The sequence below is a fragment of the Martelella lutilitoris genome (genome assembly GCF_005924265.1).
GTDB lineage: Bacteria > Pseudomonadota > Alphaproteobacteria > Rhizobiales > Rhizobiaceae > Martelella > Martelella lutilitoris.
Genome location: NZ_VCLB01000003.1, coordinates 400,032 through 456,736, shown reverse-complemented (window position 1 = coordinate 456,736; position 56,705 = coordinate 400,032). Strand labels below are relative to the sequence as shown.

At 61.9% G+C, this 56,705-nt stretch carries 52 protein-coding genes and 2 pseudogenes (2 of these 54 cut by a window edge); 22 read left to right on the top strand and 32 right to left on the bottom strand.

The features are described 5' to 3' along the window. On the bottom strand, window positions 1–410 hold the 5' portion of the coding sequence (locus tag FF124_RS07130; protein ID WP_187326843.1) for a TRAP transporter small permease. 94 nt of this gene lie to the left of the window's left edge; 410 of the gene's 504 nt are visible here — the first part of the coding sequence; the start codon lies at window positions 408–410; its stop codon lies off the left edge, out of view. Between the two features lie 167 nt (window positions 411–577). On the opposite strand from FF124_RS07130, the gene FF124_RS07125 reads away from it, so the two are divergent. After that, window positions 578–1,618: a LacI family DNA-binding transcriptional regulator gene (locus FF124_RS07125; protein WP_138747785.1), complete on the top strand. Its 1,041-nt coding sequence runs from the start codon at window positions 578–580 to the stop codon at window positions 1,616–1,618. 60 nt (window positions 1,619–1,678) lie between these two features. On the opposite strand, the gene FF124_RS07120 is transcribed toward FF124_RS07125, so the two are convergent. The 15 genes from FF124_RS07120 to FF124_RS07050 all read right to left on the bottom strand — a co-directional run bounded on the left by FF124_RS07120 (window position 1,679) and on the right by FF124_RS07050 (window position 18,169). Then, on the bottom strand, window positions 1,679–4,174 hold the full coding sequence (locus FF124_RS07120; protein ID WP_246072253.1) for a hypothetical protein: 2,496 nt from the start codon (window positions 4,172–4,174) through the stop codon (window positions 1,679–1,681). Beyond that, window positions 4,174–5,010, bottom strand: coding sequence for a 5-dehydro-4-deoxy-D-glucuronate isomerase (kduI, locus tag FF124_RS07115; protein ID WP_138747784.1), 837 nt, complete (start codon window positions 5,008–5,010; stop codon window positions 4,174–4,176). Before kduI ends, FF124_RS07120 begins: the two co-directional genes overlap by 1 nt. Then, entirely contained in the window at window positions 5,010–6,101 is a 1,092-nt protein-coding gene (gene bglB / locus FF124_RS07110) for a beta-galactosidase BglB (protein ID WP_138747783.1), read from the bottom strand. Before bglB ends, kduI begins: the two co-directional genes overlap by 1 nt. Window positions 6,102–6,313: 212 nt before the next feature. Next, complete coding sequence (gene kduD / locus FF124_RS07105) at window positions 6,314–7,075, bottom strand: 2-dehydro-3-deoxy-D-gluconate 5-dehydrogenase KduD (protein ID WP_138747782.1); 762 nt, start codon at window positions 7,073–7,075, stop codon at window positions 6,314–6,316. A gap of 117 nt (window positions 7,076–7,192) precedes the next feature. Then, window positions 7,193–8,170, bottom strand: coding sequence for a TRAP transporter substrate-binding protein (locus FF124_RS07100; RefSeq protein ID WP_187326842.1), 978 nt, complete (start codon window positions 8,168–8,170; stop codon window positions 7,193–7,195). 254 nt (window positions 8,171–8,424) lie between these two features. Further along, complete coding sequence (locus tag FF124_RS07095) at window positions 8,425–9,432, bottom strand: TRAP transporter substrate-binding protein (protein WP_138747780.1); 1,008 nt, start codon at window positions 9,430–9,432, stop codon at window positions 8,425–8,427. A gap of 15 nt (window positions 9,433–9,447) precedes the next feature. Continuing rightward, window positions 9,448–10,719 carry a TRAP transporter large permease gene (locus tag FF124_RS07090; RefSeq protein WP_138747779.1) on the bottom strand — a complete coding sequence of 424 codons (1,272 nt, stop codon included), beginning with the start codon at window positions 10,717–10,719 and terminating at the stop codon, window positions 9,448–9,450. After that, entirely contained in the window at window positions 10,716–11,240 is a 525-nt protein-coding gene (locus FF124_RS07085) for a TRAP transporter small permease (RefSeq protein WP_138747778.1), read from the bottom strand. The genes FF124_RS07090 and FF124_RS07085 overlap by 4 nt, the downstream gene beginning before the upstream one ends. After that, window positions 11,237–12,157 carry a 5-formyl-3-hydroxy-2-methylpyridine 4-carboxylate 5-dehydrogenase gene (fhmpcd1, locus tag FF124_RS07080; protein WP_138747777.1) on the bottom strand — a complete coding sequence of 307 codons (921 nt, stop codon included), beginning with the start codon at window positions 12,155–12,157 and terminating at the stop codon, window positions 11,237–11,239. The genes FF124_RS07085 and fhmpcd1 overlap by 4 nt, the downstream gene beginning before the upstream one ends. A gap of 374 nt (window positions 12,158–12,531) precedes the next feature. Continuing rightward, window positions 12,532–14,145 carry a GMC family oxidoreductase gene (locus tag FF124_RS07075; RefSeq protein ID WP_138747776.1) on the bottom strand — a complete coding sequence of 538 codons (1,614 nt, stop codon included), beginning with the start codon at window positions 14,143–14,145 and terminating at the stop codon, window positions 12,532–12,534. Window positions 14,146–14,239: 94 nt separating this feature from the next. Continuing rightward, a complete protein-coding gene (locus tag FF124_RS07070; RefSeq protein ID WP_138747775.1) occupies window positions 14,240–14,974 on the bottom strand; it encodes a class II aldolase/adducin family protein in 735 nt (244 codons plus the stop codon). A 73-nt stretch (window positions 14,975–15,047) separates the two neighbouring features. Next, the gene (locus FF124_RS07065; protein WP_138747774.1) at window positions 15,048–15,503 is read right to left on the bottom strand and encodes a YbhB/YbcL family Raf kinase inhibitor-like protein; all 456 of its coding nucleotides are present in this window, start codon (window positions 15,501–15,503) and stop codon (window positions 15,048–15,050) included. Between the two features lie 25 nt (window positions 15,504–15,528). After that, window positions 15,529–16,131: an amino acid synthesis family protein gene (locus tag FF124_RS07060; RefSeq protein ID WP_138747773.1), complete on the bottom strand. Its 603-nt coding sequence runs from the start codon at window positions 16,129–16,131 to the stop codon at window positions 15,529–15,531. A 33-nt stretch (window positions 16,132–16,164) separates the two neighbouring features. After that, the gene (locus tag FF124_RS07055) at window positions 16,165–17,304 is read right to left on the bottom strand and encodes an FAD-dependent oxidoreductase (RefSeq protein ID WP_138747772.1); all 1,140 of its coding nucleotides are present in this window, start codon (window positions 17,302–17,304) and stop codon (window positions 16,165–16,167) included. A 40-nt stretch (window positions 17,305–17,344) separates the two neighbouring features. After that, window positions 17,345–18,169, bottom strand: a complete 825-nt coding sequence (locus FF124_RS07050) for an alpha/beta fold hydrolase (RefSeq protein ID WP_138747771.1) — start codon at window positions 18,167–18,169, stop codon at window positions 17,345–17,347. Between the two features lie 193 nt (window positions 18,170–18,362). Between FF124_RS07050 and FF124_RS07045 the strand changes: the two genes are divergently transcribed. Further along, complete coding sequence (locus FF124_RS07045; RefSeq protein WP_138747770.1) at window positions 18,363–19,034, top strand: GntR family transcriptional regulator; 672 nt, start codon at window positions 18,363–18,365, stop codon at window positions 19,032–19,034. Between the two features lie 81 nt (window positions 19,035–19,115). Here the strand turns inward: FF124_RS07045 and FF124_RS07040 are convergent, their stop codons facing one another. From FF124_RS07040 to FF124_RS07025, 4 genes are all read right to left on the bottom strand, one after another. After that, a complete protein-coding gene (locus FF124_RS07040) occupies window positions 19,116–19,496 on the bottom strand; it encodes a carboxymuconolactone decarboxylase family protein (protein WP_138747769.1) in 381 nt (126 codons plus the stop codon). An 18-nt stretch (window positions 19,497–19,514) separates the two neighbouring features. Beyond that, window positions 19,515–21,023: a GMC family oxidoreductase gene (locus FF124_RS07035; RefSeq protein ID WP_138747768.1), complete on the bottom strand. Its 1,509-nt coding sequence runs from the start codon at window positions 21,021–21,023 to the stop codon at window positions 19,515–19,517. 224 nt (window positions 21,024–21,247) lie between these two features. Then, window positions 21,248–21,919 carry a GntR family transcriptional regulator gene (locus FF124_RS07030; protein WP_138747767.1) on the bottom strand — a complete coding sequence of 224 codons (672 nt, stop codon included), beginning with the start codon at window positions 21,917–21,919 and terminating at the stop codon, window positions 21,248–21,250. A 332-nt stretch (window positions 21,920–22,251) separates the two neighbouring features. Further along, window positions 22,252–22,650, bottom strand: coding sequence for a hypothetical protein (locus tag FF124_RS07025; RefSeq protein ID WP_138747766.1), 399 nt, complete (start codon window positions 22,648–22,650; stop codon window positions 22,252–22,254). A gap of 127 nt (window positions 22,651–22,777) precedes the next feature. Here FF124_RS07025 and FF124_RS07020 point away from each other — a divergent pair, with 127 nt between their 5' ends. The 7 genes from FF124_RS07020 (at window position 22,778) to pldH (ending at window position 30,280) form a co-directional block, all read left to right on the top strand. Further along, the gene (locus tag FF124_RS07020; RefSeq protein ID WP_246072251.1) at window positions 22,778–23,794 is read left to right on the top strand and encodes a putative B6 ABC transporter substrate-binding protein; all 1,017 of its coding nucleotides are present in this window, start codon (window positions 22,778–22,780) and stop codon (window positions 23,792–23,794) included. An 8-nt stretch (window positions 23,795–23,802) separates the two neighbouring features. Continuing rightward, window positions 23,803–25,401, top strand: a complete 1,599-nt coding sequence (locus FF124_RS07015) for a putative B6 ABC transporter ATP-binding protein (RefSeq protein WP_246072250.1) — start codon at window positions 23,803–23,805, stop codon at window positions 25,399–25,401. Then, a complete protein-coding gene (locus FF124_RS07010; protein WP_246072248.1) occupies window positions 25,398–26,501 on the top strand; it encodes a putative B6 ABC transporter permease subunit 2 in 1,104 nt (367 codons plus the stop codon). The genes FF124_RS07015 and FF124_RS07010 overlap by 4 nt, the downstream gene beginning before the upstream one ends. Before the next feature lies 1 nt (window position 26,502). Then, window positions 26,503–27,438 (top strand): putative B6 ABC transporter permease subunit 1, encoded by a 936-nt coding sequence (locus FF124_RS07005; RefSeq protein ID WP_138747764.1) that lies wholly within the window; start codon window positions 26,503–26,505, stop codon window positions 27,436–27,438. 62 nt (window positions 27,439–27,500) lie between these two features. Then, complete coding sequence (pldA, locus tag FF124_RS07000) at window positions 27,501–28,307, top strand: 4-pyridoxolactonase (RefSeq protein ID WP_138747763.1); 807 nt, start codon at window positions 27,501–27,503, stop codon at window positions 28,305–28,307. A 10-nt stretch (window positions 28,308–28,317) separates the two neighbouring features. Then, window positions 28,318–29,502, top strand: coding sequence for a pyridoxamine--pyruvate transaminase (gene ppaT / locus FF124_RS06995; protein ID WP_138747762.1), 1,185 nt, complete (start codon window positions 28,318–28,320; stop codon window positions 29,500–29,502). A 34-nt stretch (window positions 29,503–29,536) separates the two neighbouring features. Then, window positions 29,537–30,280 carry a pyridoxal 4-dehydrogenase, SDR-type gene (gene pldH / locus FF124_RS06990; RefSeq protein ID WP_138747761.1) on the top strand — a complete coding sequence of 248 codons (744 nt, stop codon included), beginning with the start codon at window positions 29,537–29,539 and terminating at the stop codon, window positions 30,278–30,280. Window positions 30,281–30,403: 123 nt separating this feature from the next. Here pldH and FF124_RS06985 read toward each other — a convergent pair whose 3' ends face one another. Then, window positions 30,404–31,867, bottom strand: a complete 1,464-nt coding sequence (locus tag FF124_RS06985; protein ID WP_138747760.1) for an NAD-dependent succinate-semialdehyde dehydrogenase — start codon at window positions 31,865–31,867, stop codon at window positions 30,404–30,406. Next, a complete protein-coding gene (locus FF124_RS06980) occupies window positions 31,864–33,144 on the bottom strand; it encodes a 4-aminobutyrate--2-oxoglutarate transaminase (protein ID WP_138747759.1) in 1,281 nt (426 codons plus the stop codon). The genes FF124_RS06985 and FF124_RS06980 overlap by 4 nt, the downstream gene beginning before the upstream one ends. 149 nt (window positions 33,145–33,293) lie before the next feature. Here FF124_RS06980 and FF124_RS06975 point away from each other — a divergent pair, with 149 nt between their 5' ends. After that, window positions 33,294–33,857: a cupin domain-containing protein gene (locus tag FF124_RS06975; RefSeq protein ID WP_138747758.1), complete on the top strand. Its 564-nt coding sequence runs from the start codon at window positions 33,294–33,296 to the stop codon at window positions 33,855–33,857. Between the two features lie 13 nt (window positions 33,858–33,870). Here the strand turns inward: FF124_RS06975 and FF124_RS06970 are convergent, their stop codons facing one another. Then, entirely contained in the window at window positions 33,871–34,770 is a 900-nt protein-coding gene (locus FF124_RS06970) for a LysR family transcriptional regulator (protein WP_138747757.1), read from the bottom strand. Window positions 34,771–35,118: 348 nt separating this feature from the next. Here FF124_RS06970 and FF124_RS06965 point away from each other — a divergent pair, with 348 nt between their 5' ends. From FF124_RS06965 to FF124_RS06930, 8 genes are all read left to right on the top strand, one after another. After that, the gene (locus tag FF124_RS06965; protein ID WP_246072274.1) at window positions 35,119–35,883 is read left to right on the top strand and encodes a 5-oxoprolinase subunit PxpA; all 765 of its coding nucleotides are present in this window, start codon (window positions 35,119–35,121) and stop codon (window positions 35,881–35,883) included. Then, window positions 35,880–36,122 (top strand): acetyl-CoA carboxylase, encoded by a 243-nt coding sequence (locus tag FF124_RS06960; protein ID WP_138747755.1) that lies wholly within the window; start codon window positions 35,880–35,882, stop codon window positions 36,120–36,122. The genes FF124_RS06965 and FF124_RS06960 overlap by 4 nt, the downstream gene beginning before the upstream one ends. Continuing rightward, on the top strand, window positions 36,119–37,513 hold the full coding sequence (locus tag FF124_RS06955; protein WP_138747754.1) for an acetyl-CoA carboxylase biotin carboxylase subunit: 1,395 nt from the start codon (window positions 36,119–36,121) through the stop codon (window positions 37,511–37,513). Before FF124_RS06960 ends, FF124_RS06955 begins: the two co-directional genes overlap by 4 nt. Then, window positions 37,510–38,385: a 5-oxoprolinase subunit B family protein gene (locus FF124_RS06950; protein WP_138747753.1), complete on the top strand. Its 876-nt coding sequence runs from the start codon at window positions 37,510–37,512 to the stop codon at window positions 38,383–38,385. The genes FF124_RS06955 and FF124_RS06950 overlap by 4 nt, the downstream gene beginning before the upstream one ends. Beyond that, a complete protein-coding gene (locus tag FF124_RS06945; protein WP_138747752.1) occupies window positions 38,375–39,346 on the top strand; it encodes a 5-oxoprolinase subunit C family protein in 972 nt (323 codons plus the stop codon). The genes FF124_RS06950 and FF124_RS06945 overlap by 11 nt, the downstream gene beginning before the upstream one ends. A gap of 48 nt (window positions 39,347–39,394) precedes the next feature. After that, complete coding sequence (torT, locus tag FF124_RS06940) at window positions 39,395–40,468, top strand: TMAO reductase system periplasmic protein TorT (protein ID WP_138747751.1); 1,074 nt, start codon at window positions 39,395–39,397, stop codon at window positions 40,466–40,468. A 65-nt stretch (window positions 40,469–40,533) separates the two neighbouring features. Continuing rightward, the gene (locus tag FF124_RS06935) at window positions 40,534–42,051 is read left to right on the top strand and encodes a sugar ABC transporter ATP-binding protein (RefSeq protein WP_138747750.1); all 1,518 of its coding nucleotides are present in this window, start codon (window positions 40,534–40,536) and stop codon (window positions 42,049–42,051) included. Beyond that, complete coding sequence (locus tag FF124_RS06930) at window positions 42,048–43,085, top strand: ABC transporter permease (protein WP_138747749.1); 1,038 nt, start codon at window positions 42,048–42,050, stop codon at window positions 43,083–43,085. Before FF124_RS06935 ends, FF124_RS06930 begins: the two co-directional genes overlap by 4 nt. Window positions 43,086–43,205: 120 nt before the next feature. On the opposite strand, the gene FF124_RS06925 is transcribed toward FF124_RS06930, so the two are convergent. The 4 genes from FF124_RS06925 to FF124_RS06910 form a co-directional block, all read right to left on the bottom strand. Then, entirely contained in the window at window positions 43,206–44,717 is a 1,512-nt protein-coding gene (locus FF124_RS06925) for a tripartite tricarboxylate transporter permease (protein WP_138747748.1), read from the bottom strand. Between the two features lie 10 nt (window positions 44,718–44,727). Beyond that, window positions 44,728–45,219, bottom strand: coding sequence for a tripartite tricarboxylate transporter TctB family protein (locus FF124_RS06920; protein WP_138747747.1), 492 nt, complete (start codon window positions 45,217–45,219; stop codon window positions 44,728–44,730). A 72-nt stretch (window positions 45,220–45,291) separates the two neighbouring features. Next, complete coding sequence (locus FF124_RS06915; protein WP_138747746.1) at window positions 45,292–46,269, bottom strand: Bug family tripartite tricarboxylate transporter substrate binding protein; 978 nt, start codon at window positions 46,267–46,269, stop codon at window positions 45,292–45,294. Window positions 46,270–46,286: 17 nt separating this feature from the next. After that, window positions 46,287–47,804 carry a sulfatase gene (locus FF124_RS06910; protein ID WP_138747745.1) on the bottom strand — a complete coding sequence of 506 codons (1,518 nt, stop codon included), beginning with the start codon at window positions 47,802–47,804 and terminating at the stop codon, window positions 46,287–46,289. 89 nt (window positions 47,805–47,893) lie between these two features. Here FF124_RS06910 and FF124_RS06905 point away from each other — a divergent pair, with 89 nt between their 5' ends. From FF124_RS06905 to FF124_RS21005, 3 genes and pseudogenes are all read left to right on the top strand, one after another. Beyond that, a complete protein-coding gene (locus FF124_RS06905) occupies window positions 47,894–48,799 on the top strand; it encodes a LysR family transcriptional regulator (protein WP_138747744.1) in 906 nt (301 codons plus the stop codon). A gap of 328 nt (window positions 48,800–49,127) precedes the next feature. After that, window positions 49,128–49,703, top strand: a complete 576-nt coding sequence (locus FF124_RS06900) for an autotransporter outer membrane beta-barrel domain-containing protein (RefSeq protein ID WP_138747743.1) — start codon at window positions 49,128–49,130, stop codon at window positions 49,701–49,703. 225 nt (window positions 49,704–49,928) lie between these two features. Beyond that, window positions 49,929–50,123: pseudogene (locus FF124_RS21005) on the top strand (hypothetical protein); the annotation flags it as partial. On the opposite strand, the pseudogene FF124_RS06890 reads toward FF124_RS21005, so the two are convergent. The 5 genes and pseudogenes from FF124_RS06890 to FF124_RS06870 all read right to left on the bottom strand — a co-directional run. Further along, window positions 50,061–52,115: pseudogene (locus FF124_RS06890) on the bottom strand (GumC family protein); the annotation flags it as partial. The pseudogenes FF124_RS21005 and FF124_RS06890 sit on opposite strands and share 63 nt — an antisense overlap. A gap of 265 nt (window positions 52,116–52,380) precedes the next feature. Further along, window positions 52,381–53,181 carry a DUF429 domain-containing protein gene (locus tag FF124_RS06885; protein ID WP_138747741.1) on the bottom strand — a complete coding sequence of 267 codons (801 nt, stop codon included), beginning with the start codon at window positions 53,179–53,181 and terminating at the stop codon, window positions 52,381–52,383. A 59-nt stretch (window positions 53,182–53,240) separates the two neighbouring features. Continuing rightward, the gene (locus FF124_RS06880; RefSeq protein WP_138747740.1) at window positions 53,241–54,530 is read right to left on the bottom strand and encodes a TRAP transporter large permease; all 1,290 of its coding nucleotides are present in this window, start codon (window positions 54,528–54,530) and stop codon (window positions 53,241–53,243) included. Continuing rightward, complete coding sequence (locus FF124_RS06875; RefSeq protein WP_138747739.1) at window positions 54,527–55,042, bottom strand: TRAP transporter small permease; 516 nt, start codon at window positions 55,040–55,042, stop codon at window positions 54,527–54,529. Before FF124_RS06875 ends, FF124_RS06880 begins: the two co-directional genes overlap by 4 nt. Further along, the gene (locus FF124_RS06870; RefSeq protein ID WP_138747738.1) at window positions 55,039–56,055 is read right to left on the bottom strand and encodes a TRAP transporter substrate-binding protein; all 1,017 of its coding nucleotides are present in this window, start codon (window positions 56,053–56,055) and stop codon (window positions 55,039–55,041) included. The genes FF124_RS06875 and FF124_RS06870 overlap by 4 nt, the downstream gene beginning before the upstream one ends. A gap of 512 nt (window positions 56,056–56,567) precedes the next feature. On the opposite strand from FF124_RS06870, the gene FF124_RS06865 reads away from it, so the two are divergent. Then, window positions 56,568–56,705, top strand: the 5' end (the start) of a protein-coding gene (locus tag FF124_RS06865; RefSeq protein ID WP_138747737.1) for a glycoside hydrolase family 94 protein. It continues 2,307 nt past the right edge of the window; 138 of the gene's 2,445 nt are visible here — the first part of the coding sequence; the start codon lies at window positions 56,568–56,570; the stop codon falls past the right edge of the window.

The following is a 56,705-nucleotide window of genomic DNA, read 5'->3' as shown; positions in this document are numbered from 1 at the left end:
GCGATCGGCATGATCAGGTAGACGTCGCCGATGGGGATGCGCATGATCGGCGAAAACTGCGTCATCGATGACGTAACGGCCTTGATGCCGCCAAGGAAAAGGATGAACGCGGCAAACAGCAGAACCACAGTGTCGTTGATCAGCATCAGGATCAGTTTCTTGCGGCCTCTCAGCGCATCGACTGCAAAGACAAGCGAGAGATGCTGGCGCGTGCCGAAGGCATAGGCCGATCCGAGAAAGGCCATCCAGATCATCATGAAGCGGAGAAGTTCTTCGGTGTAGAGCGCCGGAGAGGCGAGCACGTAGCGGGTGAACACCTGCCACAGCATCAGTCCGGCCATGATCGCAAGCATTGCGGAGGTCAGGTAAAGCAGGACGCTTTCCAGAGCATGTTTTGTTTTGTCTATCATGGATGTCCTCCATGTCCCATATGACAGCGGCGGACCGTTGTCGTTCGGGACTGTTCTTATGGCGCGGCCGCAAAGGTATCCTCCCTGCGCGGTCGCTTTGATGATATCATGCATCATGAAAAAAGATTGCGCCATATGAAAGAATATTTCATAGTGTGGCAAATGGAGTGATGCAGATGAAAAAGGAAAGCAGGCGACTTCGGCTGAGCGATCTGGCGCGCTATTGCGGCGTCTCGCCATCCACCGCGTCGAGGGCGCTGTCGGGAACGCCGGGGGTTCGTCCGGAGCTGAGGGAAAAGATCCTGCGGGCGGCCAAGTCCCAGAACTATCACGTTCCCATGTCGATTGCGGGCATGAAAGTCATCGTCGCGGCCAGCGCCAGCGCCATGCTCGACTATCAGCGCAACCAGTTCACCGCCTTTGTGCTGGAAGGCATGCGCGAACGGGCCGAGGTTCTCGGCCTTTCGCTCTCGACGAAGGCGATTTCGAACGCGGACGACGAGCGCCGCATGCTGGACGAGGCGGCCGATGATCCCGAAATCGCCGGTGTGCTGATGCTGACCATCGATGAGGATGAGATGCTGGTGCCGGCGCGCGCGTTCCGCAAGCCCGTTCTGCTGGTCAATGGCGACGACCCGCTGATGCGGCTGTCGAGCATCGCGCCGCACAATCGCGCGGCCGCAGCGCTTGCCACGCGCTACCTGAAATCGCTCGGTCATTCGCGCATCCTGTTTCTCGCCCGCCCCGGCCGGCGCACCATCCTGCGGCGCCTCGAAGGCTGGCGCGACGAGATCGAGACGATCGAGGGCGTCCACTGGCGCGATCTCGTGGTCGATGCGACCGACTGGACGCCGGAGGCCGCGATCGAGGCGATGCGCCGCCATGTCGGGGAAAAGGGCAACGCGTTCACGGCCGTTCTCGCGGCCGGCGACAGCCTTGCGGCCGGCGCCATTTTCGGCCTGCGCGAGCTTGGCCTGTCGGTTCCCGACGATGTTTCGGTGATGGGGATAGACGGCCTGCCGCAAAGCGACTTCCTCGATCCGCCGCTGACCACGGTTCAGATCCCGATGCAGGAGATGGGAGCGGCGGCGCTAGACATGATGCGCGACCTTCTTGACAACGAACCCTTCCTGTCGCGCCGCACGGAACTGTCCTGTTCGCTGACCGAACGCGGGTCGACGGCGCGTGCGAAGGTCGGCGAGGACTGAGGCCATAAGAACGCGCCGGCGGACGCGGAGAGCCCCGCCCGCCGGCATTTTTAGAACCGCCTAGTCGAAGCGGCGGATTGTGCCCTCGATCGTCCAGTCGGCGGGATCGAGGCTGCGCCCCTCCGCCGCAATCGTGCCATCCGGTGCGAAGGCGACCTTGCCATAATCCGGATCGTCGACGGTGATGGTCCCGTCTTCGGCAAGGGCGTAGGTCAAGGCTTCGAAACGCTGACGGAAGCCGGCAAGCCCGCCTTCGACCTCTCCGCTGTCGGCCAGCCGGAACAGCCATGCGGTCGTGCGGCCGGTCTGGCGGATTTCCATGCCGGCGGTCGGGCCGGTCTCGATCGGCTCGAGAGGGGCCGTTCCGCGGACCATGACAAACCCGTCATCCGAACGCGCGCAGGCAAGATGGGGCGCTGCGATGGTTTCGTCGAAAGCCCGTGCGGGGAACCAGATATGGCTGAAATCCGGTTGTCCCTCATGGGTTTCGAACAGAACCACGGCCAGATTGCGGTACTGGTGAACACGCGGCAGCGCGCCGCAACCGCCCCAGTAGGAGGGCCTGCCGAAACCGCAATGGATCACCTCGCCGGGATGGTTCACCCAGATCTGCGCATCGGGATTGCGGCCGATCCGCAATTGCAGCACGGTTTCCTGATAGCCCCATTCGCCCCAGCGATAGCGGGCAAGCGAGCCCATCGCCGTTTCCGCGGTCTTGTAGTGGTAGAGGTGGGCAAACCGGTTTTCGCCCTGCGAGAAGGTCCATTCCTGGCGTGCGCCACCGGCAAGCCGGGCCGTGTCACGATCGCTTTCGGGGATCGCGAGGCCGAAATCCCGCAGGCACAGAAGGAATTGCGGCAGCGTCTGGAAGGTGCGGCCGTAATTCCCGCGCCCCCAGAGAACGCGGGCGATTGCAGACAGTTCGCTGGTGCGTGCGGCCATCAGCGTGTGCTCGTAGGAGCGGCCCTGGGCGGCAGTCAGCGTGCCATGGTGGGCGGACGCTGCAACCACCGAGATCAGCCGCAGGATCGCCTTGCCGGCGCGGGCGCGAATATCCTCGTCATGGGCCAGGGCGTAGAGCGTCGTCAGGCCCTTGAGGTCGATCGGGAAATAGGGAACCGAGTTGAATTCGGCCATTTCCCATTTTTCGAAATGGTCGAACCAGTCCCTCAGCCGTGCCGCGCCACGTGCGGATTGTTCGGCCCCCGTCACATTGGCGCGAACGAACGTCTTGTCCGCATGAAAATGCCCGGCCAGATAGGCGGCGGTGTGGAACAGCAGCGCGTGGTTTTCCGAATAGTACCACTGCACGTCATTGCCGGGCTCGTCCAGCCAGTAGCGGAAGTTGAGCGTTGCGGCGTCGATCCGTGCGCGGATATCTTCCGAAAGAAGATCGCCGTAGCGGATACGTCCGAACAGCAGCGGAACCAGATGGAAATCGGCGCAGTCGTGGCAGTTCTCGATCTTCGGCAGCGAAACGGAAATCATTGCCTCGGTGCGGGCATCGCCCTGGCCAAGCCCAAGCCGCGCCAGCGCCGAGATCGCATCCGCATAGCCATTCTCGGCGACATGGCGGAGCGCCTCGTCGATACGGGCGTCGAGGCTTTCGGGCGGCTCGCCCTGGTCTTCGCAGCGTGCGATCTCGACCGTGAACGGCCGCGAAAGCGTCAGGCCGCCGGCGCTGAGGCGCACGTCGAAATGGCGAAAGTCGCTGTGAAACGACGACACGTCGCCGACGACCAGTCGCGCGGAACCGGCGGGCAGGCGGGTCGTAAATGTGTCGTGCTCTTCGGCGAGAAAATCGCCCGCGACCATGATTTCGACATCGAGGTCGCTGCTGACGGTCTGCGGGCAATGAAAGGCGACGGTTCCCGAGGAATAGGCCGGCTGCTCGAAATGCATGGTGTCCAGCATGTTTTCGATTTCGTCGGCAAGTCCGCTTTCGCAGGGGACGTCGAGAGAAACAGCGGCTTCCGGCCCGTCGCAGTAGTCGAGTTCGAAGAAGTAGCGAGCGTCGCGTTCGGCAAGATCATCGAAGAACACGGCAATCTCGTTGAGACCCGCCTTCAGTTCGACGTCGAAGACCTGATCGGTTTCGAAATTGCGCTGGTAGACGCTCATGAAACCCGCCTCTTCGCCATTGACGAAGAGAATTGCGCCGCCGCAGCAACTGAGCTTCAGCCGTGCCGTTCCGGCGGTTTTAGCCTCGATGCGCGTTTCCGCCCAGGCGGAAACCGCGGTGGCGCGGAACCAGAAGCCGGAGAGGTCGACGCGCGGCGAGCCGAACGGCGTCCAGATGCGACCGGGCCCCTGCTTTTCGACGACGACCGGGCGCTTGCCGCGCCGTTCGCTGACGAACTGCGTGCGGCAGGGATATTCGTGCGGGATGAAGTTCTTTTCCTTGGTAAGGAAGAACTGCGCATCCATATGGCCCGACATGGTGGTGTCGGGCACGTTGTATTCCGTTTCCGCGATCGCCGATACGTGCCAGTAGCAGACCGGCGAACCGTTGGTCAGCGGCCGGCGCATCGCGCCGTCTTGTGCATTTTGGGCCATCACAGCAAATCTTTCACGGCAACGGGTGTCACATCATTATAGGCCTTGTTTTCCCCTGTCATGCCCCAGACGAAGCAATAGGGACCGGTGCCTGCGCCCATGTGGATCGACCAGGCCGGCGACAGGATGGCCTGGCGGTCGGCGACCACGATATTGCGCACCTGCTTCGGCTCGCCCATGAAATGCATGACCCGGTCCTCGGGCGCCATGTTGAAATAGACATAGGCTTCCATGCGGCGTTCGTGGACATGCGGCGGCTCGGTGTTCCAGATGCTGCCGGGCGCAGGCTCGGTAATGCCCATCAAAAGCAGGCAGCTCGGCGAGACTTCCGGGTGGATATACATGCGCAGCGTGCGCTTGTTGGCATGCGCCTCGTCGCCCATGGTGACGGGTTTGGAATCGGCCTGACGGATGAGCGCCGACGGCACGGCATAGCCGGCGGGCACCGAGTTCATGTAGAATGCCGCCGGCGCGGCGGCGTTCTCGGAGGCGAGCCGGACGGATTTGGTATCGCGACCGACATAGACGATATCGCGATGCTCGACCGTGTAGACCGTCTCGTCGACCGTCACGGTTCCCGTGCCGCCGAGATTGACGATGCCCATCTCGCGCGCATCGAAGAAGCCGGGCGTGCCGACAGCGGCGCCGTCGGCGATTTCGGCTTCGCCGTCCACCGCCAGAAAGCCGCCGATGATCATCCGGTCGACATGGGTGTAGACCATCTGCAGCTTGTCGGCGACGAACAGGTTGTCGATGAGGAATTCCTCCCGCAGGCGTTCGTTGCTGTAGCCGCGAACGTCTTTCGGGGAAACGGAATAGCGTGTGTCTTCAAACATTATTCTTCCTCCGCTTTGGCAATGTTGAGGGCTTCGACCAAGAGCAGCAGGGCCATGGACTGGCCATAGCCGGTCGGCTGGATCGGAATGTCCTTGTAGAACTGGAGATCGTGGCCCATGCGGGTGCCATAGGACACATTGTCGACGATGCCGTCCTCGCCGATATTGTCGAGCGTGACGGCGAGCGCCTTCAGGCCCGCTTCGCGCCAGCTTTCCGGGCCGATGCCGAGCCGCGCGCCTTTCAAAAGTGCATAGCCGATGGCGGCGGTGGCGGAGATTTCCTCATAGGAAGACGGATCGTCAACAAGCGTGTGCCACGCGCCGCTTGCCGCCTGATAGCCGATCAGCGTTTCAAGCTGGGCCTTCACCACTTCCGTCAGGAAGCGCTTGGTGGCCTCATCGAGTTCGGCAAGTTCGAGAAGGTCGAGAACGCCGGCGGAAATCCAGGAATTGCCGCGTGCCCAGCGGGCGCGGGCGAAATTGTGGTTGCCGTCAAAGGTCCAGCCGTGGAACCACAGCCCGGTTTCCGGCTCCGCCAGATAATGCGTATGCACCAGAAACTGGAAGGCGGCCTCGCTCACAAGGTCGCGACGTCCCGCGCCCTCGCCATAGCTCGCCAAAAACAGCGCCACCATGAACAGCGTGTCGTCCCACAGTTCGTCGTCATTGATCTTGTCCGACACATTGTGCTGGAAACCGCCGCAGCGCGTGCGCGGCATTTCGGTCAGGATCTTGTCCGCCCAGTCCTTCATCGGGGCTTCCCAGCGCGGATCGCGGGTTTCGCGCCACAGCAGGGACAAAGCGAGAAGCGGCGCGGTGGTGTTGACGTTTTGCGGCGGCAGGCCCTTTTCGATATGGGCGGAATACCAGTCCTCGAGCAGGGTCTTCACATCGGCATCGCCGGTCTTCAGCCACATCTGGGCGAGGCCGTAGAGCCCGACGCCTTGCGGCCATTCCCAGGCGTTGAAGCTGACATAGTCGCCGGCCGTCCCGTCGAGATTCGGTTCGTTGAACTTCCCTTCATCCCGCAGTGACTTCAGGCCCGCGACCAGGAGCTCGATCTTCTGTTTCAGTTGCTTTTTGGAAAGCACGGCTTTTCCTCCGCTGCATGATTGTTATGGCAGTAATATGCATCATGAAAAATGTTTGCGAAATATGAAAGAAAATTTCATATAAGTTTGTTTGATGCGCGGCCCTTTGCAACGGCCAATACACAAAAGCGGCCGCGCATATGCGCAGCCGCCCTGTTCAGATTCGCTTCTGCAGATGCTTCAGCTCGCCGGCGATCGGCAGGCCGCAAGCCTCAGCGGGCGAGCCAGCCCCCGTCGACCGCAATGGTATAGCCGTTGACATAGGAGGAGGCGTCGCTGGCAAGGAAGACCACCGGTCCGGCAAGATCGCGCGGAAGCCCCCAGCGCGCGGCCGGGATGCGGCCAAGGATCTCGTTGCTGCGCTCTTCGTCGGCCCTGAGCGCCGCGGTGTTGTTGGTGGCCATGTAGCCGGGCGCGATGGCGTTGACGTTGATGCCGTGATGCGCCCATTCATTGGCCATCAGCTTGGTGATGCCCATGACGCCGCTCTTCGAGGCGGTGTAGGAGGGCACCCGGATCCCGCCCTGGAACGACAGCATCGAGGCGACATTGACGATCTTGCCGCCATGCCCCTGTTCGATGAACCGGCGGGCAACGGCCTGCGACAGGAAGAAGACGCTCTTGATGTTGATGTTCATGACGTCGTCCCAGTCCTTCTCGGAGAAGTCGACGGCGTCTTCGCGGCGGATAATCCCGGCATTGTTGACCAGAATATCGACTTTTCCGAATTCACGGACGGCCGTTTCCACGATCTGAGGGATGTCATCCTGCTTCATCAGATTGGCTTCGATCGATACGAAACGGCGCCCAAGCGCCTCGACCTTGGCAATGGTTTCCGTCGGCTCGACGATGTTGACGCCGACAATGTCCGCACCCGCTTCGGCCAGCGCGACAGCCATGCCCTGGCCAAGGCCGGTATCGCAGCCGGTGACGATGGCCGTTTTTCCGGAAAGGTGAAAATCATCGGTGATCATGGGTTTCTTCCAGTCTTTTGATGAGGGGAAACGTTGCGTCAGCAACGTCTGGAAAAGAAAAGGCGCTCCCTGCTTGATGAGACAAGAAGCGCCTTCGCCGTCAAATCCGGGAGGATTTTACTGAGCGTTTTGAATGGCATCGACCAGCTGGCCGATTGCCGGATCCTGTTTGTATTCCTCGATCAGAGGGGCAACCTTTTCCTGGAAAGGCGCCTTGTCGGGGGTCACGATAGTGACGCCCATTTCTTCGATCTGCTGCATGGCCTCGTCGACGGCCTCGTTCCAGACCTTCTTCTGTGCCTGCGTGGCGTTGACCGCGGCTTCCTTGATGATGGCGATCTGTTCGTCCGTCAGCTTGTCCATCGCGGTCTTGGAGATCACCAGGAAGTCGGGAATGCGCAGGTGCTCGTCCAGCGAATAGCATTTGACCACTTCGCCGTGACGGCCGAGCGTCAGCGCCGTCGGGTTGTTTTCGGCGCCGTCGATCACGCCCTGCTGCAGGGCGGTGTAGATTTCGCCGTAGGGCAGGGGCGTGGGAATGCCGCCCATCAGTTCGACCATCCGGATCGAGGTATGCGAGTTGATGACGCGCAGCTTCTGGCCCTTCAGATCGTCCGGCGTCTCGACGCATTGCGACTTGGTGTAGAAGGAGCGAGCGCCGCTGTCGAAATAGGTCAGCCCCATGAAGCCGCTGTCAAGCGAAGCCTGGTAGACCGGATCGACGATCGGTCCGTCCATGACCTTGTAGAAATGCTCCTGGCTGTTGAACAGATAGGGCAGCGTGAAGGCCTGGTAGATCGGGTTGAAGTTTTCCAGATTGGCAGCGCTGACGCGGGTGATATCCACGGCGCCATTCTGCACCTGTTCCAGAACCTCGCGCTCGGAGCCGAGAACGCCGTTCATGTAGAGCCGGATCTTGACCTCGCCGTCGGTCTTTTCCTCGACCTCTTCGGCGAACTGCTCGAGGATCACGCTTGTCGGATGGTCCGCCGCCAGCGCGTCGGCCAGCTTCAGGCGCACGGTGGCGTTGGCTGTTCCCGCCGTAAGCGCGATACCTGCGGCAAAAACCGCCAGCGCGGATGTCGTTATCTTCATTGTCTCACTCCCTGTGGCACATTGTCGTACGCTCACCCGGCGTTCAAAACGCAAGTGAGCGCTTGTGATGGAATTCATTATGCAGAATGAAAATATATTCTCAATATGAAAGAAAATTTCATACAAGCGCGGTCGGACAATCGGGAGATGACAGCGGTCAGGGACCTTTGATCGGCCGGGGCCGCAGAAAAAAAGCCCCGAGCGCGGCTTGCGTGCTCGGGGCGGGGAAGGTGCTGTTCCTTGAGATTGGCTTTTTACTCGGCCTTTGATGCCTCGACCAGGGCGTGGAGCCGCTCATATTCGGCCTTCACGTCCGGCTGGCCTTCCAGCAGTTCGGCTGCGAGCGCGGCAAAGCCTTCTTCCATCTCGGCCTGTTCTTCCGGCGGTAGTTGGGTGATGACGCCGCCGTTTTCGGTCCATGTGGCATAGGAGCGACCGACATTCTCGACGCCCCAGGGGTAGACCGCCTCTTCGGCTATACGACCGGCTTCGATGATGGCGGCCTTGGTCTCTTCGCTCTGCATCTGGAACCAGTCTTCATTGACCACGGTCACGGAGACCACTTCGGCGAAGTGCAGGTCGAGGATATATTTGCCGACGTCGTAATATTTGAACGCGGTGAGGATCGGCACGCCCACCAGCATGCCGTCGAGACCGCCGGACTGGAGCTGCGGGATAACCTCGGAAAGCGCCAGCGGCAGCGGAATGGCGCCGATCTGTTCCATCGGCTCGATCTGCAGTGGCGAGGCGAAGGTGCGGATCTTGAGGCCCTTGACGTCTTCAAGCGTCTTCGCGTCCTCCATGGTGAAGAGCACGGTCGGCGAGTTGTAGATCGCGCCGATCACGCGAAGCCCCTTGTTGAGGAACATGGTTTCGAGATGATCGCGGTATTCCGGGTCGTGCAGCGCCGCATGCACATCTTCCGGCGAGGTGAACAGACCTGGAACGTCGAAGGCCTGGAAGCGCGGATCGACGTTGGACATGAAGGATGTCGGCGTGGTGAAGGCTTCGATCGTGCCCAGAAGCACGCCTTCGGACATGCGCGGGATCGCGCCGAGCTGGGAGGCCGGGTAGATTTCGGTCGTCACCGCGCCGGGCGCGAGCTCGGCCAATTCGTCGGCGAAGACCTTGATCCATTCATGCTGCACGTCGTTGATGGTCGCGGTCGCGAGTTTCATTGTGCTTTGGGCCTGGGCGGAGAGGAATGAACTCACCGCAATGGCGGCGGTGAAGGCCGCGGTCTTGAGGAGGTTGGAGATCATGACAAGTGTCCTTTTTCAGTGAGGTTGGGCAAGGGCTAGAGACAATGCGGGGACATAGGTGATGACGACGAGCGCCAGGATGAGGACCAGAACGAAAGGCGCGACGCCCCGGTAGAGCGTGTGCGCGGGCAGGCCGGTCACTTGCTGCGCGACGAAAATATTCAGGCCAAAGGGCGGGGTGAACATGCCGATGGCCAGATTGACGGTCATGATGATGCCGAAATGGATCGGGTCGATGCCGAGCGATATCGCGATCGGCACCAGAAGCGGCGCGAAGACCAGAATGGCGGAGGTGGGATCGAGGAAGGCGCCGATGGCCAGAAGCAGCAGGTTGACGGCCAGCAGGAAGGTGAAACCGGAGAGCTGCATTGCGTTTATCCAGGCTATGATTGCCTGCGGCACGCCCTGCGTTGTCACGATCCAGGTGATGACGCTTGCCGCAGCGACAAGGATCAAGATCTGGCCGGAGAGAATGGCCGCGCTGCCCGCAGCATTGACGACATCGCGCAGGGTCATGGTGCGATAGACAAAGAGGCCGATCACGATGGCGTAGAAACAGGCAAAGCCGCCCGCCTCGGAAGGGGAAAATACGCCGAGATAAATGCCGCCGAGTACGAAAACCGGCATCAGGATCGCCCAGAACGCGTCCTTCGTCGCCTTGACGGCGGCTGAAAGGGAGAAGGCATGATCCGAAGGGATATCGCGACGGATGGCGTCCACGATCACGAAGAGTGACAGAAGCGCTGCCATGAGAATGGCCGGCAGGATGCCGGCGATGAACAGCCGTGGAATGGATTGTTCGGCGGCCATGCCGTAAAGGATCATGGCAATGCTGGGCGGGATCACGATGTCAATGGCGCCCGATGAGGCCAGAAGACCGCCCGCACGATGCTGGCCGTAGCCTGCGGCAATCAGCTTGGGATAAAGCGTTTTGCCGAGCGCTGCGACGGCAGCGACCGATGATCCCGAGATCGCGCCGAGAGCGGTGGAGGCCGCGACGGTAGAAACGCCGAGGCTGCCGGGGACCCGCCCCACCATCGCCATCGCCCAGGCAATCAGCCTGTTGGCGATGCCGCTGGTACTCATGAGCTGTCCGGCGAAGACGAAGAACGGAATGGCCAGAAGGGCGAAATTGTCCAGCCCGCCGAACATAACCTGCTGCAGCGCCACGGGCGGTATCTTCAGAAAGAACAGCATGGCGACGGCGACCACCGTCATGAAGACGAGGAAGATCGGCGTGCCGATGGCGACGAGTAGAACGGGCAGGACGAGATAGGCAATGATCATGGACGCGCCTCTGGAGCCGGGGCCTTCCGCAACAGGGCCCTGACGTCGAAGATGAGCTTGATGACGCCCGCGACCGTCAATCCGGCGAAGCCGAAGAGAAGGGCTGCGTGCGGAATGGTCATAGGGATGCCGAGCCCCATGCTGGTCACGCCGATCCGCTTGATCTTGGCGATGAAAAGCCAGGACGCATGGGTCGCGAAGCCGCAGGCGAAGATGGCGGCGAGATCATGAAGGATATACCAGACATGCCGGGCGCGCTTCGGCGTATAGAGCGGCAGCAGGTCCACGCTGATATGGGTGCGGGTGAAGAATGACAGCACCGCGGCAATCATCGTGATCCAGATGATCAGGTAGATCATCGCCTCGTCAGCCCCGACGGGGGAGATGCCGAAAAGGTAGCGGCTGCCGGCGTTGAGCACGTTGATGGCGACGACGACAAGAAGCACGATGCCGAGGCCGGTTTTCAGTGCGTGCGTGACGACGCTGCCTGTCCGCACCGGTTTCGTGGGCTCAGCGCTCATGCGCGCTCCTCCAGGATACGGCGGATCGCGACCAGTTTCTGAGCGCGGCTCTTCTGCAGTTCGGCGATCTTTTCGGGCGTATAGTCATAGACGCCGCTGCCCGATTTCAGGCCCAGCGTGCCGGCCGCAATCTTCGCCTTAACCAGGTCCGGCACGTCCTTGCGGTCGGCAAGATCGGCATTGAGGAAGCTCGATACGGAGTTGTAGATGTCGAGCCCGGCCATATCCAGAAGCGCCATCGGGCCGATCACGGCGAGCTTGTAGCCGATCCCCCAGGACACGCAGGTGTCGATATCTTCCGGGTCCACCACGCCCTGTTCGACAAGGTCGATCACTTCGCGCAACAGCGCATAGAGGACGCGGTTTTCGACAAAGCCCGGCACGTCCTTCTTGACGGTTACGGGCAAAAGGCCCAGCGAGCGGATCAGCGTCTTGATCGTCTCGCTGGTCTCGGGCGCGGTCTGCGCCCCGGCGATCACCTCGATCATCGGAATGATGTGCGGCGGGTTCGACCAGTGCATGCCGACCATGCGGCCGGGATTGGAGATGTGCGCCTGAAGGCTGGTGATCGGAATGCCGGACGTGTCGGAGGCGACGATGACGTCGGGACCGATAAGCGCGTCGATCTGGCGATAGACGCCGGCCTTGATGTCGGCCTTTTCCGGAACGTTCTCGATCACCAGATCGGCGCCGGCGACCGCTTCGGCGAGGTCGCTCGTCAGCTTGACCGGGGTATCGCCCGTGGCGGCAATGCCGAGCGTATCGAGCACCTTCTCGGCGGTTGCGATCATGGCGGAGGCGCGGTCCAGCGCTGCCGGCGCGATGTCGTAGGCGGTGACGTCGAGGCCGCCGCGCGCCAGCCGCGCCGCCATGCCCGGCCCCATAGTTCCCAACCCAATGATTGCAATTTTCTTCATGGTCTTCTCTTTCCTGGTTGAGTGATCAGGACCGGACGGACCGGTTCCTGTTGTCTGGGGGTGGAGGCAAACCGATAAGGCGGGAGCTTTGCGGGCCGGCGCCTGTCGCAATGGCGGTAGGGAGGCCACGCGCGGGCGATGACATCAGGCAGATCATGGCATCAGCGTACAAGCCCAGCATCGGCGGCGTCAGCATCGACGTCACGCCAAAGCGGAGGATGGATGAATGCCTGGTTTGCGGGCAGGGGCGGCAGCGAGGGCCGCAAGCAGCGCGCCGGCTGCGAAAGTTCTGAATTTCATTTTCGTTCACCTCTGTGTTTTGCGACCGGACCGGCGTTTTCGCTTCTTGTCCTTCGGTCGTTGGTTCTAGTGGGTCATGTCTGGCTGGCCTTGATGAGGTCTGCCGCTTTCTCGGCGATCATGATGACGGCGGCGTTGATGTTGCCGCAGGGCAGATCCGGCATCACCGAGGCGTCGACGACGCGAAGCCCGGTGACGCCGCGCACCTTCAGTTCGGGATCGACGACGGACGCCTCGTCCGCGCCCATGCGGCAGGTGCCGGCAGGGTGATGCACGGTGATCGAGGTCTTGCGGATATGCTCGTCGATCTCCTCGTCGCTCTGGCATTTGGCGCCGGGGAAGAACTCGGTTTCGATAAAGCTGGCCATGGCGGGCTGGGCGGCGAGCGTGCGCCCGACGCGGAAGCCGGCGCGCAGCGATTTCCAGTCGTTTTCGGCGGCAAGAAAGTTCTGGTGGATGAGCGGTGCGGCGAGGGGATCGGCGGAGGCAAGCTTGACGGAGCCCCGGCTTTCGGGCTGCACCGCGACGATGCGGGTGGCAAAGCCATCGCGAAACGGCTGCTTGAACGGCTTGAGCCACGGCCATGCCGCCAGCGGTGCCGCGGTGAACAGGAGCTGGATGTCGGGGAGCGGCCGGCTTTCATCGCTCTTCAGGAAAGCCACGACGCCGCCGGGCACGTCGCCGGAAAATCCCTTTCCGGTCAGATAGGTCCTGGCGAAGTCAATCGCGATCCGGTCGGCGCGCATCTTGTGCAGGAAGGGGCCGGGCGTCTTGCGGTGATGCATGATCAGCACCGAGACATGATCCTGCAGGTTCTTGCCGACGGCGGGAATGTTGACCCGGGTCTCAATCCCCTGCGCCTGCAATTCCTCGCCCGCGCCGATACCCGAGATCATCATCAGTTGCGGCGTGTTGATGACGCCGCCGGAAAGCAGCACTTCGCGCTTTGCGATGATGCGGCGCTCGCTGCCCTTGTGGTCGAAGACAAGGCCGGTGGCGCGGCTGCCCTCGAAGGTGATGTGTTTCGCCATGGCCTGGGTCAGAACGGTGAGGTTCTGCCGTTTCATCGCTGGCCGCAGATAGGCGTTGGCGGTGGAGGCGCGGCGACCCTTGTCGATGGTCATCTGCAGACGGCTGAACCCTTCCTGGGTTTCGCCGTTGTAATCCTCGGTCTGGGCGTAGCCGGCCTGGCGGCTGGCTTCAGCCACGGCGTCCGTCAGCGGGTCCTGGTAGCGGCAGCGTTGTGTCGAAACCGGGCCCGAGCCGCCGCGAAACGCCGTTTCCCCGCCTTCCCAGCTTTCCGTCTTCTTGAAATAGGGCAGGGTCTTTTCATAGGACCATTCTGTCAGCCCCGATGCCGCCCAGCGGTCGTAATCGCCGCGATTGCCGCGCACATAGGCCATGGCATTGGTGGACGACGAGCCGCCGATCACCTTGCCGCGGGCGCATTCCACGGCGCGGCCGCCGACATTGTCCTCCGGCTCGCAGAAATACATCCAGTCATGACGCCGTTCGGTGAGGATCTTGCCCCAGCCGAGCGGGATATGGATCATCGGATCGCGGTCCCAGCCGCCGGCTTCCAGCAGCAGGACGGTCACGGAGGGGTCTTCGGTCAGCCGATTGGCCAGCACGCAGCCCGCGGAGCCGGCTCCGACGATGACGTAGTCATAGGTTTCAGCGTGCGACATGGCGTTCTTCCTTGCAATCGGCGCGATCCGTCTAGCGTATGTTGAGGAGCGGAAGGCGCAGAGGCCAAAAGCCCGCGCCTTCCGCCTGCGTTTCTCAGTCGAGGTCTTCGGCCAGGCCCTTGTGGCGGACGGCCGCCGACCAGTGGTCCCAGCCGCGGTTGATCTGCGCGCCGACGAGATTGCCTGCGGCCTCGAGTTCGCCATCGGTCATGAACTTGATCTTGCCGATCTGAAGGCCAAGCGTATAGGCCTTGGCTTCCTGTTCCATATAAAAGGCGCGGAAGGTCGTCTGCCGGATCGAGTTGCCGACATTCACGACGCCGTGACGGGCCATGATCACGGCAGCCGACTGGCCGAGGCTTTCGGCGATTTCGGCGCAGACTTCGGGACTGCCGCCGAACAGGTCGGTGTTTTCGCCCTGCTTGTCGCGGATTTCATAGACCGGCACGGATTCGCCGAGGAAGGCGCCCATATGGGTGACCGGACGCAGCGGCGTATCGATAAAGCAGAAGGGCAGAACGGCGGGCGAATGCGTGTGCAGAACGCACATCACATCCGGCCGGGCCTTGTAGATCTCGCTGTGGATATAGCGCTCCAGATAAGACGGGCGGTTGTCCGTCGTCTCGCCATCGAGCGTCAGGGTCTGGATGTCGGAGGGCGTGATCGTGTTGGGCGCCAGCTTCTGCGGCAGCAGGAACTGATCCGGGTTTTCCGGGTCACGGGCGCTGATATGGCCAAAGACATCCATGATGCCCTCATTCACCAGAATGCGGGTGGCCATCACCAGTTCCTGGATCGCGGTTTCGCGCGCCGTTTTTTTATCAGACATTGTTCAGGTCTCCTCTGGAAGGGCGGTCGTCCCGGCGTTATCCCGAAAGGAATCGCGCCGGGAGAGATATCGGTTAGTTGGAGTAGAGACCGACGATCCGGTTCTGCTCAATGATATTGTCCGCATATTTGTCGAGAAACTCTTCGCGCGTGGGCGTGCCCTCGACATTGGTGTCCAGCGCGTAGACCCAGAAGTAATAGTGATGGTCGCCATGGCCGGCCGGCGGCTGCGGTCCGTAATACTGCATGTGACCGGCGCCATTGGGGCCGACGCGATATTTCTCCTGCGCATCCGAAAGATCGGTGGCCTTGGGGTCGATGGCATAGACCGTCCAGTGGGTGAAGCCATGCGCGAGCGGTGCGTCCGGATCATGGCAGATCACGGCCAGTTCCTTGGCGCCTTCCGGCACGCCGCTGACCGTCAGCTTCGGCAGCACATTGCCCTTGTCGCCGGCATGCTTGTCGGCGAGGCGCGAAAGCGGCGCGAAATCGGAAGAGGTGATTTTCAGGTCTTTGATGTTCAGAGGCATGTCGTCTCCTTGGTGTTCTTTCGTTTCAGGCCGTTGCCTTGAGATCGGCATTGAGATCGGCAACGCTTTTTCCGCCCACGCGCTGATGCACGCGACCGCCTGTCGCCACGGCAACACATATCAGGATTTCGTCAGGACGCGGGCCGTCCGGCACGACGAGAGTGAAGGCGTCATAATGGGAGCGGATATAGAGCTCGTCCTTGTGGGCGAGCGGAATATCGATGGCGGTGCCGGCCGAGGCGACCTTGCTGGCGGAAGAGATCCATGCTGCCCCGCCGCCGACGGCTTCGCGCAGCGGGTCGCCGAAAACGGTGGTGACACAGGCTACGACATGCTCCTGCTCGCCGGCGACGCCTGCGATGCCGCCCTTGCCGTAGCTTTCGACCGGGCGGCCGCCCAGCAGGGCAACCGCGCGTTCGCCAAGTGCATAGCCGATGGCGGCCGACGGTGCGGTGAGCGCCGAAAGGTCTTCCACGAACTTGCCCGCGAAGGGGTTCTTGATGATGACGGCTGCTGCGGCCTTGATCAGAGGGGCGGTTGCGTTGCCGCCATCATGCAGCACTTCCTGCGTCGCGCCGTACCAGCCGCGGACCTGATAGTCCTTTTCGACCTGGCTAGAGTAATTCATGAAGGTCTCCTGTAGAGATTTCGTAGGTTTTTCTTATTGCGGCCATGAGTAGACGCGGTTGATCGGGTCGAAGCGGGCGGCGGTCAGCGCTTCCGGGGTGAAGCCGTTGCCATAGGACATGGTGCGGTTGGCGGCATGATCGGCGGACAGCTTCTGGGTGAGGTCGGTGATCGGACGCACCGCCTTTTCCCAATCGGCGAGCGCATCCTCGAGCGATGCACCCGTCTCGATGTCCTGCGCCAGCGTGAAGGCGTTCACCATGCCGCAGCCGGCGCCCTGCGCCAGCGCCGGGCACATGGCGTGGGCGGCATCGCCGACGAGGGCGACCTTGCCGCGCGACCAGGTGTTGAGCTTTGTGGTCTGATAGGTGTCGTAACGCGCGTCCTTGATCTTGGCGGCATCGACCAGGCAGGGTTCGAGGAAGGGGAACATCTCCATCCACACCTCAAGGTCGAGCGGCACCTTGGAGCCGCGCGGATCGGCCGACGGCGCCATCAGGCCGAGATAGAGTTCCCTGTCGTTGCAGGGCGAATAGAGGACGCGCTGCACGCGCGGCCAGTGGTTCCACATGTCGATGGTGTTGTCCCATTCGCCATGGCCGAGCTTGTCCTTGTGGCGCGGGACGATGAGGCGGATGATGCCGTCGGTCGCGCCCCAGCGCTCCTGCTCGAAGCCGAGCGAATCGCGCACCTTGGAGCCGACGCCGTCGGCGCCCACGATCAGATCGCCTTCGACGACCTCGCCGGAGGCCAGCTTGAGGGCGCCGGAGGCTTCCGCGCCGACCGCCTCGGAATTGGTGCGGATTTCAACGCCGACTTCGCGGGCGCGGTTGGCGAGCGCATCATGCAGATGGGCGCGGGTCATGATGCGCCAGGGCAGACCGTTGAAGGTCTCCTTCGACACGGTCTTGTTGTGCATCCAGGTTTCATAGGCCGGCGGCGTGAAGGAATCTTCCAGCACTTCATTCAGGCAGCCGATGCCTTCAAGCACGCGCAGGCCATTGTGCCAGAGATAGATGCCCGCGCCGAAGGCGCGCAATTCCGGGCTCTTCTCGTGGAGGACCACATCCCAGCCGTTCTGGCGGAGCGCGATGGCGGCCGTGAGGCCGGAAAACCCGCCGCCCGCAACCTGCGCGACCCGTGTCTTGTCCGTGGTTTTGTTGATGCTGACCATTTCTCTGTTCCTGTTGATTTTTATCTGGGACGCCGGCCGCTCAGCCGTCGATGAAATTGCGGATCGCGCCGATCGTGACGTCGGGATTGGTCTCGTTGACGTAATGGTCGGCGCCGGGCACGACGACGATGGGCAGGTCCGGGCGCAGGTCGTGGGTCTTTTCAAGCGCCGCGGCGGAGACCAGCTTGCTGTCCGCGCCGCGCATGATCAGAACCGGGCGGGCGACATCGCGGTAGGCGGGGACCAGATCGGCGCGCAGGCCCTCGGCCGTCTGGGCCATGGCGGAGGCGGAGGCCAGCGGGCGCAGGCCGTCCGCAGCCGGGCCGTAGCCGCTTTCCGCGCGAATGCGAATTGCCGGAGCCGGAATGTTCGGATAACGATTGGCGAGATAGGCGACAACGGCCTCGGTATCGGCAAAGGCCTGATCACCCGCATTCACTCTGGCGGAAAGCGAGGCGAAGACCGCGTCCTCGATATAGGGCGTGAAATCGATGGCAACGACAGAGCGGACAAGTTCGGGATGACGCGCGGCGGCGGTGACGGAATTGCGCGATCCGAGCGAGTGTCCGACGAGAATCGCAGGCGCCATGTCGAGCGTCTTGATCAGCGCCGCGATGTCGTCTGCAAAGTCCGCGGCCTCGTAACCGGTTTCCGGCTTGTCCGAACGCCCGTGGCCACGCTGATCCACGGCCACAGTGGTGAACCTGTCGGAAAAGGCATCCATGAGCGGGCCGAAAACGGCGGAGTTCGCGGTGATCCCGTGGAAGAACAGCATGAGCGGGCCGCTGCCCCCGATGCGCACGTTCAAAGTGATGCGGCCGGTGTCGATCCGCCGTTGTTCATACCGGCTTTGGCTGTCCGCCATGTCGAGGTTCCCTTGACGTTTTTAATTGCTTGTTTTCGGCAGGGAACCACGACCGTTATTAGCTGTCAATAAGATTGTAAGACATTCTTGCGTTAATTATTGCAGACAGCATGCGGCCTCATGCTATCCTCCGCGCGCCCGTTCGTGTAGAAAAGCCATGAATATATAATTGGAAGAGCCTTAAGGAAACGCCATGAACCCTGGTCTGGACCTCCGGATCACGCCGAGAACCGTGCAGCAGCAGACAATTGAAAAGCTGAGGCTTGCCATCATCGCCGGGGTGTTCCCGCCGGGCAGCCGTCTGGTCGAGAGCCAGCTTTGCGCCCAGCTCGGCGTCAGCCGCCCGTCGCTTCGCGAGGCGTTGCGCAGCCTGCAGGCCGAGCGGCTGATCGAGATCATCCCGAACCGGGGTCCTTTCGTTCCCAAGCTCTCCTGGGAGGAGGCGACCGAAATCTACGACGTGCGCGAACTTCTGGAGGTCGCTGCGGTGGGACGTTGCGCCGCACGGATCACGCCCGAACAGGTCAAGGAACTGGAAAGAGCGCTGAAGGCTTTCGAACGCGCCCAGAAAAGCGCGGACAGCCTGGAACTGGTGACCACGGCGGCTGAATTCTACGCGATCATTCTGGCCAATTGCGGTAACGCCATTCTCGAGGAAGTCCATCGCGGGCTGGTGGCGCGGATCAGTTTTTTCCGCGGTCGGTCCATGTCGCTTGAAGGCCGTGCCGAAGACAGCCTTCAGGAGATGCGCGACATCTACGATGCGATTGCCGCAGGCGATGAAGAACGCGCGCGCATGGCGGCGCAGCGCCATCTCGATCAGGCCAAGGCGGCGGCTAAGCATGCGATGGAGAGCGAGGGCTGATTGCGTCAGCCCGCCCGGAGTGTGGCGCGAAAACGCGCGTTTTGCCCGGTTTACGGGCATAGGCAGCCTTGAAATTACGGCTCACTGATCCTCCAGAACCTTGCGCGCGGCGCGAAAGCATTCCAGCGCCTGCGGCACGCCGCAATAGATCGCGACGACGTGGATGATGGCGCGGATCTCTTCCTTGGTCACGCCATTGTTGATCGCGCCCTGACAGTGCAGTTCCCATTCATGCATCTTTCCGAGCGCGCCGATCATGGCGAGGTTCATCATCGAGCGCGTCTTCGGCGGGATCACATCGTCGCCCCAGCCAAATCCCCAGCACCACGCCGTCATCGCCTCCTGGAATGGCCGCGTGAAGTCGTCGGCGGCCGCAAGGTTTTTCTCGACATAGTCCGCGCCGAGCGTGCTCTTGCGCTGTTCGAGGCCCTTGAGGAACAGATCTTCGTCGAAAACGCTCATGTCATGTCCTCTCTTCTGTCATTCGTCAGAGGTTACCGTGCGGGCAAAGCTCTCGGCAATGGCCAGAACGGCGGCGTGAATCGGACCCGCCGTCAGGCTGGGTATGACGGAAGCATCCACCACATGGAGATTGTCGAGCGGTTTGAGCCTGAGGTCCGGATCGACAACCGCATGGTCGTCCTTGCCCATCCTTAAGGTGCCGCTGGGGTGGTGATGGGTAATGACTGCCTTGGCGATGAATGCGTCGATTTCGGCCTTGCTGCCGAGAGGACCGGGGGCGAGCTCGCGGTCCCGCCATTCGGCAAGCCTGTCCGCATGCCCGATCGTCCGCGCGGCCTCGAGCGCGCTTCGGAACATGGCGCGGTCATGTTCGGTTTGCAGATAGGCCGGATCGATGATCAGCCGGTCGCCGAGGTTCGGCCCGCTGATGCGCAAGCTGCCGCGGCTGGTCGGGTGGGTGACGCCGAACAGGAGTGAATAGGCCGTGCCCGGTTCGGGTGCGTCAAAGCATTCGGATACGATCGGCGCAACGCCGCAGCCGACCACGATCTCGGGTTGTCCGGCGGCCGTGAAGTCTCCGGCGCGCATATAGGCCATCGATTCGGAGTGCTGAAGGCGCGATGCCGGCAGGGGTTTGCGGGTCGCATAGAGATTGCCGGCGCCGAGCAGATGGTCCTGAAGATTGCGGCCGATCCCCGGCATGTCGATCAGGCAGTCGACCGATGCAGCCTTAAGCACGTCCCGTGGTCCGATCCCGGAGCGCATCAGAAGGGCCGGGCTTTCCAGCGCGCCTGCACACAGCACGATCTGATCGGCAACAATTTCGATCGGGCCTTGCGGGCCGACGCCCTCGATCCGGTTCACCCGGTTGCCATCCATGACCAGCCGCCGCGCCCGCGTTCCGGTGAGAATGCAGAGATTCTTGCGCGCGCGAACCTCCGGCGTCAGCCAGGCCTCGGCGACCGTCACGCGGCGGCCGTCGCGGATGTTGAGTGCATTGGGCGTGACGCCGACCATCCGGCCGTCATTGTGGTGCGGAAGGCGCGGCAGGCCGAGCGAGACGCCGGTCTCGATGAAGGCGCGGGTGAGGGGGCTTACCTCCTCGTCCGGCATGTAGATGGGCATCGGGCCGCTGCTGTCCGGGCGACCTTCAATCGCGCCGAAGACGGGCAGAAGCGCTTCCCAACTCCAGCGGGCATCGCCGGTCGCACCGACCCAGGCCTGATAGTCCTCGGGGTGGCCGCGCATATAACCCATGGCATGAAGGCAGCTTGATCCACCGATCACCTTGCCGCGCGCCCAATGGTGAACCCGGCCATGGGTTCCCGCCTGCGGCTCCGTTAGATAATCCCAGTCAAAGGCGCGGCCCTGAAGCGCCGGCCAGGCGGCGGGCGTCCAGATATCCGGGTCGGAGGGCTCCTCGCCGGCTTCGATCAGCAAAACGCTGCGCGCCGGATTTTCGCTCAGCCGGGCGGCCAGCAGGCTGCCGGCCGAACCGCCGCCGACAATGACCACGTCTGTAGTCATTTGGTCCGCGACGCCGGTCACTGGCAGATCTCCCTGGCGGATGAGGGCGTGGGTTTACGGCCCCCACGCTGTGTGACCTGAAATGTCATGAGGTTCCCCTTTTTTGGCCGGAGCGATGGCGCTTGAGGCGGGTATATTTCCGGCGGAAGCCGGATCATGCTCCTGCTGATTGTTGTTCTTGCATCCGTGCCGAAGACCGGCATTCATTTTTCTGAAAGCGGGCGTCAGCTCCCGCTGTCCATGGACCTCTTCGTCGCTGCCATCGCCTCCAGGATGTGCTTTCCGGCAGCTTTCCTGGCCGCTTTTTCATCACCTGCGGCAATGGCGTCGTAAATTTCCTTCATCTCCGCCAGACTGCTGACTGCGCGCCCTTCCAGCGACATCGAGCGCGAGCGGAAAAGGCTGATCCGGGCGACCAGACCCCGGTGGATTTCCTCCAGGATCGGGTTTCCGCAATTGGCGAGGATGACCGAATAGAAATCTGCGGCAGTGGTCACCCGAGCCAGACTGTCTTCGCTTGAAGCAGCCTTTTCGAATGCCAGAAGGGCCTCTTTCAGCGCCAGCAATTGCTCGCCGGAAATTCTCTGCGAACAGCGTCCGGCCGCCTCGACCTCCAGCAATTCGCGCACCTCGTAGATGGCGGTGACCTCTTCCCATGTGAGCGTGGGTATCGAAGGGCCGCGGTTCGGCACGATGTCTATGAGCCGTTCGGCCGCCAGGCTGCGTAATGCCTCACGGAGCGAAGGGCGGCTGATGCCGAGTTGCACGCAGAGCTGACTTTCGATCAGGCGGCTGCCCGGTTCGAAAACGCCTGAGAAAATCGCAAGCCGCAGCTTCCTGACCGTCTCCTCCTGCACTGTGCGCGGCAACACTCGTAAATTCAGGTCCGGCGGCATTGTGTGAAACCTCATGAGCCCGGGGAGGCCAGCAGCGATATGGGTAATTGCAAGCAAATTTGATCGCGTGAATGCCTTCTTGTCAACTCATAAGAATGAAAGAATGACAGACAATCTGCTTGACGTGGATTTGGTTTATGTCATCCTTCCTTGCAAAGAACGACACCAAGGCAGAGGGCTTGGGAAAAATGGCGGCAATCGCCTCTATCACAGATATGATTATGCGCCGCGTCGCGACGGCACACGTCGTCGCGTCCGCCGGAGGTTGCGCGGCAGCTACCCGCGCCCGTCGCAATCCGGCGCGCGAAGCGCTTCTTCGGAAACTGCCGGACCTACTCGCCCGCGGTAGCGCAGCTCAACCCGGCCTCGTCTCCGCTCTTGCAGGAAAAATGCAGGCTGGCCGCTGCCTTGCCCGCCGTCATCGGCCCCGTCTTCATCGGCCCCGCCGTCATCGGCAGGTCGAGGCGCGCGCGGGCGGCATCGCTGGCGCACCAGATGGCCTCGACGGGCATGCGGTCGTCGGTGGCGTTCATCAGGTTGAGAACGCCTGTCTCGCCATCGTGCCACAGCGTCACCGTCAGCCGGTCGCCAGGCGCGATACGGCCCAGTTCATCGGAATACCAGTGGGCAAGGGCCGCCCGGCAATCAAGCGAGGTGTCGGTCTCATTGGCAATTGAGATTTCCACGGGCTCGGCGCCTTCGGTGCCGTGAACAATGCCCGAATAGGGCACGTAAACTCCGCTCTCGGCCTTTGCCGGAGACGAGGAAACCCAAGCAGACAGGGCAAGAACAACAACAAGTCTGCCAATCGCTTCCGTCCTGAGACGGGAAACTGACAACCATTTAGGGAACAGCATGATGAAAAACCTACTTGCTTCTGTTGCGCTTAGCGTGGTGCTGGGGACTCCGGCGGCCTTTGCCGCGGAGGTTGATACCATAGCCATCCTTACTCCGGAACAAGGGAGTGACTATGGCTGGAACCAGCAGGGCGTCGACGCGGCCAAGGCCGCTGCCGAGGCAACCGGCGTCGAGATCATCGTCGCCGAAGGCCTGGGTTATGGCGATGTCCGCGCGCCGATGCGGGAACTCGCGGCCGATGGCGCCGACCTGATGATCGCCCATGCCAGCGGCTACAACACCGCCGGCCCGGAAATCGCCGAGGAAACCGGCGTGCCTGTCGCGATTGTCGACAGCCCCGACGCTCTGGTGAAGGGACTTGTCGCCGACTACACGCTTTCCGGTCACGAGGGCGCCTATCTTGCCGGCCGTCTGGCCGCCAAGATGACAACCACGGGCACTGTCGGCATCGTCGTCTCCGGCGAGCCGCCGTCCTGGAACTCGCAGTCGGCGGGCTTTGCCGAGGGCGTCCATGCCGAAAACCCGGACGTGAAGATCCTCTATTCGGTCATCGGTCCGGCGGCCTATTCCGATGCCGCTGGCGGCAACCGCGTGACGACGTCGGTCATCGCGGCCGGCGCCGACATCATCTTCGGCCAGGGCAATGGCTCGAGCTTCGGCATGATCCAGGCCGTTGAATCCAACAAGGCTGTCGACGGATCGGACGTGCTTTTCATTGACGTGATCGGCGACAAGTCGGACTTGGACAAGGGGCATCTTCTGACCTCGGTTCTGTGGGACATGACCCCGGTCTACACCGCCATGATCGAGGATCTGAGGGCCGACCAGTTCGGCACCCATGGCTATGCGATCAGCCTTGCGGACGATTCCGTCAAGCTCGTCAAGACGCCGCAGGTCGATGAAGCCGCCTGGACCAAGGTTATGGCGCTGCGCGACCAGATCATTGCGGGCGACATCACGGTCGAGCCGAAGTTCGGTGCGGAAGATGTCCGCGCCCTGGTCACCGTTACCGAGTGAGCGTATCTGTGGCAAATGCAGCGGCAACCCCGACAAACCTGTCCCCGGAAACGGGGGCAGGTGTCATTGGCGTACACGGCGTAACCAAGCGCTTTCCCGGCGTGATCGCGGTCAACAATGTTTCGCTCACATTTCACCCCGGCGAGGTGCATGTTCTTCTTGGCGAGAACGGCGCCGGAAAATCGACGCTGGTCGGCATTCTTTCCGGCCTTCAGCAGCCGGATGAGGGCTACCTTTCGCTCAATGGCGAGAAAACCCGGCTGGCGAGCCCCTCGGCAAGCCTTGATGCCGGCATCAGCACGGTGTTCCAGCATTCCATGCTGGTTCCGACGCTGACGGTTCTGGAAAACCTGACGCTGGGCGCGCCCTGGTATCAGCGTCCGCCCCGCGCGCGGATTGCGGCGCGCATGGAGGAGCTGAAGCGGCAATTCGCGCTGTCTCTGCCGCTCGACGCCATTACCGGCGAGCTTTCGCTGGGCCAGCAGCAGCAGATCGAGATCGCCCGCGCGCTTTTGCGCGACAGCAAGGTGCTGATCCTCGATGAAGCGACATCCATGCTGACGCCCCAGGGCGCGCAGGAGCTTGGCGAGCGGATGCAGCAGCTGGTCAAAAGCGGGCTGGCGGTGATCTTCATCACCCACAAGCTTGCCGAGGCCTATCGCTACGGCAACCGCATATCCGTGCTCAAGCAGGGCGCGCTTGCCGGCGAAATGGGTCCGGAACAATTGAAATCCATGTCCGAGGACGAGGCGGTGGACGAGATCGTCCGTCTGATGTTCGGCCGCGAGGCCGGGGCCACGTCCACCGAACACCGGAAGAGTACGGCCCGCGACAATGTCGCTCTCAGGGTCGAGAACCTGTCGACCGAGGGCGATGCCGATGTCATGGGGCTTCAGGACATTTCGCTGAGCCTCAGAGCCGGCGAGATCGTCGGCGTTGCCGGGATTGACGGCAATGGTCAGAAGCAGCTCGCCGAGGCCATGGCGGGCCAGCGGCCTCTCAAAACCGGACGCGTCGAACTCGACGGCGAGGACATTACCCGCGCCTCCATCGCGCAGCGCCGCCGCAAGGGGCTGCGTTACCTGACGGATGACCGTTTGTCCGAAGGCTCGGTCGCGGCTTTTCCGATTTCGGAAAACACGGTGCTCAAGGATATCGGCCAGCCGCCCTTCTGGGTGAACGGCGTGGAGCGGCCGCACCGCATCATGGAGCATGCACGCGATCTCATCGCACGGTTTTCGGTGAGCACGCCGAGCGAGGTCACCCCGATCGGGCGGCTTTCGGGCGGCAATATCCAGAAGGTGTTGCTGGGGCGCGAACTCTCCGGAGAAGCCCGCGTCGTGGTGTTCAACAAACCCACCTACGGCCTCGACCTCCAGAACATCGATACATCGCGGCAGCGCATCGCCGACATCGCCGAACGCGGCCTTGGCGTGCTGCTGATCTCGACCGATCTCGACGAGCTGATGGCCCTTTCGGACCGCATCGCGGTGATGGAAGGCGGACGCATCCGCGGCATCGTCGAAAACGACGGCAGCGGCGAGGCCCTGCGCCTGCGCATCGGCCGGATGATGGCCGGCGAGGAAGAACACAAGGCGACGGCATGACCATGCAAGACCAAATCAACACGGCGGATACGCCAACCGACAGCGCCGGAGCCAGGCGACCGGTGACCGAGCGCAGTGCGTTCCAGCGCATCCTGACGCTGACCGTCGGCCCGATCATTGCGGCCTTCCTGCTGTCGGCGATCATCCTGGTGCTGGTGGGCGTCAATCCGCTGACCTATTACGGCTACATCCTCGAACGCTCGCTGTTTTCGTCATTGGGCCTGCAGCAGACGGCGACCCGCATGGCGCCGCTGCTGTTTCTCGCCGCCGGCCTGATCGTGGCCTTCCGGGCGGGGATCTGGAACCTTGGCACGGACGGGCAGTTCCTGCTCGGCGCTGTCGCCGCCGCAGCCACCGCGCCGCTTTTGGTCGGTATTCTGCCCGGCTGGGCGGTGCTTCTGGTCGGCTTTCTGCTGGCCGCCCTCGTCGGCGCGCTGTGGTCGGTCATACCGGCGCTGCTCAAGGCCTATCAGGGCGTGAACGAGATCATCACGACGCTGATGATGTCGTTTCTCGGTGTGCTGCTCGCCGCCACGCTGGTCAAGCTCATCTTCCGGGATCCCTCGACCACCGTGCCGCAGACCCGCACTTTGCCGGTGGACGACCGCCTGCCGCGGCTGTTCGACACCTCGATTTCGAGCGGGTTGATCTGGGGGCTGATCGCCGTTCTGGCCGTGCATCTGATGATGACCCGCACCTCCTTCGGTCTGCGGTTGCGGATGGTGGGCGCAAACCCCGTGGCCGCCACCCATGCTGGCCTCTCGGTGCCGCTCCTGACCATGGCGACCTTCGGGCTTTCGGCCGGCTTGGCCGGGCTCGCCGGCGCTTCCGAGATCCTCGGGGTTGCCGGCAATGTGCCGGCCAACTGGAACCCCGCCTATGGGCTGATGGTCATCCCGCTGGTGTTTCTCGCCCGCTTCAACGGCTTTGGCGCGATCGTGCTGGTGTTCTTCTATTCGGCGCTGATGATCGGCAGCGAGAGCGCCGCGCGCCGTCTCGGCGTGCCGCAGAACTTCACCCTCGTCCTGGTCGCGAGCCTGCTGATCTGCCTTGGGCTCGGCGAATATATCGATCAGCACAAACGCAAGAAGGAGCGTTGAGATGAGCGGATTGCTAACCGAGGCGTTCCTGTCGTCTCTTCTCACGGGTGCGATCATTGCCGCCATCCCGATGCTTCTGGCCGGTCTTGGCGAGCAGATGTCGGAAAAGGCGGGCGTGCTCAATATCGGCATTGAAGGCATGATGCTGATGGGGGCCTATATGGGCTTTCTCGTGGCCTTCAGGACCGAATCCCTGTGGCTCGGTTTTCTCGGCGGCATCCTTGGCGGCGTGCTGGTTGCCATCGTCATGGCCGTGCTCTGCGTGCGTCTGGGGCTGAACCAGATCGTGATCGGCATCGGCCTCACGCTCGGGGTCGAGGGGCTCACCGCGCTGCTTCATCATTTCCAGTTCTCGCGCACCTATCCGCGCCTGCCGGCACCCGAGCGACTGAACATTCCCGGATTGACCGATCTGCCGGTGATCGGACCGTCGCTGTTCGGCCGTCATCTGATCGTCTATCTCGCGCTGCTGGCGGTCGCGGTGCTGGCGTTTCTCTACCGGCGCACCAATCTCGGCATGACCTTGCGCGCTGCCGGCGAGCGTCCGGCGGCACTGGATGTGGCCGGCGGCAATGTGCTCGGCATCCGCGTTTTCGCGGTGCTGTTCACCGGCGCGATGGCGGGGCTTGGCGGCGCCTATCTCGCCAATATCGGGGCAGGGCTGTTTCTTCCCTTCATGACCGGCGGGGCGGGCTTCATCGGCATCGTGCTTGCCATGCTGGCACGGGGCCGACCGCTCTGGGTGCTGATCGGCTCGCTGATTTTCGGCGCGGCCCTTTCCCTGACCACAGCGCTCCAGGTCGCGGGATCGAACATTCCGACCGACGTCATCCAGATGCTGCCGTTTGCGGCGGTGATGCTGGTGCTCGTGCTTTTCGGACGCCGGGCGAAACTGCCTGCAGCGCTCGGCGCTGCCTACGAACGCGGCGCCCGGTAAAGGGCGTCATCCACCCATTGCGGGTCCGGGAGAGGACCTGACAAACTTATAGGAGAAGTGACATGGCTGACACCAAGGTCTTCCTGCTCGACGGCGGCTCGCTGGTGCTCGACGGTTTCCATATCTGGTGGAACAAGGGGCCGGGCGGCGAGGTTCGCTTTCCCGTCTATTCCGTGCTTGTCGATCATCCCAAGGGCAAGTTCCTGATCGATACCGGCTATGATTTCGACCACGTGCAGAAGGTGCTGCCGTTCGAAAAGCCGCAGCAGACCAAGGAGCAGACCATTCCCGGCGCGCTCAAGCTTCTGGGGCTGGAGCCGAAGGACATCGACGTCCTGTTCAACTCGCATTTCCATTTCGACCATGTCGGCGGCAACAAGTTCTTCCCCGACGCCAAGAAGATCTGCCACAAGGACGAACTCCCCCAGGCCGCCAAGTGCCAGCCGTTCGAGGTGCTGGGCTATTCCGACCTCGCCTTCTCCACGGAGGTGGCGGAAGCGCGCGGCATGACCGACCAACTCGGCGCCGGACAGACGGCCGCCAACACGAAGTTCGAGTTGATCGAGGGCGATGTCGAACTCGCCCCGGGCGTGACGCTGCTCTACACGCCGGGCCATACCGTCGGGCACTATTCGTTGCTGGTGGAATTCGACACCCGCCGTCCGCTGCTGCTGACCCTCGATGCCGCCTATACCCGCAAGAACTACGAGCACGACATCAATGCGGGCTTCCACATCGATCCCGTGGCAGGCGTCAATTCCATGCGCCGCCTGAAGGAGATCGAGACGGCGAAGGACGCCGAGGTTCTGTTCAGCCACGATCCGGAGAGCTTCAAGGACTACAAGACCGGCGTCAATTTCTACGGCTGAGGAGGGCCAGATGAAATATCCTGAAACCAAACCGCCGGTCTTCACCCTGACGGCCGGCCCCGTGGACGCCTACCCGGAAGTGCTGCGCGCGCTCGGCACCACCGTGCTCTACGATTACGATCCGGCCTTCCAGGCCTTCTTCGAGGAACTGACCCTGAAGGCACAGGAAGCGCTCGGCTGCGATCTGCCGCCGCTGATCCTGCAGGGTGAGCCGGTGCTGGCGCTGGAAGGAGCTGCCGCGTCGCTGATTGCCAAGGATGACGTGGTCCTCAACCTCGCCTCCGGCGTCTATGGCAAGGGCTTCGGCTACTGGGCCGCGCGCTATGCCAAAAAGGTCGAGGAGATCGAGGTGCCTTATAACACCGCGATCGACCCCGAAGACGTCCGCGCCTTCCTCAAGGCGCATCCCGAGGTCAGGATCGTCTGCGTTTGCAACCACGACACGCCGTCGGGCACGCTCAACGATATCGACGCGATCGGCGCGGTGGTTGCCGAAGCGGGCGCGCTGCTGCTGGTCGATGCGGTCTCCTCCTGGGCCGGCATGCCCACGAGCCCGACGTCGAGCCAGGCAGCGATTTACGTCACCGGCCCGAACAAGTGCCTCGGCTGCCCGCCCTCGCTCTCGCTGGTCGCCGTATCCGAAGCGGCATGGGCCAAGATCGAGGCCAATCCGGATGCGCCGTTTGCCTCCATGCTGAGCTTCACCGACTGGAAGAACGCCTGGAAGAAGACCGAGCCCTTCCCGTTCACGCCGTCGGTGGCGGAACTCAATGGCCTGAACGCAGCACTCGACCGCTATCTCGAAGAAGGCCCGGAAGCCGTGTGGAAGCGTCACGCGGTAACGGCCAAGGTCTGCCGGGAAGGCATCAAGGCCATGGGGATTGAACTCTGGCCGGTCTCCGAGGAGATCGCCTCGCCGACCGCCACGGCAGTGAAGATGCCCGATGGCATCGACGCCGGTCCGGTGCTGGCGGAGGCGCGGGCGCGCTACGGCATTTCCATGTCGGCGGGACGGGCGGAAACGCTCGGCAAGCTGATCCGCATCGGCCATATGGGCCCGACCGCGCAGCCGGCTTACGCGCTTCTGGCCGTCGCCGCGATGGGCGGTGCGCTGAAGGCATTGGGCGCCAGGGTGGATGTAACGGCCGGACTTGCCGCGGCACAGGCCGCCTGGGACGCGGCAATCGACGCATAGAGCCGAAAACGGCGATAATGAAAGGAAAGAGGGAATGAGTACCAGTCTTGAAGGCCGTAAGGCCGTTGTCACCGGGGCCGCACAAGGCATCGGCAAGGCCATCGCCAGGGCGCTGGCGGAAGCCGGCGCAAAGGTCGTGATCTCCGATATCAACGGCGACGGCGCGAAGGCCGCCGCCGCGGAGATCGGCCACGGCGCGGTTGGCGTGACCTGCGATTCCACCAAGGCGGACGAGGTCGAAAAGATGCTGGAAGACGCCGCCGAGGACGGCGCCATCGATATTCTCGTCAACAACGCCTCTATCGTCCCCTATATTGCCTGGGACGATGTGGATCTGGCCCACTGGCAGAAGATCATCGACACCAATCTGACGAGCGTGTTCATCGCCAGCCGCAAGGCGACCGACATGATGCGCGCCGCCGGCCGCAAGGGCACGGTGCTCAACATCGCGTCGAACGCCTTTTATGCCGGCACGCCGAACATGTCCGCCTATGTGGCGGCCAAGGGCGGCGTGGTCGGCTTCACCCGCGCGCTGGCGACCGAAGTCGGAAAATACGGCATCCGCGTCAATGCGGTCACCCCGGGGCTGATCGAGTCCGACGGCGTGAAGGCGAGCCCGCATGCCGAAAGCTTTGGTTTCGTCGAGATGCTCCAGGCCATGCCCGGCAAGGGCCAGCCCGCCGACATCGCCAAGGTCGTGGCCTTCCTCGTCTCCGACGACGCAGGCTGGATGACCGGCCAGTGCGTCAACGTCGATGCCGGCATGATCCGATTGTAAGGTCAGCTTTGGCGCAGGCCGGGCACGGCATTGTCGCGCAGCCCGGCCGTTCTCACGGGTTCCCGGTCGCCGTCTGGTCGTCCGGACAGAGGGAGCGCGCGTCGGTCCCGGGATTGGTCCGGATCAGCCGACCCCGCCGAGGCAGAGATATTTGATTTCCAGATAGTCATCGATTCCGTATTTGGAACCCTCGCGGCCGAGCCCGGATTGCTTGATGCCGCCGAAGGGAGCGACCTCGGTGGAGATCAGCCCGGTATTGGCGCCGACCATGCCGGTTTCAAGCGCTTCTGCCACGCGGAAGACGCGGGCAAGGTCGCGGGCGAAGAAATAGCCGGCGAGACCGAACTCGCTGTCATTGGCCATCGCGATCACCTCGTCCTCGTCTTCAAAGCGAATGAGCGGTGCCACCGGGCCGAAGGTTTCCTCATGCGCGACCTTCATCTGCTGCGTAACGCCGGTCATGACGGTGGGCTCGAAGAAGGTTGCGCCGAGGTTCGAGCGGTTGCCGCCGGCAATCACCGTCGCGCCATGGCTCAGCGCATCGGCGATATGATCCTCGACCTTGGCTAGCGCCTGCGCGCTGATCAACGGACCGACGCTGACGCCGTCTTCAAAACCGTCGCCGACCTTCAGGGCAAGCACCTTCGCCTTCAGCTTTTCGGCGAAGGCATCATAGACGCCGGACTGGACATAGATGCGGTTGGCGCAGACGCAGGTCTGGCCGTTATTGCGGTATTTGGCGATCATCGCGCCTTCGACGGCGGCATCAAGATCGGCATCGTCGAAGACGATGAACGGGGCGTTGCCGCCAAGCTCCAGCGACATCTTCTTGATCGTGTAGGCGCATTGCCGCATCAGGATGCGGCCGACGCGGGTGGAGCCGGTGAAGGTGATTTTGGCGACCTTCTCGTTGGCACAAAGTTCCTCGCCGGCCGCCGCGGCATCCGCGCAGGGGATGACATTGAAGACACCGGCGGGAATGCCGGCGCGCTCGGCAAGCTTGGCCATGGCAAGCGCCGAGAGCGGCGTAAGTTCGGCGGGCCGGGCAACGAAGGTGCAGCCGGCGGCAAGGGCGGGGGCGACCTTGCGGGCGATCATGGCATTGGGAAAGTTCCACGGCGTGATCGCGCCGACCACGCCGACCGGCTGTTTCATCACGATGATGCGCTTGTCGCGCTGGTGACCCGGTATGGTGTCGCCATAGACGCGCTTTGCCTCTTCGGCAAACCATTCGATGAAGCTTGCGCCATAGAGGATTTCGCCGCGCGCCTCCGGCCAGGGCTTGCCCATCTCGGCCGTCAGGATGGTCGCCAGATCATCGGCGTTCTCGACCATCAGGTCATACCATTTGCGCAGGAGGGCGGCGCGCTCCTTGCCGGTCAGCGCCGCCCAGGCGGGCTTTGCGGCATGGGCGGCATCGATCGCGGCGCGGATATCGTCGACGGAAAGATCGGTGACCGAGGCGATCTTATCACCCGAGGCCGGATTGGTGACATCGAAGGTTCTGTCGCCTTCGATCCACGCGCCGTTGACAAAGGCGCGGTGTTCCAGAAGGGACGGATCTTTCAAATTGAGGGTCGCGCTCACGCCTGCTTCTCCTTCACGGCGGCAATCGATGCCTCAAGAATGTCGACGCCTTCGGCCAGCACCTCTTCCTCAATCGTCAGCGGGGCGAGGAAGCGGATGACATTGCCGTAGACGCCGCAGGTGAGCAGGATCAGCCCGCGCTTCTGCGCTTCCAGCCGGACGGCATTGGTCATGTCCGGGTTCGGTGCGCCGTCTTCCGTCATGAATTCGGCAGCGACCATGAAGCCCGGGCCGCGGATTTCGGCAATCTCGGGCGTGGTCGCGCGGATCGCTTCCAGCCGCTGCTTCAGATAGGAGCCAAGCCGGTTGGCGCGGTTCAGGAGGTCTTCCTCCGCGATCACATCGAGCACGGCGTTGGCGGCGGCAATCGACAGCGGGTTGCCGCCATAGGTGCCGCCAAGCCCGCCGGGGCCGGCCGCGTCCATCATCGTCGCCCGTCCGGTGACGGCGGCAAGCGGCAGGCCGCCGCCAATGCCCTTGGCGATCGTCGTCAGGTCGGCGGCGACATCATAGGCTTCCATAGCGAAGAGATGCCCGGTGCGGCCGATACCGGTCTGCACCTCGTCGGCGATCATGACGATGCCATGCTCGTCGCAGAGGGCGCGAATGGCGCGCATCAGTTCGGCCGGCGCCGGATAGAAGCCACCTTCGCCCTGCACCGGCTCGATGATGATGGCGGCGACGCGGGTCGGGTCGAGGTCGGTCTTGAACAGGGATTTCAGCGCCTTGAGGCTGTCTTCGGCCGAGGTGTCATGCAGTTCGGCCGGATAGGGGATGTGGAAGACATCCGGCATCATCGGCCCGAAGCCGGTCTTGTAGGGCGCGACCTTGCCGGTCAGCGACAGCGTCATGAAGGTGCGGCCGTGAAATCCGCCATTGAAGGCGATGACGGCCGAGCGGCCGGTGGCCGCGCGCGCGACCTTGACCGCATTCTCGACGGCCTCTGCGCCGGTGGTGACGAAGACCGTCTTCTTGTCGAAGTCGCCGGGCACGGCGGCATTCAGCCGCTCGGCGAGCCGGATATAATGCTCATAGGGCAGCACCTGGTGGCAGGTATGGGTGAAGCGCTTGAGCTGGTCTTCCACCGCAGCCATCACCTTCGGATGGCAATGGCCGGTATTGACCACGGCGATGCCGGCGGCAAAGTCGATATAGCGCCGGCCCTCGACGTCGAAAACCTCCGCGTTCTTGGCCCGGTCGACATAGATCTGCGTCTGCATGCCGACGCCGCGCGAAATAGCCGCGTCCCGCCGCGTGGCGATGTCCGAATTCAACATAAGCTGCTCCTGTTGTTCCGGCGGTTCCTGTCGCCGCCCTTGTGGAAAGAAGCGTAGGCGGCTTTCGATCGGCAAAAAAGTCTGTTTCTTGATGGAGAGAAGATATTGATTTATTTGACATCGTATAGAAAGTGATGAGGATTTAAAGCATGATCAGCGCTTCGCCTGACGATATCGAGCTCGGACGGACGTTGAGAGCCGTGCGCGAGCGGGCAAAACTGTCGCAGCGGGCGCTGGCGAAAAAGGCGAATGTGTCGAGTTCGACGATCTCGCTGATCGAATCCGGCAGGCTCAACCCTTCCGTCGGCTCGCTGAAGCGAATCCTCGAGGGGATTCCGATCGGCCTGTCGGACTTTTTCGCCTTCACGCCGGAGGCCGAGAAGACGGTGTTTTACGCCGCCGAGGAACTGACGGAGATCGGCAAGGCGCGGCTCTCGCTCAAGCAGGTGGGTAATTCCGTCGGCCGCGCGATGATGATCCTGAAGGAAACCTACCGGCCCGGCGCGGATACCGGTCGGGTGATGTACCGCCACGAGGGCGAAGAAGGCGGGATCGTGATTTCCGGCCGGGTCGAGATCACCGTGGGCGACCAGCGCAAGATCCTGGGGCCGGGCGACGCCTATTATTTCGACAGCCGTGAGCCCCACCGCTTCCGCCAGGTGGGGCCGGAAGACTGTGTCATCGTTTCCGCCAGCACGCCGCCGACCTTCTAGCGAGAGGCCTTCATCAGTTCGGAATGTGGAAGGCCTGGCGGAAATAGGCGCGGAAGGCGGCCATGGCCGGTGAGAACTCGGCATTCCTGCGCCAGGCAAGGCCGACATCCATGGAGGGAATCGGATCGCGCAGGTTGATCGTTTCGATGCGGCGGCCTTCGAGCGACCAGGGGCGGTGCACCATGTCGGAGAGGATCGCCACGCCCTGCCCATTGGCGACCAGCGAGCGCACGGCCTCGATGGACGAGGTGCGCAGTGTGATCTTCGGCTGGAATGCCGTCCTGCTCCAGTATTTCAGCGAGCTGTGAGAAGCCTCGTCGACGGTCAGCATGATGTAATTTTCTTCCGATGTCTCCATCAGTCCGACCGATTCTGCGCTCAAGAGCGGGTGACGGGCGGGAACCCAAAGCCGTCGTTCTGAGCTGAGAAGCTTTTCCGTCGTCAGCTCGGTGTTCAGGATGTTCGAGGTCAGCAGCACCGCGATATCGTAGCGATTGGTGAGAAGGCCCTCCTCGATCGATTCGCGATTGAGCTCGAAGAGCTTGATTTCCAGGCCCGGAAAGCGCCGCCGCAGCCGCTCGATATGAAGCGGCAGGAAGTAGCCGATGACGGTGTAGGTTGTGGCAACGGTCAGCGTGCCCGTCAGCGCTTCCGTGTAGCTGGTCAGCTGCGTCGCTTCCTCCACTTTCTGCAGGATCTCGTAGGCATGGGAGAGAAACTGCCGTCCGGCGTCGGTCAGGCTCATGCCATGGGCGGTGCGGTCGAAGAGTGTGGCGCCGACCGTCTGTTCCAGCTCCTTGATCGCCGTGGTGATGGCTGACTGCGAGATCGAAAGATGCACGGCGGATTGCGAGACCTGGCCCAGCTCGGCCGTGGCGACGAAATAGCGGAGCTGTCTGAGATTGAGTGACACGGGCCTGTTTCCCTTCTGATTTTCAGAATATGGTTCTTCAGTTTTTTGAATGGTTATCCCTGGCTTTTCTGCCTGATCGCGTCGTCCCGTCCAGAATCTCCAGTTTTATCGATTTAGCAGGCGAAATGACGATGACATGCCGGAAGAAGATCATTCGTTTTTTCCGATAATACAAAACAAGAAATAGAATTTTTCAAAGACATTTTTCCGTCATAGCTTGTTTTTGACGAATTGATAGGCATTTGAGGCCGGCGCACAAAATCGGGGCATGATCGTCCACGTCAAGCCGACCTTCGAAAATCAGGGAGTGCGGTTTTGCAGCGCGAGGTTGTCGATATCAATTGTGACATGGGCGAGTCCTACGGTCGCTGGCAGATCGGGGATACCGACGACGCGCAGCTGATGGCGTTCATCACATCCGCCAATATTGCCACGGGCTTCCACGCGAGTGATCCAAACCTGATGGACCAGACCGTGCGTTTGGCGGTCGAACACGGCATCGGCGTCGGCGCGCATCCAGGCTATAACGATCTTCAGGGTTTCGGCCGCCGCAAGATTGACGGCACGGCCAAGGAACTGGTCAACGACATCATCTATCAGGTCGGCGCATTACGCGAATTCACCCGCCGCCATGGCGGCATGCTCCAGCATGTGAAGCCGCATGGCGCGCTCTACATGGAGATGGCGGTGAATGCCGAGCTTTCGCATCTGTTCGTCGACTACATGCGCACTGCCGCCCCCAATGTCAGCATTTTCTGCATGAGCGGTTCGGTGACCGAGGCGATCGCCGTTGAGGCGGGCCTGCCGGTCGTACGCGAATTTTTCGCCGACCGGGAATATGGCGAGGATGGCCAGATCGTTTTCACCCGCTCCGTCGGTCTTCTCGACCCGGAAACGCTTGCCGCGCGCGCGGTGCGCGCCTGCACGCAGGGCAAGGTCAAGGCGGTGACGGGCCGCGATGTCGACATTCCCTTCGAATCTATTTGTTTTCATTCCGATACGCCCGGCGCGCTCGCCATCGCAAAGGCGCTGCGCGAGGCGCTGATCGCGGCCGGCATCCGCATTTCCCCCGTCTCAGAAATCATAAATGAAAAAATCCGGAGAACAGCATGAGCAAGCTCGAAATCAAGTCGCCTTTGCCGGGCACTTTTTACCGCAAGCCGTCTCCCGACGCAGCGCCCTTCAAGGAAGACGGCGCGGCTGTCGCGGAAAAGGAAACGATCGGGCTGATCGAGGTCATGAAGTCGTTTCACGAAATCCCGGCGGGCGTTGCCGGCGCCAGCATCACCTTCCTCGTCGATGACGCAGAACCCGTCATGGCCGGTCAGGTGCTCGCCGAGGTCGAGGCATGACCATTCGCTCGATCCTCATCGCCAATCGCGGGGAAATTGCCGTGCGCATCATTCGCGCGGCAAAGGCTCTCGGCATCAAGACGGTGCAGGTTCATTCCGCCGCCGATGCCGACATGCTGGCGGTGAAGCTTGCCGATGAAGCCGTGGATATCGGACCGCCCGCTGCAGCGAAGTCCTATCTGAATATCGACACGATTATCGAAGCGGCAAAGTCTGCGGGCGTCGATGCCATTCATCCGGGCTATGGCTTCCTTTCGGAAAATGCCGCATTCGCCCGCGCCGTCGCCGACGCCGGCATGATCTTCATCGGCCCGTCCGCCGATGCCATCAGCCTTCTGGGCGACAAGGTTGCCGCGCGCAGCGTTGCCGCCAAGGCCGGCGTTCCGACAGTGCCGGGCTCCGACGGGCGCATCGACGATATCGCTTGCGCGCGCGCGATCATCGAGGAGACCGGATTTCCGGCGATGATCAAGGCGGCTGCCGGCGGCGGCGGGCGCGGTATTCGTATCGTCGACACGATGGAGGATTTCGAGCGCCAGTTCCCGCTGGCCGCGGCGGAAGCGAAAGCGGCCTTTGGCGATGGCGGCCTTTACATCGAAAAGGTCATCACCAGGGCCCGGCATGTCGAGGTGCAGATCCTCGGCGACGGCGAAAACGCCGTCCATTGCTTCGAGCGCGAATGCTCGCTGCAGCGCCGCCGCCAAAAGGTCTGGGAGGAAGCGCCGTCCTGCCGCCTTCCGGACGATATCCGGACGGCGCTGTGTGAAAGCGCTGTCGCGCTGGCGAAATCGGTCGGCTACACAGGCGCCGGCACGGTCGAATATCTCTATGACGAGGATGCCGGCGCATTCTACTTCATCGAGGTCAACACCCGCATCCAGGTCGAGCATCCCGTCACGGAAATGGTCACCGGGATCGATCTCGTTCAGGAGATGATCAGGGTTGCCGGCGGCGAACGGCTTTCGGTCACGCAGGGCGACATCGTCCTTTCCGGCCACGCCATAGAGTGCCGCATCAACGCCGAAGACCCGGTAAAGGGCTTCATGCCCGGTCCCGGAACGGTGGCGAAGCTTGTGACGCCGGAAGGCGACGGCATCCGCTTCGACACCTTCCTCTATGAAGGTTACACGGTGCCGCCATTCTACGATTCGCTGCTCGGCAAGCTGATCGTGCATGCGGAAAGCCGCGAAGCCTGCCTGGAGAAGCTCGAGCGCGCGCTCGCCGGTCTCAAGATCGAGGGGCTTGCGACCACCATTCCGCTGCATCTTGCCCTTTGCCGGGACGAAGCCGTCGCTGCCGGCGCCTTCCACACCCGCTTTCTCGAGCCCTGGCTCGAAACGCACTTCACCCCTCAAACCCCGGCCAAAATCCATGAGGAGGCCTCGTCATGAAGCTGCGCTATTCCTTCGGAGGTGACGAACACCTCTTCGTCGAATGCAGCGAGGAAATGTCGCTGGAGGCGTTTTTCCATTCGCTGTCGATGACCAACAGGATTCGCGACGCGAAGATCACGGGCGTGACCGAAATTTGCCCGGCCAATGCGTCCTTCCAGATCAAGTTCGATCCGGACGTCATCCATCCCGATGACATGTTGAAGGAAGTTCAGGCGATCGCGCTTGCCGACCAGAAATCGGAACCGGTGATCAAGACGCGGATCATCGAAATCCCGGTCTATTACAATGACCCGTGGACGCACGAGACACTGATGCGCTTCCGTGACCGGCATCAGGATCCGGAGAGCACCGATCTTGAATATGCAGCCCGGATCAACGACTACAAATCCGTCGCCGATTTCATCGCCGCCCATTCCGGCGCGCCCTGGATCGTAACCATGGTCGGCTTCGTTTCCGGCCTGCCCTTCATGTACCAGATGGTCGAGCGGCAGCGTCAGATCGAGGTGCCGAAATACCTGCGCCCCCGCACCGACACGCCGAAGCTGACGGTTGGCTATGGCGGCTGCTTTTCCTGCATCTACTCCGTGCGCGGCGCCGGCGGCTACCAGATGTTCGGCATCACCCCGATGCCGATCTATGACCCGACCCAGACGACCAGCTACCTGAAGGACTTCATGGTGTTCTTCAAGCCGGGCGACATCGTCAAGTTCAAGCCGATCGACCGCGACACCTATGATGCGGAGGTCAAGGCCGTGGAAAACGGCACCTTCGCCCCGCCGACCCGCGAGGTCTCCTTCGATCTCAACGAATTCAACAAGGACATTGACGGCTACAATGCCAAGCTGGAGGGCATTCTCGATGACCATTAACGTTCTCCATCCGGGCCTTGCCACCACCGTTCAGGACCTCGGCCGTCCGGGCTATTATCATCTCGGCATTCCCGAGGGCGGCGCCATGGATCGCCTTGCCCTCATCGCTGCCAATCACCTCGTCGGCAATAACGAAGGGGCTGCGGGTCTTGAGGCGGTGTTCATGGGGCCCGATCTCGAATTCACCGAGGATGCGACCATCGCGGTCACCGGCGCGGAAATGCCGGTGCTGATCGACGAGGAAGACGTGCCGGGCTGGACGGCGATTGCCGTCAAGGCAGGCCAGAAGCTCTCCTTCGGCTTCCTGAAGACCGGCGCACGCATCTATATCGCCGTTGCCGGCGGCATTGACGTGCCGATGGCGCTCGGCAGCCGCTCGACCTATCCGATCGGCGCGCTCGGCGGCGTCGAGGGCCGCGCGATTGCTGCGGGCGACGAGCTTCCCGTCGGCACGCCGGCGCGCAAGGCGAAAATCGGCAAGACCATTCCCGAGGCGCTGCGTCGAAAGCCCGGAACGCCCGCCGAACTGCGTGTGCTGCCCGGACTCTACGATCACCGCATGACCGACGCCTCGCTGGAACACTTCTTCTTTGATGAATGGAAGGTGGCACCGGAGGCCGACCGCATGGGCTACCGCTTCCGCGGCGGTCACCCGATCGAATTCGTGCCGCGTGAACAACCTTTCGGCGCGGGGTCCGATCCGTCAAACATCGTCGATGCCTGCTACCCCTATGGCTCGGTGCAGGTGCCGGGCGGCTTGGAGCCGATCGTGCTCCATCGCGATGCCGTTTCCGGCGGCGGCTATTTCATGGTTGGCACGGTGATCTCGGCCGACATGGACCTGATCGGCCAGCTTCAGCCGCATTCGCCCACCCGTTTCGTCAAGGTGGACATGGACACCGCCCTGGCCGCCCGGAAGGACCGGGCCGCCCTGATCGAGAAGATCCGGGCGCTTTTTTGAGAAAGACCAACCGAACGCTGCTTTTGATAACCACGAAGGGGAACTTCAATGAAAGCACATTCAATCCTGAAAATCGCCATTTCGGCACTGGCCGTTTCCGCAGCATCGCCGGCGCTTGCCGAAACCTGGTACCCCTATGAGGCCGTGGAAATCACGCCGGCCTTTTCCGCCGACGGCACGGCATCCGACATCAGCTACGCGCCGCTGGAAAAGGCGGAAAAGGCCTATAATATCTGCGTTTCCTTCCCGCATATGAAGGACGCCTACTGGCTCGGCGTCGACTATGGCGTGGTCGAGGAGGCCAAGGACCTCGGCGTCAAGCTGAACGTGGTGGAAGCCGGCGGCTACACCGAGCTTGCCAAGCAGATCTCGCAAATCGAGGACTGCGTTGCCGGCGGCGCGGATGCCGTCGTCATCGGCGCCATTTCCTATGACGGGCTGAACAGCCTCGTCTCGGAAGTGGCTTCCAAGGGCATTCCCGTCATCGATCTGGTCAACGGCATGTCGTCCACCGATATCACTGCCAAATCGCTCGTCTCCTTCTACACGATGGGCTATGAGACCGGCAAATACCTTGCCGAAAAGCACCCCGCAGGCGGCGAGCCGGCCATCGTCGGCTGGTTCCCGGGTCCGGCCGGCGCCGGCTGGGTGGAAACCGCCAATGACGGCTTCATGAAGGCGGTCGAAGGCTCGGCGCTCAGCGTGCTGGAACCGAAATATGGCGACACCGGCAAGGAAGCGCAGCTGAAGCTGGTGGAAGACGTGCTCCAGGCCGAGCCCGACCTTGCCTATATCGCCGGCACGGCCGTCACGGCCGAAGCCGCCCAGGGGCTTATCCGTGAGCGTGGCCTGAAGGACAAGGTCGGGCTTCTCGCCTTCTACATGACGCCGGGCGTCTATGAGGGCATCAAGCGCGGCTTCATCGAGGCGGCCCCGGCGGACTCCATGGTGATCCAGGGCCGTATCGCCGTCGATCAGGCGGTGCGCGCGCTCGAAGGCAAGGAGCTGATCAAGCATGTTGGGCCGAAGATCTTCGTGGTCGACGGCGACAATATCGACAGTGTGCCGCAGACCGACATCCTGCCGCCGAACGGCTTCCGCCCGGTTTTCTCGGTGAATTGATCTCCAGACGAGTGAAGCAGTCCGCATCGCATCCAGCGGTGCGGAACCTTTGGAGGGATCGGTTCATGGCCGAAAAAGCCATTCCGCTCGTGCGTATGAGCGGCATCTCGAAACAATTTCCGGGCGTCAAGGCGCTGGACAATGTCGATTTTTCTCTCAACGCGGGCGAGGTCCACGTGCTGTTCGGCGAAAACGGCGCCGGCAAATCGACGCTGATTTCCATTCTCGCGGGCGTTTACAAACCGAGCGAAGGCGAAGTGCTGATTAACGGCCATGCGGTGCATTTTGCCTCCGCGTGGGACGCGCGGGCTGCCGGCATCGGTGCGGTCTTTCAGGAATTTTCGCTGGTGCCGACGCGCTCGGTCGCTGAAAACATCTTTCTCGGCGATGAGCCGCTGACCGGCATGCTGATCGACCACGCCGCCATGCGCGATCGTGCCCAGGACATCTTCAATGAAATGGGGTTTTCCCTCGATGTTCGCCGTCAGGTCCTGAGCCTGTCGCGCGCCGAACAGCAGATGGTGGAAATCGCCAAGGCGATCCATGCCCGCGCCAAGATCCTGATCCTCGACGAACCGACCGCCTCGCTGACCGAGCGCGAGACGAAGGAACTGTTCCGACTGGTGCGCAATGCCAAGGCGAGCGGAACCGGGATCATTTATATCTCCCACCGCATCCAGGAATTCACCCAGATCGCCGACCGGATCACCGTTTTGCGGGACGGCAAGCTTGTCGGAACCGTCGGCGCGCATGATCTCGACCATAACGCTCTTGTCGAGATGATGACGGGTCGGGCGATCAGCGAGATCTATCCGGCGATTGCCGCAAATCCCGAGCCCGAGGCGGTTCTTTCGATCCGCGGCCTGAAGGCCGCAGGCGTAGACGGCGTCGATATCGATGTCCGTCGCGGCGAAGTCCTGGGCGTCGCCGGTCTGGTCGGCTGCGGCAAGTCGCGTGCCTTTCGCGCCGCGATCGGCCTTGCGGGTATTGCTGCCGGAAGCGTCACCTACAAGGGCCGCGACGTGACCGGCCAGCCTTTGGCAAAACTCCTGAGGGACGGCATCTTCTACCTGCCCTCCGACCGCAAGGAAGAAGGGCTGATGCTGGGCGCGACGGCCGGCGATAATGTCGCGCTCGCCACGCTCGACCACAGGGAGACGCGCGGCCTCTTCGGCCTCAGACGACCGAAGGCGGTCAACCGGCTGACGGGTGAAATCGGCGCCCGCGTGGATCTTTCCGACGCCTATCTGGCGCGCACGGCTTCCAAACTTTCCGGCGGCAACCAGCAGAAAATCCTGTTTGGCAAGGGGCTCGCCGCAGACCGCGACGTCTACATTTTCGACGAGCCGACGGTGGGCGTCGATGTCGGCACGCGGGCGGCGCTCTACCGCTTGATCAAACAAATCTGCGAGGCCGGCAAGGCGGTTGTGGTGATTTCCTCCGACCTGCCGGAAGCCATGAACCTTGCGCATCGCATGCTGGTGTTCAGTCAGGGCCGGGTCTCGGCATCTCTTTCAGGAGATGAAATCGCGGAACAGACAATTCTGAAAGCATTTTTCCACGAAGAAAGGCAGACGGCATGACCAACGAAGCGGAAGCCGTAAAGACGACGCGGCCGGGCGCCGGCTTTTCCCTCAGGCAGTTTTTCAGCGATATCTTCCTGAAGCTCGGCGTACTGCCCTTTTTTCTGGTCGCGGCGCTGATCATTTTCGCGCTGGCATCAAGACAGTTCCTGACCGTCGATAATATCGTCAATGTGGCGCGCCAGTCGGTCTATCTCGTGCTTGTCTCGCTCGGCCAGATGATCGTTCTGGTCACCGGCGGCTTCGATCTTTCGGTCGGGACCGCGATCGCGCTCACCTCGGTCACATCGGCAACGGCGATGGTTTATTTTGCCAGCGTGTTTCCCGAGGCGGCCTTTCTGGTGGTCACGCTTGGTATCCTGACCGGCTTTCTGGCGGCCCTTGCCATCGGTGCGCTGAACGGGCTGGGCGTTGCCAAATTCGGCGTCTCGCCCTTCATCATGACGCTTGGCGTGCAGTCCATGGGGGCGGGCGTGGCGCTGTTCATCACCGGCGGCGTGCCGATCGGCGGCCTGCCCTATGCCTTTGGCGATTTCTTCGGCTTCGGGCGGATTGCCGGGGTTCCGGTTCCGGTGGTCGTTGCTGTGCTTGCCATCATCGTCATCTGGACACTGATGAACCGCACCCGCACCGGCGCGCGCATCTATGCCGTCGGCGGCAATGTCAAGGCGGCCAAACTCTCCGGCATCAACACCGCCCGCACGCTTTTCACCGCCTATATGCTCTGCGCGCTTCTCGCCTCGCTGTCCGGCGTGCTGCTGACGGCGCGCGTGGAAAGCGGCGAGACCAATCTCGGCGGCACGATCGCGCTGGAGTCGATTGCCGCCTGCGTCATCGCCGGCGTTTCGCTGCGCGGCGGCATCGGCCGGGTGGAAAGCGTGGTGCTTGGCGCCTTCTTCATCGTGCTGGTGCAGAACGGCATGAACCTGATGCAGATCGGGTCCTACATGCAGATGATCCTGCTTGGCGGCCTTCTGGTTCTGGCCGTGGTCATCGACCAGTTCCGCTACCGCATGTTGATCGGAGACAGGTAGGCGGTGCTCGCCGGCAGCGGATGACGGCCTCAGCCCAGACTATCCGCCGGCATGCCTCCGCAGATTGCACTTTTGCACCGTCGGTCTGCGGTGGGGCCGGGAAACATGGGTTGACGGATCTCAGGCCTTGTCATCCGTCCTTGTGGCGGCCGGGCTTTTCGAAGACCGGATCGTTGCGTAAACAATCGAGATCAGCAATGTGAGGTCGATCAGGAGGATGATCGCCGAGATCGGTCGCTCGACGAAGATCATCAGCCCGTCGCGCGAGATCAACAGCGAACGCCGGAGATTGGCTTCCATGACCCCGCCGAGGATCATGCCGATAATCATTGGCGCCAGCGGGTAGGATGCCCGGCGCAGGACATAACCGATGATGCCGAAGACCAGCATGACCCAAAGGTCGAAGACGGAGTTCTGCAGGCTGTAGGTGCCGAGCGTCGACAGGAGCAGAACCGCCGGAAGCAGCCAGGCCTTGGGGAATTTCAGCACCGAGCCGAAGAACGGTGCCAGCAGCGTGCCGAGGATGAGCAGGAAGACATTGCCCATCAGATAGGCGATGAAGACGCCGCCGGCGACGTCGGGGTGATCGCGGAAGAGGTCGGGACCGGGGAAGAAACCAAGCAGGATCAGTGCGCCCATCAGGACGGCGGTCGAGGCGTCTCCCGGAATGCCGAGCGAGAGCGTCGGTATCAGCGCGCCGCCGCAACAGCCGTTGTTCGCCGCCTCGGTTGCCACTACGCCGCCTTCCGCGCCCTCGCCATAGCCTTCTTCCGGCTTCGACAGTTTCTTGGCGGCGGCATAGGAGATGAAGGCGCTGACATCGCCGCCTGCGCCCGGAATGGCGCCAAAGAACGTGCCGATCAGCGCCGAGCGCAGGAGGTTGAACCTGTGCCGCGCGAGAAGGCGCAGCGCCGAAAACGAGACGGCGAGCCGCTGCACCACGGGTTTGTTCGTAAAGCCACCCGCCTCGATCTGGAAGAACAGTTCGGAAAGGGCGAACAGGCCGACGACGACGGCAACAAGGTTGGGGCCGCTGGAAAGGCGGATATCATCGAAGGTAAACCGGTAGGCATTGGTGAACTCGTCGGTCCCGATCATCGACAGGAACAGGCCAAACCCGCCGACGAGCAGGCCCTTCAGCGCCGAACCTTCCGAGATCAGCGCAATCGTCAGCACGCCGAGCACGGCCATGGCGAAATATTCCGGCGGGGCGAAGCGCAGCGCAAATTTAGCCAGCAACGGCGAGAAGAAGACCAGAACCAGGCCGCCGATCAGGCCGCCGATCGCGGAGGCGCTGACGGCAAGGCCGACGGCATCCTGGGTGCGGCCCTTCTGCGCCAGTGGATACCCGTCAAACAGCGTGGCCGCGGCAAGTGGTGTACCTGGGATCCTGAGCAGGATCGCCGAGATCGAGCCGCCGGCCGAGCCGCCGATATAGATCGCGATCAGCATGCCCATGGCCGGAATGGCCGGCATGTGGAAGGCGACCGGCAATAGCAGGACGATACCCATTAGCGGCCCGAGGCCGGGCAGGACGCCGATGAACAGGCCGCCGACAACGCCGAGACAGGTCAGCAGCACGGCCTCGAAATTGAAGAAGAGCGGCAGGCCCTCGCGCAGGAGTTCAAACATGTCGGGACCGCTAGCTGAAAAGAGTGATGTTGAAGATGCCGACCGGCAGGACGACGTTCAGAAGGCCCTCGAACACGAAGGAGGCGACAAGCCATATGCCGATGGCGCCGATGATGGCCGGGAGGGGCCCGATGCCGAAGGCGAGCAGGAAGACAAGCATCAGCGCCGGTGTGAGGATGTGGAAGCCAAGATAGGGCAATGCCAGAAGATAGGCGACGAACACTGCCGACAGGATCAGCGCCAGTCGCGTGCCATCGCTTGCCTTGAAGGGCGAAACCGTCTGCACCTTGCCGGTCAGAAGACGCAGCGCGTGGATGGCGACGACGACGGACAGCAGAAGGGCGATCACCCTGGGATAAAAGGCCGCGTTCTCCAGCGGTCCGCCGGCGGCCGCGCCCTGGCGCTTGAGCGACGTCGCCGATTGCCAGAAGATCGCCGCCGGAGCCGCCGCCACGATGGCAAGCGCAATCCAGTCAAAGGCAAAAGCTCGAAACCGTGTCATGTCTTCCTCCCTGCAGGCACGGCGGCCGCTCCCACGACCGCCGTGCCTTTGATCCTCGCCGAGCCGAGCGGGCTACTTGCTCAGCTGTTCCTTTTCCCAGCCAATCGCGTCGATGCCCGACTGCAGTTCTTCGGCAACCGGACCGACGACCTCTTCATACTGGTCGGGGCCATAGCCAAGGGGAACATAACCCATGTTCAAGAGCTTCTCCTGAACATCGTCACGGGCAAGGGCTGCGCCCATGGCGTCCCGCAGCTTCGCCGTCACGTCATCCGGGGTTTCGCTGCGCACCAGCCACCAGTTCCAGCCCATTGGCGACAGGCCGGTCATGCCAAGCTCGATGTCGAAATCCTGAACGCGCGGCGCGCCGTCATAGGTGGCGGACGCCCCTTCGAGCTCGGAAAGCACGGCAAGCGGACGCACGACATCCTTGTTGGCGGCATAGACGCCGGGATTGATGACGATGAAATCGAGAATGCCGCCGCGCAGATCCTTCACCGCATTGTCGATTTCCGGATAGGGAACCACCTGCGCAACGGCATCCGACGTCTGCATGGCTTTGGCGGCAACCATGTGTGGCAAGCCGCCGGTCACGCCGGGCGAGTAGCGAAGGTCGCCGGGATTGTCCTGGGCATATTTGAGCAGCGCCGGGAAATCGGCGAAGCGGTCGTCATCCTCGCGCACGACGATGGCGAAGCTGTTGGATGTCCCCGACCACAGAGGCTTGAAATCCTTGTAGGTCCAGTCGGCATTGCCCATCATCGGCTGCAGCACCAGCGGCGCGACATAGCCGTCGAAAATCGTGTAGCCATCGGCGGGCTTCTCCAGGGCCGTCTGGAAGGCCTTGGTGCCGACGGCGCCGGGCGTCGAGACGACGGAGATGTTGACGCCGAGTTCACTGCCCATGGCGTCGGCGATCACCTGGCTGGCTGCCATGGTCGCGCCCGGGCCCCAGGGATAGATGTTTTCGATATTGCGCTCGGGAAATTCCGCCTGCGCCGTTCCGGCGAGCATCATTGCCGCCGTCATGATACCAAGGATCTTTTTCATGGATTCCTCCCTCTTCCTCAATCGGTTTCAAGTTCATACCAGCGATAGACTTCCGCCGGCGTATCGTGGACCGTAAGTTCTTCGACCATCAGCCCGTAAAGCCGTTCTGCAATAGCCGGTTCGTCGACAGGCGCCTTTTGTTGCGGGTCGGCCGCCAGATCGTAAAGCCGTGTTCCCAGGTCATCGAAGCCCTTGCCGTCGTTATACGGCACGCGTTTCGCGTCCCGGCGGGCGTCGATGGCAAGAACCGGTACGCCCTTGGTGAAATCGAAGCCCGGATGAAGCCGGGCGCTGCGCAATTCCTCCACCGTGAACGGCGCAGTCATGTGCGCGGGCGCCAGCGTATATTCGAAAAGCCCCTCGCGGGTGAGGTCCGGCGGATAGTGGTAAAGAACATGGTTTCCGTCTGTCACGCCGATCGGACCGGAAAACACGCCGAACACGGCCGCATCGCGGATCGGCTCATTGCCGGCAAGAACGGGCATGATGCTCTTGCCCGTCACTTCCGTCGGCAGGTCCAGGTCATGGAGATCAAGAAGCGTCGGCATCAGATCGGTCGTCTGGGTCAGGTGCGCGCGCCGCGCGCCGGCAAGTTCCTTATGGTCTGGGTGATAGACCATCAGCGGAATATGCGAGACCTCTTCATAATAGGGCATGCGACATTTGCCCCACCAGTCATGCTCGGCGAGCAGAAAGCCGTGATCGGTGGTCAGCACCACGCATGTGTCGTCCCACATGTCGTGCGCGTCCATATAATCCATCAGCCTGCCGAAATAGTCGTCGCACATGGCGACAAGCGCTGCATAATTCGCCCGGATCTCGGCGATTTCCTCGGGGCTCTCGGTCGCGCGGTCATAATGCGGCCAGTCGAGAATGCCGCCATTATACCCGGTCTCGTAGGCCGCCTTGAAGCGATCCGGCGCATGGAAGGGCTCGTGCGGGTCGAAGCATTCGAGCATCAGGAACCAGTTTTCGGCGTCACGGTTCCGGTCCAGGAAGTCAAAGGCCGAGGCGAAACACTTCGGTCCCGGAAAATCGGCTTCGTCGACAATCGTCGCGCGGTTTACCGTGTGTTGAAGGCGCTTGTCCGGATGGTCCGTGTCGTAGTGGCGCGGGTCGAACTGTTCCCGGATACGATCGAGCGGCGGCTCGACCATGGCGACCCATGGGTCATACTCCTGCCCGCGAATGAAATCATAGCTGGAAAAGCGCGTATGAAACCCATGGCCGCCATCCTCGAAGTAATGGAGATGATCGGAAATCAGGTGTGTGTAGACCCCGTTCCGTTTCATGATCTCGGCAAAGGAATTATCGAAAGGCTCAAGCGGACCCCATGAACGGTGGGTGAAGTTCAGCCGACCGGTATGCATATCCCTGCGGGCCGGCATGCACGGCATCGAGCCGACATAATGACGGTCGAACGTAACCGCGCGTTCGGCGAAGCGGTCGAAATTCGGGGTCTCAACGGACTTGCTGCCGAAAGCCCCGAGCGCATTGCGGTTGAGGCTGTCGAAAAGGACAAAAATGGTCTTCATGAAGTCTCCTCCGGCAGCGACAATCGCGAAATAAGTTGATAAATGATAATGAAAACTTGTTGGTTCCCGATAACTGAAAGCTATCAGTCATGCGTTTGCTCGTGTCGCGCCACCTGGAGAATTTTCTGGCGCTTTATGAAGCCGGCAATATGCGCGCGGCGGCGCAGAGAAAAGGCGTCAGCCAACCTGCGCTGACAAAGAGCCTGCAACTGATCGAAAACGAACTTGACGTGGAACTGTTCGAGCGGACCCACAAGGGCCTCGTGGCGACGGAAACCGGCCATATCCTTTATCGCCACGCCTGCGCGATCGAACAGGAGGCGCGTTTTGCGGCGCTCGAGATCAGCCACATGCGCGAGGCGATGGGCGGCAGGATCAAGATCGGCGTTGGACAGGTGCTGGCGGTGAGCATTTTCCCCGCCCTTCTGGCCGATTTTCACCGACGTTTTCCCAATGTCGAGGCTTCCGTCGAAGCGGGGATTTCCAACGGACTCCTGCAAAGTCTGATGCGCGACAATCTCGACTTCGTTATTGCCGCCCTGCCGGAAGCCTCACTTCCCGACAAGTTCGTCACCCTGCCGTTGCTGTCGACCGACATGGTCATCATCTGCAGCACGGAGCATCCACTTTGCCGTGAAAAGGAGATCACGGCGGAGGCACTGACTGCCTTTCGCCGCGTCGGCTTTCTTGAAGACAGGGAGTTTGAAAGCCGGGCCCGTCAGTGTTTCGGCAACCGTTCGGAGGCGTTGCGCCCGATCCTACAGACAACCTCCTTGAACATCATGTTCGGCCTGTTGACCACGACGGACTATTACGCCATCGTCAGCGACATGATCGTGCCCAAGGCAGAACGCGAGGGCCTTGCGGCGCGGAATATGGAAGGCGGGCTGTGGACGCTTGATGTCGAGCTGATATGCAAGGCCTCGCTGGTTTCCTCAAAGCCGATCTCGGCTTTCAAGGAGGCGTTTTCCGCCCGGACCGGAAAAGCCGGATAGCAGATTGGACCGTGCGGATATCCGGGCAGAGGCCGCGCCGTGTCTGTAAACCTCCCGAGCCGGGCGCAACCCGGCTTCATGAAAGCGATATGGTTCCGGCGTTTGCCCTTTTTCACGGGCGCTCCGTGATGATGATGGAGGGACCGTTGCGGGCGTTTGCCGATGGCGACCAGGAGATGGCCGCAAGGCACAATTCCGGCCGCATGGAGCTGCTGGAGGCGATGACGCGGCAGGCCATCGATCGGCGGCAGCGGCGGGGCGGCGGGATCCGCCTCCGGTCTTGTCAGCGTCGGCGGCAATGCGGCCGGCAGCAACATTTCGAACGGCGGTGCCGTGGGGATTTCCAGCACCGGCAGTATTTCCACCAGAACGGGACTCGTCCATCGGCATTCTGGCGCAGACCGTCGGCGGTGGCGGGCTCGGCAACAGCAATGCCTATTCTCAGGGCGTCGATGTCAGCGTCTATCCGAAGCCCAATGTCGATCTCGATGCGGTCTACACCTATCAGGACGGTTATGCCGAGACCGGCACCTATGGCCTCTCGGTCGCCAGTCACGGCAAATGGAGTTTCGCCGCATCGCCGAATATCGAGATCGGCGGCCGTCACAATTTCGAAAGCGGCGAAACGCTGCGGCTCTATGGCCGTCTCGGAATGACCGTGATGTCGAGCGATGACTGGAAGACGTCTGCCGCGTTCATCAATTCACCGGCGCCGGGCAATGGCTTCGCAACCTCGCTCGACTACGCCAACACCTTCGCCTTGGTCGCGGCGGGAAGCATGTTTGAAAGCGACCTGCTTCCCCGGCCGCGCTCAATATCCTTGTGCACGATCTTGAAACCGGAAAGCTCCGTCAAAAAAACGCGTCGATTAGATTCCAAGCCTTGCGTAATCATCGTGACCTGATGCCCTGCCGTTGATGCTGGCGCTGTTGGTGAAGCCAACCAAAGCCTGCCATCTGTCGGCAAACCAGGGCGTGGTCGAGTTATCCGCAGATTTGTTGAACTGCCGGCTGGGGCCGCCTGTGTAGGTCGGCGACCCGCCTCGCGAACGTTAGAGTGTTTCCGCCTTTCCTAGAAATGCTGAGACACTCTATCTGTTTGTTTTTTGCGCATTTCCACGGGAGGGCAGATGTCTCAATCGGGGCGCGAAACGCGCCAGGAGCAGGACTCGTCCACTGTCCCCGGCACCGATCATGCTCGGCTATTCGTCCTTGTAATAGTCATTGCCGTAATTGGCGGCATAGCCGTAGCCGTAGCCGTAACTATAGCCATAGCGCTTGAAGCCCTTGGGGTCGATCTGGTTGAGGACAAGACCGCCGATCACGTCAGGCGAGAACAGGCCCAACGCCTCCTCGACCTGCTGGTGATGGGTCGAATCCCACTTCACGACGAACAGAACGGCATCGACGAACTGGCTGACAACCCGTGCATCAGGCACGATCAGAACGGGAGGCGTGTCGATGATGACAATGTCATAGGCCTCTCGCGCCTCTGCCAGAAGCCTCTGCATGCTGCCGGATGACAGGATATCCGCCGCATTGGCCTCCGTCTTTTCGCCGAACAGAATATCGATCCCGTAGTCCGTAAGATGCGAGACCGCTTCCTGGAGGGTCGTGTCGGTGGTCAGCGCCGAAATCAGGCCGGTGCCGGTGGTGTTCTTTCCGAAATACTGTTCCAGCGAACGGCGGCGCAGGTCGCCCTCGATGAGAAGGACCCTCTTGCCCATGCCGACGAAATTCATCGCCAGGGAGGCCGCGACGGTGGTCTTGCCTTCGCCCGGGATCGAAGACGTTGTCATGATAAGTTTCGGCGGGTGGTCGATATTGGCAAGCAGGACCGAGGTTCTCAGGTTGCGAATGGCTTCGGTAACGGGAGATGTCGGATTTTCCAGAACGTAGCTGAGCACACCTTGCCTGTTGCGGCTGGCGATCAGCGGAACCTGGCCTGTCACGCGGAAGCCTGAAAATTGTTCCAGTTCCTGGGACGAGCGGAAGGTCCGTTTGCGCAGTTCAAGCAGAAGGACGATGCCGCTTCCAAGGACCAGACCCAAAAACGTGCTCATCAGTACGATCAGCTTCTTGTTCGGCTGGGACGGCTCCAGCGGCACGACGGCATAGGACAGGATCCTGCTATCGGATTGCTGGATGCCTTGCTGTGCCGAAGTTTCCTTCAGCCGGGCGAGAAAATATTCATAAAGGGTGCGGTTGGCTTCCGCCTCGCGCGTCAGCTGTTCCAGCTCGACGAATGCCTCGCTTTCGGTCTGGATCCTTTCCTCGAGCACGTTCTCAGATGTGCGAAGCGTGTTGAGTTGCGAATCCGCTTCCGAAACCGCGCGGTTGGCGCGCTCGACCAGCGAATTGAATTGTGCGTCAAAGCGGCGTGCCGCGTCGGGGTCTGTCTCTGCCCGAGCTGCGAGGCTGCTCAGAAGGCTGTTGTCGGCAATTGCCGCCTTCTCGGCATAGGTCTCGGCCGACGACACTTGTGCGAGGAACTGGCTTGCATCTTCGGCATCACGCTCGGTCGACTCGATACGGTCACGCAGGGATCGTAATTGACGCTCAAGACCGGACAGGACGTCAGGCGAGATCATCGGCGTGTTCGTCTTGAACTCCTTGACGGCGTTTTCCGATTTCTGGAGGCTCAGCCTCAACTCGCTCACCTGGTCGCTCAACCAGTCGATCGCCTGCATGGTCGCATCACGTTTGACGTCAATCTGGCTCTGAACGTATTGTTCAGCCACGACATCGGCGAGCCGGGCCGACTTTTCCGGCTCTTCGGTGCGGGCCGTTATCCTGAACGCCGTGGTGTTGGGCACGACCAGAACCGAATAGCTTTCCAGAACATGATCGATCACCTGGTCTCTCAGAAGGCTTTGGGAGAGGATCTCCTCATCGGCCCCGAGGTTGTTCCCGACCGGCAGGAATGATGTGAGCGCATCCTTTATCCGGTCCGCCAGGTCCGGCTCCTGCAGCGTCGTGTTGAATTCCGGGTCGGACATGAGATCGAGCTCATCGACCACCTTGCCGACAAGAATGCGGGACCGCATGACTTCGATCTCGGTCTGAACGACCGTTTCGTCATTCGTCAGCTGGCTCAGGACACTGGGCAGATCAACGATCTGCTCCGACTGGCTGTTCAGCATCACGACGGAGTTGGCGCTGTAGATCGGCGTCGTCAGCATAATCGCGTAATAAACGCCGAAGCCCGCAAAAATGGCGGTAAAAAAGGCGATGATGAACTTGCCGCGCCAAAAGACCTGAAAGAGTTTTCCGAGGTCAATTTCGTCGTCGTCATGAGGGTTTTGAATTTGATTCATATCAGCCCGTTGTTTTTTCAAGGCGCTCTGGAGGCAGATTGATGAGGTAAAGCTTAGGAGATAAAAAGGATTTCTCTGCAAAAAACGTATCTAAACGCTGGTGATCCTAGCTGCCGCGAGGGCGAAAATCTAGATGCGAAGTGTCTCGATCGACCGGAACATTCGCGATATGTGATTTTCGGCGTTTGCGTCCGGCGGCGTGCCGGACGCAGGAACCGCAACAACCGGGCTGACGCCTGCCAATTCTGTTCAGGACGCTGGTTGCCTATCCGACAGCGAGAAGCTGCCCTTCCCGCTCTTGCCGCGCGTTCTCCTGCAAAAGCGCCCATTGCATGTCCGCAATGAACTGCCGCGGCGGCAGGATGATCCATCCATTTGCCGCGTCTCCGACCGCTGAATAGGAACCCGCAGCGATCAGAAGCGCCGTCACCGCACAAACCAGAGCCGCGCGGTCGTCATGGTTTTCAAGCCTATTCAAATCTTCGTGCATGCGGCGTTCCGGAAGGCAATGTTTCAGCAAGGCGCGCAGGAGGCCGCTCTGCGCAAGTTCCTCATAGTATATGTCAGAACGTCTGTTCCGCACTGTTTTGAGACGGGACGGATCAGAGATCATCAGACCCATGAATGCGGATGGAAAAGCTTCGACCAGTGCCTTTTGGTCTATCGCGGCAACATGGCTCGCCGCCCGGATGTTGCCGTGCTTCATCGTGAGTTCGGCACAGATATTGGCATGCTCGTTCAGTAATTTGCCGACCGGGGAACTCGACTGCCCCGGTTTCCCGATATGGGGCTGCAGGCGTCTTGTCAGCATCCGTTCGGCCGAGCGGTAGCGGCCGATAATGTCGAAGCCGGGACGGAGCGGGCCGTCAAAGGCCGCGGCGGCGATTTCCCACTTTCCCAGCAGATCCGCGATGGTCGATTCGCGTTCCGGTTCAACGGCGCGGAAGCGTTTGATGCGCCATGAGACTTCCGTCTCTGTCCAGTCAAGCCGGCAGATGGCGCTCTTCCGTTTCGTCTCCGACCACCCGATGTCGATGCCGATAACGCTGCCGCTCTTTTCAATCATGGTTCCCTCCCGGAACGGCGTTTGAGGGTCGCCCTTGTCACATCAGGCGAGCAGAATACTCACATCATCGACGGAATGAAAAGTGCGATGGCCGGGAAGGCGATCAGCAGGGCGATGCGGACGATGTCCATGGCGACGAAGGGCAGGAGGCCGGAGAAGATGGTTCTGAGGCTCACATCGCGCACCACCGTGTTGAGCACGAAGGCGTTCATGCCGACCGGTGGTGTGATGTAGCTCACTTCCGTGATGACGACGACGAAGATGCCGAACCAGATCAGATCGAAGCCCTGGGCGGCGACGATCGGGTGGAAGATCGGTACGGTGAGCGTGATCATCGAAAGCCCTTCCAGCACGCAGCCGAGCAGGAGATAGACGATCAGGATGGCGATGATGGTGGCATAAGGTCCGTCGCCGAACATCGACAGGGCCGACTGGATATCGGCCGTCATGCCCGAAAGATTGACGTAGTTGGTAAAGGTCAGCGCCCCGAACAGGATGAAGAACATCATCGCCGTGGTCTTGGCGGTCGAATAGAGGATGTCGCCGAGGTCTGCGAGTTTCAGCCGGCCGGAAAAAAGCGCCAGCAGAAACGCGCCGAAGGCGCCCATGCCCGCGCTTTCCGTCGGGGTGAAGATGCCGAGATAGATGCCGCCCATGACGAAGATAAAGAGAAGCAGCGCTCCGGCCGTGCCTTTCAGCGCGAGGAACCGCGACCTCAAGGAAAGCTTCGGCGCGGCCGGCAGGTCCTGCTTCAGGAGCCGCACGGAAATCATCACTGCAACCGAATAGCCGAGAATGCCGATCACGCCGGGCAGGATGCCGGCCATGAACAGCTTGCCGATATTCTGCTGCGTCATGATGCCGTAGAACACCAGAATGACGGAGGGCGGGATCAGGATGCCGAGCGTGCCGCCGGCGGCAATCGAGGCGGTGGCCAGACTGTCGGGATAGCCGAAGCGGCGCATCGAGGGCAGCGCGATCTTCGACATGGTGGCAGCCGTTGCCAGCGACGAGCCGCAGACGGAGGAAAACCCGCCGCAGGCGGCAACGGTTGCCAGGGCCAGCCCGCCCTTGCGGTGCCTGAGCCAGGCATGGGCGCTGTCATAAAGCTCGCGGGCAATGCCGGACTGGACGACGAAATTGCCCATCAGCAGGAAGAGCGGCATCACCGTCAGCGTGTAGGAGCGGCCATTGTCGAAGAAGGTGGCGCCGAGCAGCGCGAAGGACGGTTTCAGCCCGATGATCGAGGCCGTGCCGACGACGCCGATCAGCGTCAGCGAAAAGGCGATCGGCATGCCGACAAGGAGCAGCGCGATCAGCACCGCAATTCCGATGGGCCACTCGATCATTTCATTCTCTTGAAGAGCGCGGCAAGCGCGAGGGCAAATGTCACGAGCGCCGAGATGCCGGCAAGGACGGCGCAGAACCAGACGACGGGGGCGACCGGCAGGCGCAGCGAATTGGTGACAAGATTATAGCCGCCGACCTGCACGCCATAGGCATAAAGCCGCCAGGCAATGATGCCGAGGACGCCGGAAGAGACGAGGCCGGTGACGAACAGACGCGCCCGCTCGCTCCGGCGCGGCAGCGATTTGGTGACCAGATCGACCGTGACATGGCCGCCGTCAAGGCAGACGGCCGGCAGGCCGAGATAGACGAGTGAGACGAGAAGCAGTTCGGAGAGTTCCGCCGCGCCCTTGACCGGGGCATTGAGGAGATAGCGGCCGATCACATCGACAACCGTGAGCCCCATCAGCGCCATCAGAAGCGCGCCTGCGATTGTGCTCAGAACAATGCGAAGGCCGCGAGCCAGAGGGCTCGCGGCGCTTGCGTTTTCAGAAAGGAGGTCTGCTTCGCTCATTCAGCCTGCAATGCTTCGATGTTTTCCTTCATCATCGCTACGGCCTTGTCGGAGGGGATGCCGGCGGCATCGATCTCGGCGAGCTTGGCTTCCACCACGGGCGCGACCTTCTGGCTGATCTCGTCAACCTGTTCGGGCGTTGCGTCGTGGAATGTCACCTTGCCCTGCATGGCCTCGAAGCCGGCCGCATCAGCCGCGTCCCAGGCCTTGCCCGCAAGCCGCGCCAGCGCCTCGCCGGAGACGCTGTCGATCGCGGCCTGATCTTCGGGCGAGAGCCCTTCCCAGCTATCCTTGTTCATCACCACGAAGAAGGAGGTGTTGTAGAGCCCGCCGGGAATGACCATCGCCTGGTCGACCAGATCCGTCAGCCCGAAGAAGTTGATGGATTCGTAAGGAAAGGTGATGCCGTCGGCCACGCCCTGCGACAGCAGTTCGTAGGTCTGCGAGGAGGGGCCTTCGACCGGCACGCCGCCGAGCGCGCTCACCAGTTCGTGGACGATGCCGCCGCCGACGCGGATCTTGGCCCCGTCGATCGTCGAAAGTTCGGAAAGATCGCCGCCCTTCATGAACACCTGGCCGGGGCCGTGGGTGAAGACGGCAAGCACATGCACGTCGTCATATTCGCCGGCTTCCTTCAGAAGCTGGTCCCAGGTGCGCCAGTAGGCGACCGAGGTCTCCTCCGCCGTGTCGCCCCAGAACGGGATTTCGGCGAGGTTCGTGGTGCGGAAACGACCGGGATTATAGCCCTGCACGCCGAAGGTGATGTCCGCTACTCCGTTGACGGCGAGATCATACTGGGCCGGCGGCGGGCCGAGCGGCGCCGGCAGGATGTTGGCTGTCACGCGACCATCGGTCGCCTCGGAAATCGAAGCGGCGAACGGCGCGATCACATCGGCAACCAGCGGGTGCGACGGCGGCAGCCAGTTGGCGACTGTCAGCGTTTCGGCGCTTGCCGCCTGGCTCATGAACAGCGCGCCCGCGAGCACGGTCGCCGATTTCAGCATGGTCTTCATGTTTCCCCACTCATGGTTTTTCAGGACTTTGCGATTGCGAAGAAGCTGGACCAAGCCGGCTTCGATTGTCAATCGGGAAAGCGCCCCGAGACGCCTCCCGGCCTGCGCTTTGGCCAAGGTCAGGAGAGGTTTTGCAACAGGGTGCGCCGCCGATAAGGGCGACGGCCCGAGCGATCATGGCTCGTCACATGCGGCGGGTTCCCGGAAATCACGGGAGATTGCTGTCAACGTCAGGACTGTAACGTTACAGATTTCTGCAAAAATCCGCTCGATTTTATCCTGATCAGAGCCGCACTGGGCCAAAAAAATACCCTTTCAGGTCATGGAAAAATGCAGCCAAATAGAGAGGTATCGTCCGTTTAAAGCGCTTTGGAGTGTCAAAAAATGCCATAAAACGCAATATCTGTCTTTTGGAGTTCGATTTTCTGTGCTAGGACGGCTGCGCTGGAGGAATGAGGGTAGCCTGACCTGAAACGATACGGGGCGCCTTTACCAAGGATGGGATCTCAAAAATGAAATACGGTTATTTTGACGACGCCGCGCGCGAATATGTGATCACACGCCCCGATACGCCCTATCCGTGGATCAACTATATCGGCTGCGAGGGCTATTTCGGCATTCTGTCGGGCACGGCCGGCGGCTATTCCTAT

Bases quoted from the DNA above. Each gene is read 5' to 3' on its own strand.
- FF124_RS07040 (WP_138747769.1), bottom strand. From the start codon at position 19,496: ATGAGCGTTTTCGACGAAGATCTGTTCCTCAAGGGCCTCGAACAGCGC.
- FF124_RS07035 (WP_138747768.1), bottom strand. From the start codon at position 21,023: ATGACTACAGACGTGGTCATTGTCGGCGGCGGTTCGGCCGGCAGCCTG.
- FF124_RS07010 (WP_246072248.1), top strand. From the start codon at position 25,398: ATGACCATGCAAGACCAAATCAACACGGCGGATACGCCAACCGACAGC.
- FF124_RS06955 (WP_138747754.1), top strand. From the start codon at position 36,119: ATGACCATTCGCTCGATCCTCATCGCCAATCGCGGGGAAATTGCCGTG.
- FF124_RS06965 (WP_246072274.1), top strand. From the start codon at position 35,119: ATGGGCGAGTCCTACGGTCGCTGGCAGATCGGGGATACCGACGACGCG.
- pldH (WP_138747761.1), top strand. From the start codon at position 29,537: ATGAGTACCAGTCTTGAAGGCCGTAAGGCCGTTGTCACCGGGGCCGCA.
- FF124_RS06875 (WP_138747739.1), bottom strand. From the start codon at position 55,042: ATGAGCGAAGCAGACCTCCTTTCTGAAAACGCAAGCGCCGCGAGCCCT.
- FF124_RS07050 (WP_138747771.1), bottom strand. From the start codon at position 18,169: ATGGCGGACAGCCAAAGCCGGTATGAACAACGGCGGATCGACACCGGC.
- kduD (WP_138747782.1), bottom strand. From the start codon at position 7,075: ATGATCACCGATGATTTTCACCTTTCCGGAAAAACGGCCATCGTCACC.
- FF124_RS06980 (WP_138747759.1), bottom strand. From the start codon at position 33,144: ATGTTGAATTCGGACATCGCCACGCGGCGGGACGCGGCTATTTCGCGC.
- torT (WP_138747751.1), top strand. From the start codon at position 39,395: ATGAAAGCACATTCAATCCTGAAAATCGCCATTTCGGCACTGGCCGTT.
- FF124_RS07075 (WP_138747776.1), bottom strand. From the start codon at position 14,145: ATGTCGCACGCTGAAACCTATGACTACGTCATCGTCGGAGCCGGCTCC.
- FF124_RS07090 (WP_138747779.1), bottom strand. From the start codon at position 10,719: ATGATCATTGCCTATCTCGTCCTGCCCGTTCTACTCGTCGCCATCGGC.
- FF124_RS06910 (WP_138747745.1), bottom strand. From the start codon at position 47,804: ATGAAGACCATTTTTGTCCTTTTCGACAGCCTCAACCGCAATGCGCTC.
- FF124_RS06945 (WP_138747752.1), top strand. From the start codon at position 38,375: ATGACCATTAACGTTCTCCATCCGGGCCTTGCCACCACCGTTCAGGAC.
- FF124_RS06880 (WP_138747740.1), bottom strand. From the start codon at position 54,530: ATGATCGAGTGGCCCATCGGAATTGCGGTGCTGATCGCGCTGCTCCTT.
- FF124_RS07030 (WP_138747767.1), bottom strand. From the start codon at position 21,919: ATGCCGCCGGACCTGAATTTACGAGTGTTGCCGCGCACAGTGCAGGAG.
- FF124_RS06870 (WP_138747738.1), bottom strand. From the start codon at position 56,055: ATGAAGACCATGCTGAAATCGGCGACCGTGCTCGCGGGCGCGCTGTTC.
- FF124_RS07055 (WP_138747772.1), bottom strand. From the start codon at position 17,304: ATGGTCAGCATCAACAAAACCACGGACAAGACACGGGTCGCGCAGGTT.
- FF124_RS07045 (WP_138747770.1), top strand. From the start codon at position 18,363: ATGAACCCTGGTCTGGACCTCCGGATCACGCCGAGAACCGTGCAGCAG.
- FF124_RS06920 (WP_138747747.1), bottom strand. From the start codon at position 45,219: ATGACACGGTTTCGAGCTTTTGCCTTTGACTGGATTGCGCTTGCCATC.
- FF124_RS06975 (WP_138747758.1), top strand. From the start codon at position 33,294: ATGATCAGCGCTTCGCCTGACGATATCGAGCTCGGACGGACGTTGAGA.
- FF124_RS06960 (WP_138747755.1), top strand. From the start codon at position 35,880: ATGAGCAAGCTCGAAATCAAGTCGCCTTTGCCGGGCACTTTTTACCGC.
- FF124_RS07095 (WP_138747780.1), bottom strand. From the start codon at position 9,432: ATGATCTCCAACCTCCTCAAGACCGCGGCCTTCACCGCCGCCATTGCG.
- FF124_RS06925 (WP_138747748.1), bottom strand. From the start codon at position 44,717: ATGTTTGAACTCCTGCGCGAGGGCCTGCCGCTCTTCTTCAATTTCGAG.
- FF124_RS07060 (WP_138747773.1), bottom strand. From the start codon at position 16,131: ATGAATTACTCTAGCCAGGTCGAAAAGGACTATCAGGTCCGCGGCTGG.
- pldA (WP_138747763.1), top strand. From the start codon at position 27,501: ATGGCTGACACCAAGGTCTTCCTGCTCGACGGCGGCTCGCTGGTGCTC.
- FF124_RS06885 (WP_138747741.1), bottom strand. From the start codon at position 53,181: ATGATTGAAAAGAGCGGCAGCGTTATCGGCATCGACATCGGGTGGTCG.
- fhmpcd1 (WP_138747777.1), bottom strand. From the start codon at position 12,157: ATGAAGAAAATTGCAATCATTGGGTTGGGAACTATGGGGCCGGGCATG.
- FF124_RS07085 (WP_138747778.1), bottom strand. From the start codon at position 11,240: ATGAGCGCTGAGCCCACGAAACCGGTGCGGACAGGCAGCGTCGTCACG.
- FF124_RS07020 (WP_246072251.1), top strand. From the start codon at position 22,778: ATGAAAAACCTACTTGCTTCTGTTGCGCTTAGCGTGGTGCTGGGGACT.
- FF124_RS06905 (WP_138747744.1), top strand. From the start codon at position 47,894: ATGCGTTTGCTCGTGTCGCGCCACCTGGAGAATTTTCTGGCGCTTTAT.
- FF124_RS06935 (WP_138747750.1), top strand. From the start codon at position 40,534: ATGGCCGAAAAAGCCATTCCGCTCGTGCGTATGAGCGGCATCTCGAAA.
- ppaT (WP_138747762.1), top strand. From the start codon at position 28,318: ATGAAATATCCTGAAACCAAACCGCCGGTCTTCACCCTGACGGCCGGC.
- FF124_RS07070 (WP_138747775.1), bottom strand. From the start codon at position 14,974: ATGTCTGATAAAAAAACGGCGCGCGAAACCGCGATCCAGGAACTGGTG.
- FF124_RS07120 (WP_246072253.1), bottom strand. From the start codon at position 4,174: ATGGCCCAAAATGCACAAGACGGCGCGATGCGCCGGCCGCTGACCAAC.
- FF124_RS06915 (WP_138747746.1), bottom strand. From the start codon at position 46,269: ATGAAAAAGATCCTTGGTATCATGACGGCGGCAATGATGCTCGCCGGA.
- FF124_RS06950 (WP_138747753.1), top strand. From the start codon at position 37,510: ATGAAGCTGCGCTATTCCTTCGGAGGTGACGAACACCTCTTCGTCGAA.
- FF124_RS06930 (WP_138747749.1), top strand. From the start codon at position 42,048: ATGACCAACGAAGCGGAAGCCGTAAAGACGACGCGGCCGGGCGCCGGC.
- FF124_RS07005 (WP_138747764.1), top strand. From the start codon at position 26,503: ATGAGCGGATTGCTAACCGAGGCGTTCCTGTCGTCTCTTCTCACGGGT.
- FF124_RS07100 (WP_187326842.1), bottom strand. From the start codon at position 8,170: ATGAAGATAACGACATCCGCGCTGGCGGTTTTTGCCGCAGGTATCGCG.
- FF124_RS07065 (WP_138747774.1), bottom strand. From the start codon at position 15,503: ATGCCTCTGAACATCAAAGACCTGAAAATCACCTCTTCCGATTTCGCG.
- kduI (WP_138747784.1), bottom strand. From the start codon at position 5,010: ATGTTTGAAGACACACGCTATTCCGTTTCCCCGAAAGACGTTCGCGGC.